The 46,165-nt window shown below is 45.7% G+C and carries 59 protein-coding genes and 1 pseudogene (1 of these 60 cut by a window edge); 9 read left to right on the top strand and 51 right to left on the bottom strand.

Features of this window, described 5'->3' with window-relative positions:
• Positions 1 to 168: 168 nt before the first annotated feature.
• The 8 genes from GZN30_RS14595 to GZN30_RS14560 form a co-directional block, all read right to left on the bottom strand.
• Positions 169 to 945 carry a phosphoadenylyl-sulfate reductase gene (locus tag GZN30_RS14595; protein WP_075651933.1) on the bottom strand — a complete coding sequence of 259 codons (777 nt, stop codon included), beginning with the start codon at positions 943 to 945 and terminating at the stop codon, positions 169 to 171.
• Positions 938 to 2,662, bottom strand: a complete 1,725-nt coding sequence (cysI, locus tag GZN30_RS14590; protein ID WP_075651931.1) for an assimilatory sulfite reductase (NADPH) hemoprotein subunit — start codon at positions 2,660 to 2,662, stop codon at positions 938 to 940. Before cysI ends, GZN30_RS14595 begins: the two co-directional genes overlap by 8 nt.
• A complete protein-coding gene (locus GZN30_RS14585; protein ID WP_171972070.1) occupies positions 2,662 to 4,551 on the bottom strand; it encodes an assimilatory sulfite reductase (NADPH) flavoprotein subunit in 1,890 nt (629 codons plus the stop codon). The genes cysI and GZN30_RS14585 overlap by 1 nt, the downstream gene beginning before the upstream one ends.
• Before the next feature lie 148 nt (positions 4,552 to 4,699).
• On the bottom strand, positions 4,700 to 4,939 hold the full coding sequence (locus GZN30_RS14580) for a hypothetical protein (RefSeq protein WP_075651927.1): 240 nt from the start codon (positions 4,937 to 4,939) through the stop codon (positions 4,700 to 4,702).
• Positions 4,940 to 5,128: 189 nt separating this feature from the next.
• The gene (locus GZN30_RS14575; protein ID WP_083627214.1) at positions 5,129 to 5,785 is read right to left on the bottom strand and encodes a TIGR04219 family outer membrane beta-barrel protein; all 657 of its coding nucleotides are present in this window, start codon (positions 5,783 to 5,785) and stop codon (positions 5,129 to 5,131) included.
• Between the two features lie 59 nt (positions 5,786 to 5,844).
• Positions 5,845 to 6,054 carry an envelope stress response protein PspG gene (gene pspG / locus GZN30_RS14570; RefSeq protein ID WP_075651925.1) on the bottom strand — a complete coding sequence of 70 codons (210 nt, stop codon included), beginning with the start codon at positions 6,052 to 6,054 and terminating at the stop codon, positions 5,845 to 5,847.
• 160 nt (positions 6,055 to 6,214) lie between these two features.
• Positions 6,215 to 7,255 carry a tRNA dihydrouridine(20/20a) synthase DusA gene (dusA, locus tag GZN30_RS14565; protein WP_075651923.1) on the bottom strand — a complete coding sequence of 347 codons (1,041 nt, stop codon included), beginning with the start codon at positions 7,253 to 7,255 and terminating at the stop codon, positions 6,215 to 6,217.
• Between the two features lie 370 nt (positions 7,256 to 7,625).
• Positions 7,626 to 7,883: a hypothetical protein gene (locus GZN30_RS14560; protein ID WP_075651921.1), complete on the bottom strand. Its 258-nt coding sequence runs from the start codon at positions 7,881 to 7,883 to the stop codon at positions 7,626 to 7,628.
• A gap of 486 nt (positions 7,884 to 8,369) precedes the next feature.
• Between GZN30_RS14560 and zur the strand changes: the two genes are divergently transcribed.
• Together zur and GZN30_RS14550 are read left to right on the top strand one after the other, a co-directional pair.
• Positions 8,370 to 8,816: a zinc uptake transcriptional repressor Zur gene (gene zur / locus GZN30_RS14555; RefSeq protein WP_075651919.1), complete on the top strand. Its 447-nt coding sequence runs from the start codon at positions 8,370 to 8,372 to the stop codon at positions 8,814 to 8,816.
• A gap of 17 nt (positions 8,817 to 8,833) precedes the next feature.
• Entirely contained in the window at positions 8,834 to 9,295 is a 462-nt protein-coding gene (locus GZN30_RS14550; protein ID WP_075651917.1) for a chemotaxis protein CheX, read from the top strand.
• Between the two features lie 484 nt (positions 9,296 to 9,779).
• Here the strand turns inward: GZN30_RS14550 and cysC are convergent, their stop codons facing one another.
• From cysC to GZN30_RS14520, 6 genes and pseudogenes are all read right to left on the bottom strand, one after another.
• Positions 9,780 to 10,397, bottom strand: coding sequence for an adenylyl-sulfate kinase (gene cysC / locus GZN30_RS14545; protein ID WP_075651915.1), 618 nt, complete (start codon positions 10,395 to 10,397; stop codon positions 9,780 to 9,782).
• Positions 10,398 to 10,408: 11 nt separating this feature from the next.
• Positions 10,409 to 12,133, bottom strand: a complete 1,725-nt coding sequence (locus GZN30_RS14540; RefSeq protein ID WP_075651912.1) for an SLC13 family permease — start codon at positions 12,131 to 12,133, stop codon at positions 10,409 to 10,411.
• A 66-nt stretch (positions 12,134 to 12,199) separates the two neighbouring features.
• On the bottom strand, positions 12,200 to 13,627 hold the full coding sequence (gene cysN / locus GZN30_RS14535; protein ID WP_075651910.1) for a sulfate adenylyltransferase subunit CysN: 1,428 nt from the start codon (positions 13,625 to 13,627) through the stop codon (positions 12,200 to 12,202).
• Between the two features lie 20 nt (positions 13,628 to 13,647).
• Positions 13,648 to 14,568: pseudogene (cysD, locus tag GZN30_RS14530) on the bottom strand (sulfate adenylyltransferase subunit CysD); the annotation flags it as partial.
• A 39-nt stretch (positions 14,569 to 14,607) separates the two neighbouring features.
• The gene (gene cobA / locus GZN30_RS14525; protein ID WP_075651906.1) at positions 14,608 to 15,489 is read right to left on the bottom strand and encodes a uroporphyrinogen-III C-methyltransferase; all 882 of its coding nucleotides are present in this window, start codon (positions 15,487 to 15,489) and stop codon (positions 14,608 to 14,610) included.
• A complete protein-coding gene (locus tag GZN30_RS14520) occupies positions 15,473 to 15,634 on the bottom strand; it encodes a hypothetical protein (protein ID WP_161987057.1) in 162 nt (53 codons plus the stop codon). Before GZN30_RS14520 ends, cobA begins: the two co-directional genes overlap by 17 nt.
• 147 nt (positions 15,635 to 15,781) lie before the next feature.
• On the opposite strand from GZN30_RS14520, the gene cpdB reads away from it, so the two are divergent.
• From cpdB to GZN30_RS14500, 4 genes are all read left to right on the top strand, one after another.
• The gene (gene cpdB, locus GZN30_RS14515) at positions 15,782 to 17,743 is read left to right on the top strand and encodes a 2',3'-cyclic-nucleotide 2'-phosphodiesterase (RefSeq protein ID WP_075651904.1); all 1,962 of its coding nucleotides are present in this window, start codon (positions 15,782 to 15,784) and stop codon (positions 17,741 to 17,743) included.
• A gap of 119 nt (positions 17,744 to 17,862) precedes the next feature.
• Positions 17,863 to 18,417: a Crp/Fnr family transcriptional regulator gene (locus tag GZN30_RS14510; protein WP_075651902.1), complete on the top strand. Its 555-nt coding sequence runs from the start codon at positions 17,863 to 17,865 to the stop codon at positions 18,415 to 18,417.
• 112 nt (positions 18,418 to 18,529) lie between these two features.
• Entirely contained in the window at positions 18,530 to 18,979 is a 450-nt protein-coding gene (locus GZN30_RS14505; protein WP_075651935.1) for a GNAT family N-acetyltransferase, read from the top strand.
• Between the two features lie 2 nt (positions 18,980 to 18,981).
• Positions 18,982 to 19,851: a DMT family transporter gene (locus GZN30_RS14500; protein ID WP_075651900.1), complete on the top strand. Its 870-nt coding sequence runs from the start codon at positions 18,982 to 18,984 to the stop codon at positions 19,849 to 19,851.
• Between the two features lie 28 nt (positions 19,852 to 19,879).
• On the opposite strand, the gene GZN30_RS14495 is transcribed toward GZN30_RS14500, so the two are convergent.
• Entirely contained in the window at positions 19,880 to 20,440 is a 561-nt protein-coding gene (locus GZN30_RS14495) for a LysM-like peptidoglycan-binding domain-containing protein (protein WP_075651898.1), read from the bottom strand.
• A gap of 314 nt (positions 20,441 to 20,754) precedes the next feature.
• On the opposite strand from GZN30_RS14495, the gene GZN30_RS14490 reads away from it, so the two are divergent.
• Positions 20,755 to 21,375 carry an FKBP-type peptidyl-prolyl cis-trans isomerase gene (locus GZN30_RS14490; protein WP_075651896.1) on the top strand — a complete coding sequence of 207 codons (621 nt, stop codon included), beginning with the start codon at positions 20,755 to 20,757 and terminating at the stop codon, positions 21,373 to 21,375.
• Between the two features lie 93 nt (positions 21,376 to 21,468).
• Positions 21,469 to 21,954, top strand: coding sequence for a DUF2780 domain-containing protein (locus GZN30_RS14485; RefSeq protein ID WP_075651894.1), 486 nt, complete (start codon positions 21,469 to 21,471; stop codon positions 21,952 to 21,954).
• A gap of 281 nt (positions 21,955 to 22,235) precedes the next feature.
• Here GZN30_RS14485 and rplQ read toward each other — a convergent pair whose 3' ends face one another.
• The 30 genes from rplQ to rnr all read right to left on the bottom strand — a co-directional run bounded on the left by rplQ (position 22,236) and on the right by rnr (position 39,712).
• Complete coding sequence (gene rplQ / locus GZN30_RS14480; RefSeq protein WP_039430775.1) at positions 22,236 to 22,619, bottom strand: 50S ribosomal protein L17; 384 nt, start codon at positions 22,617 to 22,619, stop codon at positions 22,236 to 22,238.
• 26 nt (positions 22,620 to 22,645) lie between these two features.
• Positions 22,646 to 23,638 carry a DNA-directed RNA polymerase subunit alpha gene (locus GZN30_RS14475; protein ID WP_075651020.1) on the bottom strand — a complete coding sequence of 331 codons (993 nt, stop codon included), beginning with the start codon at positions 23,636 to 23,638 and terminating at the stop codon, positions 22,646 to 22,648.
• Positions 23,639 to 23,662: 24 nt separating this feature from the next.
• Positions 23,663 to 24,283 (bottom strand): 30S ribosomal protein S4, encoded by a 621-nt coding sequence (rpsD, locus tag GZN30_RS14470; protein WP_021708922.1) that lies wholly within the window; start codon positions 24,281 to 24,283, stop codon positions 23,663 to 23,665.
• Between the two features lie 27 nt (positions 24,284 to 24,310).
• Positions 24,311 to 24,700, bottom strand: coding sequence for a 30S ribosomal protein S11 (rpsK, locus tag GZN30_RS14465; protein ID WP_001118870.1), 390 nt, complete (start codon positions 24,698 to 24,700; stop codon positions 24,311 to 24,313).
• A gap of 18 nt (positions 24,701 to 24,718) precedes the next feature.
• Complete coding sequence (rpsM, locus tag GZN30_RS14460) at positions 24,719 to 25,075, bottom strand: 30S ribosomal protein S13 (protein WP_075651022.1); 357 nt, start codon at positions 25,073 to 25,075, stop codon at positions 24,719 to 24,721.
• 148 nt (positions 25,076 to 25,223) lie between these two features.
• The gene (gene rpmJ, locus GZN30_RS14455) at positions 25,224 to 25,337 is read right to left on the bottom strand and encodes a 50S ribosomal protein L36 (RefSeq protein ID WP_000868186.1); all 114 of its coding nucleotides are present in this window, start codon (positions 25,335 to 25,337) and stop codon (positions 25,224 to 25,226) included.
• Positions 25,338 to 25,376: 39 nt separating this feature from the next.
• Positions 25,377 to 26,711 carry a preprotein translocase subunit SecY gene (gene secY / locus GZN30_RS14450; RefSeq protein WP_075651024.1) on the bottom strand — a complete coding sequence of 445 codons (1,335 nt, stop codon included), beginning with the start codon at positions 26,709 to 26,711 and terminating at the stop codon, positions 25,377 to 25,379.
• 20 nt (positions 26,712 to 26,731) lie between these two features.
• Entirely contained in the window at positions 26,732 to 27,166 is a 435-nt protein-coding gene (gene rplO / locus GZN30_RS14445; protein ID WP_075651026.1) for a 50S ribosomal protein L15, read from the bottom strand.
• A gap of 5 nt (positions 27,167 to 27,171) precedes the next feature.
• On the bottom strand, positions 27,172 to 27,348 hold the full coding sequence (rpmD, locus tag GZN30_RS14440; RefSeq protein ID WP_000201159.1) for a 50S ribosomal protein L30: 177 nt from the start codon (positions 27,346 to 27,348) through the stop codon (positions 27,172 to 27,174).
• A 7-nt stretch (positions 27,349 to 27,355) separates the two neighbouring features.
• Positions 27,356 to 27,859: a 30S ribosomal protein S5 gene (rpsE, locus tag GZN30_RS14435; RefSeq protein ID WP_075651028.1), complete on the bottom strand. Its 504-nt coding sequence runs from the start codon at positions 27,857 to 27,859 to the stop codon at positions 27,356 to 27,358.
• Between the two features lie 14 nt (positions 27,860 to 27,873).
• A complete protein-coding gene (gene rplR / locus GZN30_RS14430) occupies positions 27,874 to 28,227 on the bottom strand; it encodes a 50S ribosomal protein L18 (RefSeq protein ID WP_075651030.1) in 354 nt (117 codons plus the stop codon).
• Positions 28,228 to 28,236: 9 nt separating this feature from the next.
• Positions 28,237 to 28,770, bottom strand: a complete 534-nt coding sequence (gene rplF, locus GZN30_RS14425; protein WP_075651032.1) for a 50S ribosomal protein L6 — start codon at positions 28,768 to 28,770, stop codon at positions 28,237 to 28,239.
• 10 nt (positions 28,771 to 28,780) lie between these two features.
• Complete coding sequence (gene rpsH / locus GZN30_RS14420) at positions 28,781 to 29,173, bottom strand: 30S ribosomal protein S8 (RefSeq protein ID WP_075651034.1); 393 nt, start codon at positions 29,171 to 29,173, stop codon at positions 28,781 to 28,783.
• A 29-nt stretch (positions 29,174 to 29,202) separates the two neighbouring features.
• Positions 29,203 to 29,508 carry a 30S ribosomal protein S14 gene (gene rpsN / locus GZN30_RS14415; RefSeq protein ID WP_075651036.1) on the bottom strand — a complete coding sequence of 102 codons (306 nt, stop codon included), beginning with the start codon at positions 29,506 to 29,508 and terminating at the stop codon, positions 29,203 to 29,205.
• A gap of 17 nt (positions 29,509 to 29,525) precedes the next feature.
• Positions 29,526 to 30,065, bottom strand: a complete 540-nt coding sequence (gene rplE, locus GZN30_RS14410) for a 50S ribosomal protein L5 (RefSeq protein WP_075651038.1) — start codon at positions 30,063 to 30,065, stop codon at positions 29,526 to 29,528.
• Positions 30,066 to 30,089: 24 nt separating this feature from the next.
• Positions 30,090 to 30,407, bottom strand: a complete 318-nt coding sequence (rplX, locus tag GZN30_RS14405; protein WP_075651040.1) for a 50S ribosomal protein L24 — start codon at positions 30,405 to 30,407, stop codon at positions 30,090 to 30,092.
• Positions 30,408 to 30,420: 13 nt separating this feature from the next.
• Positions 30,421 to 30,792, bottom strand: coding sequence for a 50S ribosomal protein L14 (rplN, locus tag GZN30_RS14400; RefSeq protein WP_004745883.1), 372 nt, complete (start codon positions 30,790 to 30,792; stop codon positions 30,421 to 30,423).
• 164 nt (positions 30,793 to 30,956) lie between these two features.
• Entirely contained in the window at positions 30,957 to 31,211 is a 255-nt protein-coding gene (gene rpsQ / locus GZN30_RS14395) for a 30S ribosomal protein S17 (RefSeq protein WP_075651042.1), read from the bottom strand.
• Positions 31,211 to 31,402 carry a 50S ribosomal protein L29 gene (rpmC, locus tag GZN30_RS14390; RefSeq protein ID WP_004410456.1) on the bottom strand — a complete coding sequence of 64 codons (192 nt, stop codon included), beginning with the start codon at positions 31,400 to 31,402 and terminating at the stop codon, positions 31,211 to 31,213. The genes rpsQ and rpmC overlap by 1 nt, the downstream gene beginning before the upstream one ends.
• Positions 31,402 to 31,812, bottom strand: coding sequence for a 50S ribosomal protein L16 (gene rplP, locus GZN30_RS14385; RefSeq protein ID WP_005379577.1), 411 nt, complete (start codon positions 31,810 to 31,812; stop codon positions 31,402 to 31,404). Before rplP ends, rpmC begins: the two co-directional genes overlap by 1 nt.
• Before the next feature lie 11 nt (positions 31,813 to 31,823).
• On the bottom strand, positions 31,824 to 32,522 hold the full coding sequence (rpsC, locus tag GZN30_RS14380; RefSeq protein WP_075651044.1) for a 30S ribosomal protein S3: 699 nt from the start codon (positions 32,520 to 32,522) through the stop codon (positions 31,824 to 31,826).
• Positions 32,523 to 32,541: 19 nt separating this feature from the next.
• Positions 32,542 to 32,874 (bottom strand): 50S ribosomal protein L22, encoded by a 333-nt coding sequence (rplV, locus tag GZN30_RS14375; RefSeq protein ID WP_075651046.1) that lies wholly within the window; start codon positions 32,872 to 32,874, stop codon positions 32,542 to 32,544.
• A gap of 10 nt (positions 32,875 to 32,884) precedes the next feature.
• Positions 32,885 to 33,163 (bottom strand): 30S ribosomal protein S19, encoded by a 279-nt coding sequence (rpsS, locus tag GZN30_RS14370; RefSeq protein ID WP_011078827.1) that lies wholly within the window; start codon positions 33,161 to 33,163, stop codon positions 32,885 to 32,887.
• Between the two features lie 21 nt (positions 33,164 to 33,184).
• Positions 33,185 to 34,009, bottom strand: a complete 825-nt coding sequence (gene rplB / locus GZN30_RS14365) for a 50S ribosomal protein L2 (protein WP_075651048.1) — start codon at positions 34,007 to 34,009, stop codon at positions 33,185 to 33,187.
• A 16-nt stretch (positions 34,010 to 34,025) separates the two neighbouring features.
• Positions 34,026 to 34,328, bottom strand: coding sequence for a 50S ribosomal protein L23 (rplW, locus tag GZN30_RS14360; protein WP_005597130.1), 303 nt, complete (start codon positions 34,326 to 34,328; stop codon positions 34,026 to 34,028).
• Positions 34,325 to 34,927, bottom strand: a complete 603-nt coding sequence (gene rplD / locus GZN30_RS14355; protein WP_075651050.1) for a 50S ribosomal protein L4 — start codon at positions 34,925 to 34,927, stop codon at positions 34,325 to 34,327. Before rplD ends, rplW begins: the two co-directional genes overlap by 4 nt.
• Before the next feature lie 17 nt (positions 34,928 to 34,944).
• Complete coding sequence (rplC, locus tag GZN30_RS14350; protein WP_075651052.1) at positions 34,945 to 35,574, bottom strand: 50S ribosomal protein L3; 630 nt, start codon at positions 35,572 to 35,574, stop codon at positions 34,945 to 34,947.
• A gap of 14 nt (positions 35,575 to 35,588) precedes the next feature.
• Positions 35,589 to 35,900 (bottom strand): 30S ribosomal protein S10, encoded by a 312-nt coding sequence (rpsJ, locus tag GZN30_RS14345; RefSeq protein WP_001181007.1) that lies wholly within the window; start codon positions 35,898 to 35,900, stop codon positions 35,589 to 35,591.
• A 578-nt stretch (positions 35,901 to 36,478) separates the two neighbouring features.
• Positions 36,479 to 37,216, bottom strand: a complete 738-nt coding sequence (gene rlmB, locus GZN30_RS14340) for a 23S rRNA (guanosine(2251)-2'-O)-methyltransferase RlmB (protein ID WP_075651054.1) — start codon at positions 37,214 to 37,216, stop codon at positions 36,479 to 36,481.
• A 12-nt stretch (positions 37,217 to 37,228) separates the two neighbouring features.
• A complete protein-coding gene (rnr, locus tag GZN30_RS14335; protein ID WP_075651056.1) occupies positions 37,229 to 39,712 on the bottom strand; it encodes a ribonuclease R in 2,484 nt (827 codons plus the stop codon).
• Between the two features lie 252 nt (positions 39,713 to 39,964).
• Between rnr and GZN30_RS14330 the strand changes: the two genes are divergently transcribed.
• Positions 39,965 to 41,374: an amidohydrolase gene (locus GZN30_RS14330; protein ID WP_075651080.1), complete on the top strand. Its 1,410-nt coding sequence runs from the start codon at positions 39,965 to 39,967 to the stop codon at positions 41,372 to 41,374.
• A gap of 82 nt (positions 41,375 to 41,456) precedes the next feature.
• Here the strand turns inward: GZN30_RS14330 and motX are convergent, their stop codons facing one another.
• The 6 genes from motX to kefB form a co-directional block, all read right to left on the bottom strand.
• Entirely contained in the window at positions 41,457 to 42,092 is a 636-nt protein-coding gene (gene motX / locus GZN30_RS14325; protein WP_123780056.1) for a flagellar protein MotX, read from the bottom strand.
• Between the two features lie 293 nt (positions 42,093 to 42,385).
• Positions 42,386 to 43,705: an adenylosuccinate synthase gene (locus GZN30_RS14320; protein ID WP_075651058.1), complete on the bottom strand. Its 1,320-nt coding sequence runs from the start codon at positions 43,703 to 43,705 to the stop codon at positions 42,386 to 42,388.
• 163 nt (positions 43,706 to 43,868) lie between these two features.
• Positions 43,869 to 44,831 (bottom strand): isoaspartyl peptidase/L-asparaginase family protein, encoded by a 963-nt coding sequence (locus GZN30_RS14315; RefSeq protein ID WP_075651060.1) that lies wholly within the window; start codon positions 44,829 to 44,831, stop codon positions 43,869 to 43,871.
• 85 nt (positions 44,832 to 44,916) lie between these two features.
• A complete protein-coding gene (gene slyD / locus GZN30_RS14310; RefSeq protein ID WP_075651062.1) occupies positions 44,917 to 45,492 on the bottom strand; it encodes a peptidylprolyl isomerase in 576 nt (191 codons plus the stop codon).
• Positions 45,493 to 45,579: 87 nt separating this feature from the next.
• Positions 45,580 to 45,774, bottom strand: coding sequence for a YheV family putative zinc ribbon protein (locus GZN30_RS14305; protein WP_075651064.1), 195 nt, complete (start codon positions 45,772 to 45,774; stop codon positions 45,580 to 45,582).
• Between the two features lie 43 nt (positions 45,775 to 45,817).
• Positions 45,818 to 46,165, bottom strand: the final stretch of a protein-coding gene (kefB, locus tag GZN30_RS14300) for a glutathione-regulated potassium-efflux system protein KefB (RefSeq protein WP_075651066.1). 1,449 nt of this gene lie beyond the right edge of the window; 348 of the gene's 1,797 nt are visible here — the last part of the coding sequence; its start codon lies beyond the right edge, outside the window — the gene reads right to left on this strand; it ends in the stop codon at positions 45,818 to 45,820.

Below are 46,165 nucleotides of genomic sequence, written 5' to 3'. Positions count from 1 at the left end.
TGCAAAAATTACAAAAATAACGCTTACATGCAGCTTTTTCGCTCAAAGCTTTATTTATTTAAATTTACCCCAAACAAGCCAACAACTCATCCACAAGGTTATCCACAATTCGTGATTTTTTAAGCATAAAAAAGGCTGCGTTAAGCAGCCTTTTCTTTATACGTCGAACTAAATTCCCGAACCGTGCTCTTCTCCATCCTCTTCATGGAGTCCACATTCACGTTTCAAACCGAAGAAGCGAGTTTCTTCTTCTTTCATCCCAGGTTCCCACTTTCTCGTTGTATGTGTGTCGCCAACAGAAAGATAGCCTTCTTCTCTTAAAGGGTGATAAGGCAAATCGTGCTCTTCTAAATAGTAGTGCACATCTTTATTACTCCAGTCGATGACAGGTAAAAACTTAAACACACCATTTTGAATCGAAAGAATCGGCAAGTTCGCTCGTGATTGTGACTGCTCTCGGCGTAGACCTGAGAACCAAGTTCCAACTTCTAGCTCATCTAAAGCACGGCGCATTGGCTCTACTTTATTTAGCTTGTTGTATTTCTCGATGCCTTCAACACCTTGTTCCCACAATTTGCCATGCACCGCTTCTTGCCACACAGGACTTTGCTGCGCGCGATACACTTTAAGGTTCAGACCAAGCTGTTGAGTCAATTGCTCAATAAACTGATAAGTCTCTGGGAACAGGTAACCGGTATCCGTCAGTATTACCGGAATATCAGGCTTAACTTGAGTCACGAGATGCAGCATCACTGCCGCCTGAACACCAAAGCTCGAAGAAACCGCAAACTCACCCGTGAGATTGTCCACCGCCCAACTCACTCGTTGCAGCGCTGTCATTTGTTCTAGCTCGGCATTGATCAGACCCAGTTGCAGAATCTGCTCTGTTTTAGTCAACGTGAGTAATTGTTTTAACTCAAGTGAACTCACGGTTGAATTAAGCATGCAAATCCCTCTTTGATACAAAGACCTCTTCAATGATTCCGGCGCGAATTGCGAAATCACCAAAGCACTCTCCTTTATTACGCTCTTTTGCCCAGCGTCCCACCAGCAGATCAATTTCTTCTAGGATCTGTTTATCGGTAATGTTCTCTTTATACATCTTCGGAATACGCGTACCACCTTTGTTACCACCTAGATGCAGGTTATAACGACCAGGCGCTTTACCTACTAAGCCAATCTCAGCCAACATCGCTCGCCCACAGCCATTTGGACAGCCGGTAACACGTAAGATAATGCTGTCTTCTTTCGGTAAACCGTGTTTCTCAAGAATACCTTCCACATCGGTAACAAATTGCGGTAGAAAACGCTCGGCTTCAGCCATCGCTAACGGACAAGTCGGGAATGCCACACAAGCCATAGAATTTTTGCGCTGCTCACTGACTTGGTCATCCATCAAGCCGTGCGCTCGTGCAATTTTCTCAATCTTCGCTTTGTTGGACTTAGCAACGCCCGCGACGATTAAGTTTTGGTTGGCTGTCATGCGGAAGTCACCTTTGTGAATCTTCGCGATTTCAGCCATCCCCGTTTTAAGAGGCTTACCAGGGAAATCAAGTAAGCGACCATTTTCAATAAACAGTGCCAGATGGTGCTTGCCGTCAATACCTTCTACCCAACCGATGCGATCCCCTCGTTCAGTGAACTCATAAGGACGACTGGCGGCAAACTTCACTTCTGCACGCTTTTCTACTTCAGCTTTGAACACATCAATACCGACACGATCAAGCGTATATTTGGTCTTGGCATTTTTACGATTCGAACGGTTACCCCAATCACGTTGTGTCGTGACCACAGCAGCTGCAACATCTAAGGTTTTATCCAGTGGTACAAAACCAAAGTCATCCGCGCGACGCGCATAAGTCGAGGTATCACCGTGGGTCATCGCCAAACCACCGCCCACCAGCACGTTAAAGCCAACCAATTTGCCGTTTTCAGCAATGGCAACAAAGTTCAGGTCATTGGCATGCACATCGACATCATTCTGTGGCGGGATCACAACCGTCGTTTTGAACTTGCGCGGTAAATAGTGTTTACCGAGAATCGGCTCATCATCTTCTGTGGTTTCTACTTTCTCGCCATCTAACCAAATCTCGGCATACGCTTTGGTTTTTGGCAGCAGATGTTCACTGATCTTTTTCGCCCATTCATACGCTTCTTGATGAAGTTCAGACTCTACCGGATTGGTGGTACAAAGGACGTTTCGGTTCACATCACCTGCGGTAGCGATAGAGTCGATACCAATACTATTTAGTGTTTGGTGCATCAGCTTAATATTTGGCTTTAGAACACCGTGGAACTGAAAGGTCTGACGCGTGGTTAAACGAATACTGCCATACAGCGAATGTTCACTGGCAAACTTATCGATGGCCAACCACTGCTTTGGCGTAATAATGCCGCCCGGCATACGTGCACGCAGCATGACATTGTGTAGAGGTTCGAGTTTCTGCTTCGCACGTTCATTGCGAATATCGCGGTCATCTTGCTGATACATACCGTGGAAACGGATCAGTTGAAAGTTATCCGCGGTAAAGCCACCCGTAATACGGTCTTGTAAATCTTGCTCTATAGTACCGCGAAGAAAATTACTTTCGCGCTTTAAGCGTTCATTGTCAGCATAAGGACCTAATACTTCACCAAGTACTTGTTGTTGTTCTTTGCTCATTAGTACACATCCCTTTGGTAACGTTTTTCCTTACGCAGATTATTAATAAACTCTTCTGCTTGCTCTTTACTTAGTTTGCCGTGCTCTTGTGCAACAGAAACCAATGCTTCGTGGACATCTTTCGCCATACGAGTCGCATCACCACACACATATAGATAAGCGCCCTCTTCAATCCACTGCCATACTTGAGCACCGTTTTCTAGAATGCGATGCTGAACATACACTTTCTCTTGTTGGTCACGACTAAAGGCAACATCCAGTTGAGTGAGTAATCCTGATTTCAGATATTTCTGCCACTCCACCTGATAAAGGAAGTCTTGAGTAAAGGTACGATCGCCAAAGAATAACCAGTTCTTACCTTCTGCCTCACGGTTGTCGCGCTCCTGAATAAAGCTGCGGAAAGGTGCAATACCAGTCCCAGGTCCAATCATGATCACTGGCGTATTATCATCTTGAGGAAGTTTGAAGTTATTGTTGTTTTCAATAAACACCTTCACTTCCCCCCCCTCTTCTAAACGGTGTGAGAGGTAACTCGATGCGCCACCGAAGCGAAGCTCTTCACCTTGTTGATATTCGACCACACCAACGGTTAAATGCACTTCGTCTTCCACTTCAGATTGCGCCGAAGCAATCGAGTATAGACGTGGCGTCAAACGGCGCAGTAAACCAACCAGCTCTTGCGCGCTCAATTTGGTTTTCTTCTCAGCCAATACATCGATAACTTGAGTATTGCCCGCGTACTCGCGCAGCTTATCTTTATCTTCCACCAGCTTTTGCAGCTTTTTGCTACCTGATAGTTCAGCGAACTTAGTCACCAGTTGTGGATTAGCAGAGGTAATTTCATATTTCGCCACCAATGCGCTGTGAATAGAAAGACTGTCTCCGTCGACATCAACACTTTCAACACCAGACAGCCCTACTTTGGCTAAAATAGCATTGGCAAGTTCAGAGCTGTTTTGATACCACACACCCAATGCATCGCCAGGCTGATAAGTAATGCCTGAACCATCAAGATCAATCTCAATATGGCGAACATCCTTACCTGAATCTCGCCCGGTAATTTTCTGACTCGTCAGTAACGTTGCGGTGTAAGGATTCTGTTTGTTGTATTGCGCATGACCAGTGGCAGCCTGCCCTACTGGCAGTTGCACAACTTCCGCCTCAGCGCCTGATGAGAGATCATCTTTCACAGTATCGAGCGCTTTAGCACGCCATTCTTTAGCTGGAGCTTCGTAATCCACATCACAATCAATACGATCAATAAAAGGAGTCGCGCCAAGTTTTGCCAGGTAAGCATCAAAATCTTTACCGGTTTGGCAAAAGAACTCATAACTAGAATCCCCCAGACCAATCACACCGTACTTTAGGTTGTTGAGCTTCGGTGCTTTCTTTGATTGCAAAAATTCATGCAGTTCGATGGCATTATCCGGCGCTTCCCCTTCACCATTGGTGGAAGCCACGACAATCACGTGGGTTTCTTTGGCAAGGTTCTTACCTTTGTAGTCACTAGCGTCAAATAGCTCAACAGCGATACCTTGTGCTTTCGCTTCATGCTCTAACTCTTCTGCAACACCTTTGGCGTTACCTGTTTGTGAGGCAAAGATAATGGTTAACTTGCCTGCGGGTTTTGCAGCCACCACGGCTGCCGCTTGGCTAATTGGCGCTGCTGCCGCAGCAGGTTGATTTTGGGCTAATCCCCAGAAATAACCACTCACCCACGCCAGTTGCTGAGAAGACAAACTTGATACGGTTTGCTGTAACTGACCTAATTGCTGATCATTAAGAGGGCTAGCGATTGATGGTAATTCTGGTGTATTTGCTTGCGAGAGCTCTCCATTGGCTGAAGACTCTTTCTTATTTAAAGACATGGTCTCGACATCCCTGTTCATTGCGTGATGATAGATTAACCACTCTTTTTAATAACAAGAAAGAATAGAAGTGAATGTTTTATAACTTTTGGAATTAAAGCAAGTGAACACTAGCCATAAGAAGAAGGCGCTAACGTAGCACCAATGTATATAGCAACAAGCTGCGAGGCTAAAGAGGACGTTGGTCTTCGATACGAACTTGATTAAAGCCGACTGCCATCGCCGATTTAGAGGCGATATCTAAATTACCATAGTGGCACTCTTCACCATGCACATCAGTCAGCAATAAAAATCCCCCTTCCGCGTGACGAAACTCTACCACCCAAAGCCCTTCTTCAGCGGATGGTTCAATGATGGCTTCAACCAACTGATTGTCTCTATACAACGCGCGCAGTTCATTAATCGTCATATTTGCTTCTCTGCGTAACTGTCCCTGTATCTATAAGCATGGTGCATAACGATAAAACTGCTAATAAAAAGCCCGACATTATGACGAAAATGTATAAAAAAACGCCACCATCACTGGTAGCGTTTTAAAAAAGTAATCACTCACTTCGACTTTGCTAGTGATTAATTAATGGCATCACTTGGTCGTCACTTAGAAACGAAACTCAGCGCCAACAAAAAAACCATCGACAAAGATGAGAGACTCAGAGATTTCTGGGGTTTCATTGGCTAAATCATCAAATTCTAAATCGACAACTCGATAGCCAGCTCTAATCGCGACTGAATCACTGGCTTGATATTTAACTCCTGCCAATACGTCAGCTCGCTTGATATCTTTACTGTTACCAAAATCAAACTGACCTATGATGTCAAAATCCGTATTTGGGATGGAAAGCTCTGCGTAAGCATACCAATTAAAGGTAAGTTCATTAAAACTGTACGAGGGCTGTGGAGAAATGCTAGTACGATAGTGGCTATCGCTATACTTGGTTAAGCTCACCCCTGCATCGAACAACATGTGCTCGCGCTCAAGTAAGCGATAGTAAAGTGAGAAGTCATATTTATCAAAACCAGCATAATCGGCATCAATGCTGGTGTAGCGCAAGCTCGCGTATGGCAAATAAGGTTGGTCATGTTCGATAGCAACAAATAGATTGGGACCTGTAGCATGATCCCGACGTTGTTCATCTATCTTAGTGTCACCAAACCATGCATCTGCTCCCACCGTAGTGCGAATAGAATTCGCAAGTGCTGAGCTAGAGAATAACAGCACTGACACTGCTGTTAGCCAAGACATCCTTGTGGTCATAGATAGGCTCTCAGTTTTTTATTTGACTCCTTTGAGCCTACCACATTTTGCCAAGTTCGCTATCGTGAACTACTCACATGGTTTTTGAAAAACCAGATACCTATCGCGATCACTATCAACCAAGGGAGAATTTTAAGTACCACTCCCACCATGCCCATTAATACCATCACGGCAATAGCAAAACCTGTTGCTGCAAATACCGTCAGCATAGTGACGCCTGTAACCAGTAAGGTCGCGATAAAAACTAAAACAAAGATTAACTCAAACATAGTGTTTCTCCTTTCTTTATCCTCTCTATCGCAGAAAGTGTGCCAAGTTTTCACTTTGACATAAACCATTGATTTTATTAAAGGTAATAAAAAAGCGCTCTAGATTGAGAGCGCTTTCTATCTAATTATTGGTATTTTTCACCAACTAGGTTGGCAAATATTACACATTCAACTCTTTTGGAATTTTCGCGAGTGCCGCTTCAACCACTTCAATACCTGAACCTGGCTTATGCGCATTCTCACTAATGTGACGACGCCATTGGCGCGCACCTGGCATGTTTTGGAATAGACCTAGCATATGGCGAGTAATGTGACCTAAATAAACACCCTTAGATAGCTGCGCTTCAATGTATGGGTACATCTCTTGTACGACTTGGGTACGCTTTTTCACTGGCTTATCCAGACCAAAGATCTGCTGGTCCACTTCTGCCAAGATGTATGGGTTTTGGTAAGCTTCACGCCCCACCATGACACCATCAAGATGCTGAAGGTGCTCTTTGGTCTCTTGCAGTGTTTTTACCCCACCATTTACGGCAATTTCCAAATGAGAGAAATCTTTCTTCAATTGGTAAGCGCGTGGGTAATCCAATGGTGGAATTTCACGGTTCTCTTTCGGGCTTAAACCAGACAACCACGCTTTACGCGCATGGATCGTGAACTGCTCACAGCCCCCCTTCTCAGAAACGATAGAAACGAAGTCAGTCAAAAACTCATAAGAGTCTTGATCATCGATGCCAATGCGGGTTTTAACCGTCACAGGAATATCCACCACTTCTTTCATCGCTGCCACGCACTCAGCCACCAGCATAGGCTCAGCCATCAGGCAAGCGCCAAAGCGACCGTTCTGTACACGATCAGAAGGGCAACCTACGTTGAGGTTAATTTCATCATAACCACGCTCAGCTGCTAACTTGGCACAAGTAGCAAGATCGGCAGAGTTTGAACCACCAAGTTGTAGCACTAACGGATGCTCTTCTTCGTTATATGCTAGGAAGTCGCCCTTACCATGGATGATCGCACCTGTGGTCACCATTTCGGTGTACAGTTGCGTCTCACTAGAAAGTAAACGATGAAAGTATCGACAGTGGCGATCAGTCCAATCCAACATAGGGGCAATGGAGAAACGAGAGCTTGGATAAACTAACTGACTCACTTGATTTTCCTCGCTTTGATCAACAATGTGGTTGGCATGATTTTGCATGATGTATTCCCATTTGTGTCCAACTTACAGCATTTTTACGTAGTATGGGCACGCATTGGACCCAAAAATGACAGAGTTTAGACCGACAACTTAACACGCCAAAAAAGCCGCCTTATTTCAAACAAGCCTTTCCGAACCGTGGTTTCATAAAAAAGAGCGCAGATTCTACATCAAGTTCATTCCGCACCCAAGTCTGGAGGTAAACAATGGCATGATACGCATTGGGGAAAGCCAATATATGCACTGATTGGCTCTGTGAACCCAATCCGTTTAAAAATGTGGGTATTCGACAAGTCACTATACCAAGAGACACAAATAACAATGAGGGCGTTGACATGAAAGCTGCGGATGGCTTCAGACTGACAAAGGATTAATGCTTAGCATACTTAAACCAAAACAGTACTCTAAACATCAATTTAGACGCTGCTAACGCTCCTAATCCATTGGATGCATTCTCTTTCATTTCTGACGTAAACAATTTGTCATTCACAAATAAGGCAGAAAAGCCTATCACCAACCAACACAAGTAAAATAGCGAGTAAATTAATAGATCAAATGAAGACAAAATTACAGCAGGAGCCATAATGGCAACAAAAAACATCCCTATAAAACCAAGTATAAATTCCATTAAAACCTTCCTTTGAGCTTGGGCTAGGTCGCAATCCTTGCTGACCTGAGATCTCACTATCTCACAAAATTAGCGCATCATATACGCTAAAAATGTAAATATTAAATATCTCGGCTAGAAAACATGAGCAATGTGCACCGATTAAATAAGCAATATAGCTCAATGCAAACAACTGTTAACCATAGCATGCCAACACCACTCTCTAAACAGATTAGATTTTCATCACGTTGTTTTCTTGGGTGTTTAAGCACGATTAAAACGCGTTGAACCAGTGATAAGACTCTGAAACCTTAACCTTCAAGTCACTTGGCTATATCGTTTCTTTAGATATTTTGGTAAGTTAGATCATTCAATAGTCCGGCTAACTGATTCACCTCGAAGTGCTATAAAAGTCTCGATGGTCTTATCATAATGACGCGAATGATGAACACTGCTCAAAATTGAGTGATATATTGTAAATAAGTCCAATCGTTATGGTGAAAAAATTTGGACCAAGAGTTACTGAAACAAATCGAAGATATTTGTGCTGCTAGAGGCGTAAGGTTTACGTCGCAACGTAAACAGGTTTTCAAATTGATTTGTGCTAGCCCCAAGGCGTCTAGCGCTTATGAATTACTCGAGCAATTAAAGCTTCACGAACCTCAGGCAAAGCCACCAACGGTCTATCGTGCGCTCGATTTTCTGCTGGAACAAGGTTTTATACATCGAGTCGAGTCAACAAATAGCTTTATCCAATGTTGCTCGTGTAACGCACATAAACATTACTCGCATCTACTAATATGCGACAAATGTAGTAATGTTATTGAACTGCAAGATGATAGTTTGGTAGCCTTACTGGCTAATAATGCTGAAAAACATGGCTTTAAGATTACTAATCATGTCATAGAGTCACATGGTATTTGCCAGTCATGCTTGTCTGATATTAAAGAATAACGATATAGAAGAAATATATGCGTGCTGAATTTGTAAACCCGTTTTTAGCTTCATTGATGAACGTTCTAAAAACGATGGCTTCACTGGAGTTGAAGCCGCAAAAGCCTCGTGTAAAAAAAGACGAGATCGCTAGGGGTGATGTATCGGGTCTAATCGGGATGGTTGGTCCGCAAACTCGTGGCTCGATGTCGATTACTTTTGATGAAAGTCTTGCGCTAGAGATCATGCAGAACATGCTGGGCGAACGCCCAAATGGTTTAAATGACGAAGTCACTGACATGGTTGGTGAAATCACCAACATGGTCACCGGTGGTGCAAAACGTATCTTGGCTGAAAGTGGCTTCGATTTCGATATGGCAACCCCTGTCGTCGTCTCTGGTAAAGGTCACACCATTCGTCATAAGTGCGAAGGGGCAATTATCATCATGCCATTTACCTCTCAATGGGGTAACGCTTTTATCGAAATCTGCTTCGAATAATGGTGTAACAAAAAGAATTCAAAAAGCTTCCCGTGATAAGGAAGCTTTTTGCGTTTTTACGCAGAGAAAGCATTGGCAACATGGTAAACCCAAAGCAGCCGCGCGAGCTTGCCGAGCTTTGGGATCATAGTAACCCATTCCCTTTCCTACCCAGCTCAACTCGCTTTGAGATCATGGTAACCCTAATACTCAAAAAGGTGAGGCAAACAAGTTTCACCAATCGGGTTCAGCAAAATAGCGATGCAAAACTGACTCCCCAGACTCTCACTTAGTTAGAGCAAACTGCTTTTTTTGAGAGCTGAACAAGTAAATAGATCATGGGTAACCTAAAGCTCTTTACGTCGCCGTAATACATCTTCGTCAGTTACTCAAAGCTTATGCTATATAGCTTAACTGGCTTTAGGATCATCACAACCCAAAAGCTAGTTAAACTGTACAGCGAACTGAGAGCTTACTATTCGCTTTGATATTGAAGTACGATGATTTACTTAATAATCTCGCGCTGCTTGAGCGCCTGAATACATTGCTCAACCAACGCTTCAATCGGTAACTCGCCGGCGGGCAAATCGATTTCTGGTTGCAAGGGTGCTTCATACTCTGAGTCGATACCGGTAAAGTTAGGGATCTCACCTGCACGGGCTTTTTTGTATAACCCCTTCGGATCACGTTGCTCACACACATCAAGAGAAGTGTTGACGAAGACTTCGAGAAACTCGCCTTGCGGCAATAAATCACGCACTAACTGGCGCTCTGCGCGGTGAGGAGAAATAAATGCAGAGAGCACAATCAGTCCTGCATCTGCCATCAGTTTCGCCAACTCACCAATACGACGAATGTTTTCACGGCGGTCTTGTTCGGAAAAACCTAAATCACTGCACAAGCCATGGCGCACATTGTCGCCATCCAACAAGTAAGTATGGTAACCAAGTTCTGCCAACTGATTCTCCAGCGCGCCAGCGATGGTCGATTTACCTGCTCCTGATAATCCCGTAAACCAAAGCACTACCGGCTTTTGCTGCTTTAAATTGGCACGAAAGCTTTTATCAACGGTGTGCTGATGCCACACTATGTTCTCATCTTTGACATTGGTTTCTGTCGTCATGGTTTAGTCCTTTAATACGGGAAAAAGAGTGGGATCAATGCCAGTACCAGCACTGAGTAAACAATAGAAATCGGGATCCCAACTCGTACATAATCGGATAATTTGTAATTGCCTACGCTATAAACCAGTAAGTTGGTTTGATAACCGTAAGGGGAAATAAAGCTCGCACTGGCACCAAACAGTACTGCCATCACAAAAGGCATTGGGTCGACGCCATAGCCAATCGCCATACTGTAGCCAATGGGAAAAGCGAGCGCGGCAGCGGCATTGTTGGTCACCAGTTCGGTTAAGATCAGCGTCAGCAAATATGTTGCCACCAGCGCGCCAAACACTCCCCAACCGTTAAAGGTTTCGATAAACATCTGCCCCAACTTGACCGATAAACCAGATGAGAGCATCAATTGAGCAATCGACAGTGCTGAACCAACGATAACGACAATATCAATCGGGAAACGGCGGCGTAGTTCACTCAACTGAACAATACCGAGAAACAGGGTCGCAAGAAGAAAAACCGCCAAGCCTTTGATTAACGGCACCCACTCAAGCAATGCGAGCGCGATGACGGCGCTAAAACCGAGCAATACCGTGGTAGATTTTTGGAAGTCGAGACGTGCGCTCGAGTCGAGATCATTGACCAAGACAAATTCTTTGCGGTGAGCACGGCGCTCTGCCTCAAAACGTTTTCCAGGCACCAGTACTAAGGTATCGCCGGCATTGAGCGTGATATTACCCAGTCCGCCCTCTAAACGCTCATGACCGCGGCGGATCGCCACCACCACCGCATCAAATCGATCACGAAAACGACTCGTCTTTAAGGTTTTATTGCAAAAGCTCGCCGATGAGCTCACCACCACCTCAACAAAACTCTGTCCATTCAGGTGATGCTGACCAAACAAGGTTAAGCCTTGGATCTCTTGCAGCGTGGCAACACTTTCTATGTCTCCACAAAACAGCAGTCTGTCATTGGCATGCAGAATAAATTCCGGATCAACCGAGGGCATGGTTTTGCCATCACGGATCACTTCAGCTAAAAAAAGCTTACGCAACGCCCTAAGTTTATTCTCGGTGATACTGCGCCCGACGAGAGGCGATCCTGGCTCGACTTTCGCTTCAAGAAAATAAGGCAAATCATCTTGCGATTGATCGTCGTAATTCGGCAATAAATAACTGAGCGGAATTAGGATCAACAAGCCACCAAACAACACTGACAAACCGATCATTGTTGGGGTAAAAAAGCCTAAACTTGGCAATCCGGCATCTTCAACAAAGCTGTTAATGATCAAGTTAGTCGATGTACCGATCAAGGTTAAGGTGCCACCTAAGATCGCTGCATAAGAAAGTGGGATCAATAACTTCGATGGCGCGTGTTGCTGATTGCGCTTAATCGCACCAATTAGCGACACCACGACTGCGGTATTGTTGGTAAAAGAGGACAACAACGCGGTCGATACCCCCATTTTTGCCACCACAGAGCCTAAACGCCCAGTTGATAGACTGCGGCTCACCCAACTGATGAGCAGGGTTTTCTCTAGTGCCGCTGATGCGAGGATCAACAACACTAAAGTTAACAGTGAGGAGTTAGTGAAGTTGGTTGCCACTTCATTGAGTTCGATCATCCCGGCAAGAAAAGCAATAAATGCAGCACCTGCGAAAATAAAACTCGGCTTTATACGGGTGGCTACAAGGCATGTGACAATGCCGAGTAAGATAGCCAACACAAATCCTTGTTGCCACATACCGCGTCCTTACTTGATCCAATATCAGTGCCGCACCTACCGCGGCACCAGATTGTAGTCACTTCACTACTTCAATAACTGTGAAAGATCCTTCGCACCCCAGTGAGGGAAATGCTTACGAACTAACGCGTTAAGCTCCACTTCAAAGGCAGAAAAATCGCCAGCTTTTTGCTCAATCTGACTCAAGCTCTCACGTACTAAGCCCGCACCAACCGTAACGTTAGTCAGACGATCAATCACCACAAAGCCACCGGTATCTTGGCACTCGGTATAGCTATCTAAAGCCACAGATTCGGTTAGACTCCACTCACACAAACCAATCCCGTTCAATGGCAACTCCGCTGCACTGTGAGTCGAAAGATTGTTAATGTCGTATTGATGGCGAATCGCTTCAACGCGCCCTACCGTCTTTTTGCCGGCTATCTTGATGTCGTATTCACGACCAGGTTGCAGCGGTTGTTCCGTCATCCACACCACATCAGCAAGTAAGTGGTTACTTGACGTCACCTCAGCTTGGTTAAGCACCAAGAGATCACCGCGACTGATGTCAATCTCATCTGCCAAGGTTAGCGTCACCGCTTGACCTGAATGGGCAGTTTCTAGGTCGCCATCAAACGTTACAATACGCGCAACTTTCGAACTCTTGCCCGATGGCAGAGCCGTCACTTGATCGCCCACACTCACGCTACCGGAAGCAATCGTGCCGGCAAAACCGCGGAAATCGAGGTTCGGACGATTAACGTATTGAATTGGGAAACGGAATTCACCGACTTCTTTTTCTTGATCCACATCGACGCTTTCAAGAATATCCAGCAGTGGTTTACCTTCAAACCAGCTCATTTTCGGGCTGGCTTCCACCACGTTATCGCCTTCTAATGCTGATAACGGGATGATCTGAATATCAATTTCACCGTGAAGGTTTTTCGAAAACTCCAAATATTCATCGCGAATCTGCTCAAAACGATCTTGTGAGTAATCCACTAGATCCATTTTGTTGACTGCCACTACAAAATGCTTCAGTCCCAACAGATTAGAAATAAATGAATGGCGACGCGTTTGATCCAACACGCCTTTACGTGCATCAATCAAGATCACTGCGAGATCACAAGTCGATGCTCCGGTTGCCATATTACGCGTGTATTGCTCATGCCCTGGCGTATCCGCAATGATGAATTTACGCTTCTGCGTCGAGAAGTAACGGTACGCGACATCAATAGTGATGCCCTGTTCACGTTCAGCCTGTAAACCATCAACTAACAGCGCTAAATCCGGGCGCTCACCCGTGGTACCCACTCGTTGGCTGTCTGAGTGCACCGCTGCCAATTGATCTTCATAAATTTGTTTTGAGTCATGGAGCAAGCGACCGATCAAAGTACTCTTGCCATCGTCCACTGAGCCACACGTTAGGAATCTAAGTAGTGACTTGTACTGGTGTTGTTTTAGGTATCCCTCGATCCCTAACTCAGCTAATTGAGCTTCTACTGCACTGTTCATGTTGTTTCCTTAGATCCTTTTTAGAAGTAACCCTGACGCTTTTTCAATTCCATCGATCCAGACTGATCATGGTCGATCGCGCGACCTTGACGCTCACTGGACGTTGCAACCAGCATCTCTTCGATAATGCCGGTTAGCGTATTGGCTTCTGACTCAATCGCGCCTGTCAGTGGGTAGCAACCTAGTGTGCGGAAGCGAACACTTTTCTCTTCAATCACTTCGCCTGGTTGTAATTCCATGCGGTCATCATCAACCATGATCAGCATGCCATCACGCTCAACAACTGGGCGTTTATCAGCTAGGTAAAGCGGAACAATTTCGATGTTTTCTAGGTAGATGTACTGCCAGATATCCAACTCAGTCCAATTCGACAGTGGGAAAACGCGAATGCTTTCGCCTTTGTTGATCTGACCGTTGTAGGTTTTCCACAACTCAGGGCGCTGATTCTTCGGATCCCAAGTGTGGTTCTTATCGCGGAATGAATAGACACGCTCTTTCGCGCGTGATTTTTCTTCGTCACGACGCGCACCACCAAAGGCAGCATCAAAGCCATATTTGTTCAGCGCTTGCTTCAAACCCTGAGTTTTCATGATGTCAGTATGTTTCGATGAGCCGTGCACAAACGGGCTACAGCCCATTGCGAGACCTTCTGGGTTCTTATGTACCAAAAGCTCAAAGCCATACTTTTCCGCTGTTTTATCGCGGAACTCGATCATCTGTTTAAATTTCCAATCGGTATCAACATGCAGTAGCGGGAAAGGAATTTTGCCAGGGTAAAATGCTTTCCTTGCTAAGTGCAACATTACCGATGAGTCTTTCCCGATGGAATACATCATTACCGGGTTATCAAACTCTGCCGCGACTTCACGAATAATGTGAATACTCTCGGCTTCTAACTGTTTAAGGTGAGTTAAACGTTCTTGGTCCATGTCGGTGCTTCCTTTGCGGCTCTTACGAGCGTTTCGGCTAGTCTTTAATCTTTATGCGTAATGACGTTGCGTTACTTTATTGTTTAAAGTGGCGTTCTCTTCTTGATTGAACCACTGTAATTTCTCAGCCAGCGCGACCACTTCACCTACCACGATAAGCGATGGTGACTCAGCGTCTTGCGCTAACGTTGCCAGCTCAGAGAGCTCGCCTTTGAATACTTTTTGACAGCTTTGTGTACCGCGCTCGATGATGGCGATAGGTGTTGAAGCTTTTCGCCCATGGCTAACCAATTGCTGCTGGATATAGTCTGACTTCATCAGACCCATATAAATCACTAGGGTTTGATTACCGCGAGCGAGCGTCGACCAATCCATATCGTCGCTTTCCGCTTTCAAATGACCGGTAATAAACATCGCGGTTTGCGCATAATCTCGGTGAGTCAGGGGAATACCAGCATAAGCGGTTGCGCCTGCGGCAGCGGTTATGCCTGGAATCACCTGAAAACGCACGCCAGCCTCAGCTAACACTTCAAGCTCTTCGCCACCGCGACCAAACACAAATGGATCGCCGCCTTTAATGCGCACAACCTTGTGACCTTGCTTGGCAAAATCAACTAATAGTTGATTGGTTTTCTCTTGAGGAACACTGTGGTGCCCGGCACGTTTACCCACGCAGACTAAAATAGTGCTGTCTGGTATAAGCGCTAAAATGTCATCCGAAACCAAGTAGTCGTACAGCACAACATCGGCTTGTTGAATAAAGCTCAACGCTTTAATCGTCAGCAACTCAGCGTCGCCAGGACCGGCGCCAACTAAAGCAACTTCACCAGCACGTAACTGACTCGTGGTTTTAAAGCTTGGGCGATGACTATTATTTTGTGTGGTGCGTAAGTGGTTCAGTGGAAACTGAGACACTTTATCCTTGCTCGCCATAATGCATTCCTTCCATGTGAATGATTGCATTATGACCTTCTAGATATATTACCTGAAATTCTAAAATTTCATTTTTTATACCAATAACTGATAAGGCAGGAAAAACAACGCCTTTTAAACTGCAATCAACAGCGTGCTGTTGCACAGATACTCACCAATTCTGCGAATACGGTGACAGAACAGCATTTAGTAAACGCGCAACTTCACAATTTGACATGCATCGAAATTATTGTTGCAGAGTAATTTGTTACATTACGCAACGTTAAAACTAACGCTATCGGAGCTAAACAACATGAAAGTGGCAGTGAAACCCCTAACCCTCGCTGTACTAGGCGGCATGCTAACTATGGCAAGCCCTGCAATGGCTGATACGATCAAACTGCGTATCATCGAAACCACAGACATCCACACTAACGTGATGGATTACGACTACTACAAAGACAGTCCGTCACAAAAGATTGGTTTAACTCGCACCGCTACTCTTGTTAAACAAGCTCGCGCTGAAGTTGAAAACAGCGTGTTAGTTGATAATGGTGACTTGATCCAAGGTAGCCCAATGGGTGACTACATGGCGGATAAAGGCATTGAAGTTGGTGAAGTACACCCAGTGTACAAAGCAATGAACCAGCTAGATTACGATGTGGGTAACATTGGTAACCACGAGTTTAACTACGGTCTAGAGTTCCTAGCTGAAACTCTCAACGATGCTGACTTCCCATACATCAGTGCGAACGTGTTCGACCAGAAAACCGGTGAACACTACTTCAAGCCATACATTATCAAAACACACACTTTCAAAGACGCTGATGGCGCTGAACAACAAATCAAAGTGGGTTACATTGGTTTTGTTCCACCACAAATCATGGTTTGGGATAAGAAGAACCTAGAAGGTAAAGTCTTCGCTAAAGACATCAAAGAAACCGCTGAACAGCTGGTGCCTAAGATGAAAGCGGAAGGCGCTGACGTTATCGTTGCGATCCCACACTCTGGTGTATCAATGGATCCACACAAAGTGGGCGCAGAAAACTCAACTTACTACCTATCAGAAGTTGAAGGTATCGATGCCATCGCATTTGGTCACTCACATGCGGTATTCCCAGGTAAAGGCTTTGATAACCTACCAGGCGTAGACAACAAGAACGGTACTATCAATGGCGTTGCCGCGGTTATGCCGGGTCGTTGGGGCGACCATGTTGGTGTAATCGACCTAGTACTAGAGCAAAAAGATGGTAAGTGGGAAGTCACTTCAGGTAAAACTGAAGCTCGTCCAATCTTCGACAAAGTAAATAAGAAAGCGCTAGTTGAAGCAGATCAAGGCATCGTAAAAGCACTAGAAGCTGACCATAAAGGTACGCGTGAGTTTGTTAACCAACCAATCGGTCAATCAAACGATGTGATGTACAGCTTCCTAGCACTTGTGCAAGATGATCCAACCGTACAGATCGTTAACCTAGCACAGAAAGACTACGTTGAGCGCTTCATTCAAGGCGACCCAGATCTTGCCGATATCCCTGTACTATCAGCAGCAGCGCCGTTTAAAGCGGGCGGTCGTAAAGATGACCCATCAGGCTTTACTGAAGTGGAATCTGGTCAGCTAACTTTCCGTAACGCGGCAGACCTTTACCTCTACCCGAACACGCTTGTTGCTCTAAAAATGACAGGCAACGAAGTGAAAGAGTGGCTTGAGTGTGCAGCTGGTCAGTTTAACCAAATCGACGTGAACAGCACGGCGCCACAAACCCTGATCAACTGGGATGGTTTCCGTACTTACAACTTTGACGTTATCGATGGCGTAAACTACCAAGTTGATGTGACTCAACCTGCGAAATACGACGGTGACTGTAAGCTAGTGAACCCAGACTCAACGCGTATCCAAAATCTGACTTACCAAGGTAAGCCGATCGATATGAAGCAAGAGTTCATCGTAGCAACCAACAACTACCGTGCATACAGCGACAAGTTCCCTGGCACTGGTAGCGACCACGTTGCATTCGATTCTCCAGATGAAAACCGCTCAGTGGTGGCATCTTACATCTCTCGCGTAAGCAAAGAGAAAGGTGAAGTAACACCAAGTGCAGACAACAACTGGACATTTGCACCAATTAAAGCAGACAAAGCACTGGATATTCGTTTTGAAACGTCACCAAGTGACAAAGCAGCGAAATTCATTAAAGAGAAAGGTCAGTACCCAATGAAACAAGTGGCGACTGATGATATCGGCTTTGCGATTTACCAAATCGATCTGCAAAAATAATATCTTGCCCTGATCCTATACCTGAGTGATGCGAGGTGAGTGTTTGCTAACTTCTAATCACCAAGGTATAGGTGTTAATATCAAGCCGCTGTAGCGGCTTTTTTATTTTGGGAGTATATATGCTGGCTAAGTTTCGTCACCACCTCATCGAGCAAGGCTTTTCCGATCCTGAAGTGAACCAACTCAGCTCGCTTGCCAAACCGCTAGAGCTGCCAACGCGCCATATTCTTATTGAGCAAGGTGCGCTGGCTGACAGTTTCTATTTTGTTCTCGATGGACTGTGCCACGCGAGTTACTTAACTGAACAAGGTAAAGAATTCAGTAAAGAATTCTACTGGGAGCTCGATTGGATCATTGGCTTTGAAAGCCTGATTAAACAGCAGCCGTCCGCATTTCTACTTGAAACTTTAACCCCGTGTGAGTTGATGTGTTTACCGATTGAGACTCTTAACCAATGGCGCAACGACAATCACCCTATCTACCTAAAGCTGGTCGAAACCCAATTGATGCATAAGGAAAATAAAGAACGTTTTATGCTGCTTTATAGTGCCGAGCAACGCTACCAACTGTTCTGTGAAAACTTTGCCGATTTGGAACAAAGGTTGAGTGACTATCAAATTGCCGCCTACTTAGGCATTACGCCCGTCAGCTTGAGCCGAATTAAAAACCGCTAATTTCAAAATCGGTTGATTTAAAAATCATCGTGGTGAATAACAATTGTTAATGCCGCAGAAAGAGAAACTTGCTAATTTACTCTACAGTCAATTTCTTCATTCTTGCATCACTATGATTACTTGGAAGTTAATCCCCTTTTCTCAACTTAGTAATATTGAGCTGTACCAGTTAATTAAGCTGCGTGTCGATGTATTTGTCGTCGAACAAAACTGCCCTTATCCAGAACTGGATGGCAAAGATATCTTGGATGGTGTCTACCATTTACTCGGCTACCAAAATGATCAATTGGTCGCTTGCTCGCGTTTACTGCCAAAAGGCACTACTTACCCATCCGTCAGTATTGGTCGCGTGGCAACCTTAGCCAATGCGCGCGGAAATGGTTTGGGGCATCAACTGCTCAAACAAGCCATCATCGAATGTGAACAACTTTGGCCACAAGAATCGATAGAAATTGGCGCTCAACAACACCTTACCGCTTTCTACCAACAACACGGCTTTCAACAAACGTCTGACATGTACTTAGAAGATGGCATCCCACACGTTGATATGCTGCGTGAGTGATATTGGTGCAGTGGTCAGCCGCTAGCTTGGCAATTTTACTCCTCGTCGTCGGGAACCTCGCCGCATCACTTTCCGACGTGGCGGTAAAACTGCTCAATGGTGAGATCAGCTCGTTTCAATACGTGTTTATGCGTCAGCTACTGTCAGTACTGATTATCTTACCGTTGTGGTGGAAGCAACCTGCCAGTCAGCGAGCACTAACGGCACCTGGGGTGATTGGCATACGTGCGGTTTTAATCATGCTCGGCAGCGGATGCATGATGATAGCAATCACTCACTTACCGCTAGCAACTGCCAACGCGGTTTTCTATGCTGCGCCCCTTATCATGCTGCCACTTTCAGTATGGATACTCAAAGAAATACCACCACTGGCAAAAGTGCTGGCGACCAGTATTGGGTTTGTTGGGGTCTTAATGGTACTCAGACCCTCTCAATTTCATTGGGCTGCCTGGTTTGCCTTAGGTACCGCGACCACGCTGGCGGTATTTAATATTTTGGCGCGTAAACTTCCGCCGGAACAACCGGTAATCACAACGCTATTTTGGACTTCAGTGATGACCGTACCGCTATCAGGCATTATGGCAGCGCTATATTGGCAGCCAATCACCCTCGAACAAGTCGGTCTGGTGGCACTCAGTGCTGGGCTAATTTTGACATACAACGGCTTAGCGGTAATGGCGTATAGAAAAGCGCCGGCAGGGCAAATTGCTTTGGCTGAATATTCTGGCTTAGTTTTTGTGGTCATCATCGGCATCTGGGGATTTAATGAGATACCAGATAGCCTGACCACGCTGGGGATAGCCATGATTATTTTGCCACTACTGCCTTATAGAGAGATTCTGCAGCGGCGCTCGATACGCCGCGCAAAGTAAGCACACTAAAGTAAGCATGACAGATACGTTATTTTTGCTGGGCAAAGCCGCCATCAGAAACGCGGAAGAACATCACTGACTTAGTTGCCTTTTCAAGTTGTAGCATATCAAGTGAACCGTCAGCGTTAATCTTAAAGCGCACCAATTGACCCGCCTTAATATGGCTTAGCGGCTTATCACTACTTTCGATTTTCACCAGTGCATTCAGATCAGACATTGGTAGGTTATTAGCACGAAACACTTGTGCAAGCGTATCGCCCGATTTTACGGTGTATTCTTTCCATTGGTCAGATTGGAGAGGCTGTGGTTTCGGCTCACCTTGCTCACTCAAACTCTGCGTATTAACCTCTACCGCCACGCGCTTTGCTTCTACGCTCTCTTGCTGCGGTTGGCTTTGAGGAAACGGAATAACGATTAACAGCAGAACCACTGGTACCAATACCATCAAAGCACGCTGGTGCAGTTTCGGCAATTGCTGCCAACGATCCAGCAACTGTTGTTTCATGTTAGTCCAATCGATGGCTTGTAGCTTATCCTTGGCTAATTGAATGTAATCGACTTGTTGTGGCTTTTTCTTACGGCGATTCATTGCAACCCGTCTCCAAAATTCTCTGGCTTTAAGTATAAAAACCTAGCGTCTCCGAGTATAGGAAATTCCAACGTTGAAAGTAATGCTCCTGTCAAATCTCACACTTTAAGCCCAAAACTCAGACTTAACTCTCATTCTAATTTAGCTATCGCCGAACCTAGCTTGGCTGTCGGTCAGTTCAAGCGGCAATAAACAACAGTGATTAGTCTCTTAATCCTGCATATTGAAACAAGTTCGCTAGAGTTGCGACGTTTCATCCATCACTCTTTACTGGTATCCTTAAACACTTTATACACCCATGAAAGAGAGACACCATGTCTGAAGTTAAATTTGAAACTGTAGAGCAAAAAGCTAGCTACGGTATTGGTCTACAAATGGGTCAGCAACTAGCAGGTGCTGGTCTTGAAGGTCTAAATGTTGATGCTATCGCTGCAGGTATCGCAACTGCACTAACTGGTGACATGCCAGCTATCGAAATCGACGAAATCAACAACGCTCTTCAAGAGATGCAAATGCGTGCAGAAGCAGCTCGTCAAGAAGCAGCTAAAGCTGCTGCAGCTGACGGTGAAGCTTTCCTAAAAGACAACGCTCTACGTCCAGAAGTAAACGTTCTTGAGTCTGGTCTTCAGTACGAAATCATCACTGAAGGTACTGGTGAAATCCCAACTTCTGACAAGCAAGTTCGCGTTCACTACCACGGTGAGCTAACTGACGGTACTGTATTTGACAGCTCTGTATCTCGCGGTCAACCAGCTGAGTTCCCAGTAACTGGCGTAATCAAAGGTTGGGTTGAAGCACTACAACTAATGCCTGTAGGTTCTAAGTGGAAACTATACATCCCACAAGACCTTGCATACGGTGAGCGTGGTGCAGGTGCAGCGATTCCTCCGTTCGCAGCACTAGTATTCGAAGTAGAACTACTAGATATCCTATAAGTTAAGAAAACTTAGTTATTGAAAAAGCGACGCTCAGCGTCGCTTTTTTTTGACTAAAATAAAGCTTATAGCAAAACCAAAAGGAATAGCTCAATGAAAAAAGCCTCAACTGCAACTCTGATCTTATTACTGTTTACCACCGGTGCTTATGCGGGTTCGTGGCTTGACTCGATCAGTGATAAAGACACACAAGAGAGCATCTCTAAATTGGTAACAGAACATAGTGAAATCGCTGACCACAGCATTCCGCTAAGTGGCATTCTAGCTGACAAACTTCCTGTCACCACCGAGCAAGCACTAGGAGGCAGTGGTGCGCTACTAGGACTAGCACAGCAACAGCTATCGTCAGCGGATCTATCAGAACTCGAATCACTGATCCCTTGGTCTTCGAATTTACCTGACATGCAAGGCATTGTCGGCAACATCGAAAATATGCAGGCGGTAAACAAAGCGTTTGAAAGCGTAGGACTGGACCCATCAATGGTAAACCAATTTGTTCCAGTGATTCTTGACTACTTAAAAGAGAGTGGCGCAAGTGAAGGGCTACTTGGCTCATTAAGCAGTTTATGGAAAGCTTAACCGGCAAACTTATACCAATCAGGATAAGTAAATGGTCAGGAAATTGCTCAAGGAAAATCGCTTAGAACTAGGCGCAGATTGCCGCTAACTAGTTATTCTAATTACAAAATCTGCAACAACGTTATCAGCGATTTTAATCAGCATGAATGATCAAAGACTTATGCTGATTGGTATTAAATACAACAAAGCGATAGATTAGTATCTATCGCTTTTTTATTGTTTGTTTTCTAGATACAAAAAAGCCGAGCTTATGCTCGGCTTTTTCGTTCTTTCGAACCTGATTACTCAGCAGCAGTTTCTTCAGCAGCTGGGCGATCTACAAGCTCAATGTAAGCCATTGGAGCTTTGTCACCAGCACGGAAGCCAGCTTTTAGGATACGAGTGTAACCGCCCTGACGAGCAGCAAAACGTGGACCTAGTTCGTTAAACAGTTTTGCAACTACTTCGTTATCACGAGTGCGTGCAAATGCAAGACGACGGTTAGCAACACTGTCAGTCTTAGCTAGTGTAATCAAAGGCTCAACTACGCGACGTAGCTCTTTTGCTTTAGGCAATGTAGTCTTGATAACTTCATGACGTACTAAAGAGCTAGCCATATTGCTGAACATCGCTTTACGATGTGAGCTGTTGCGGTTGAGTTGACGACCACTCTTACGATGGCGCATGACCTAATCCTTCTAACTAGTATCGATTAATCTTCAGCGATAGACGCTGGTGGCCAGTTTTCTAGGCGCATGCCCAGAGAAAGACCACGTGATGCAAGTACGTCTTTAATCTCAGTAAGAGATTTTTTACCAAGGTTTGGCGTTTTAAGTAGCTCAACCTCAGTACGCTGTACAAGATCACCGATGTAGTGAATCGCTTCTGCTTTCAGACAGTTAGCAGAGCGAACTGTTAGTTCAAGATCGTCTACAGGACGCAGTAGGATCGGATCGAATTCAGGCTTCTCTTCCTTCTCCTCAGGTACACGTACATCACGTAGATCTACGAACGCATCTAGTTGCTCAGCTAGGATAGTAGCTGCGCGACGGATTGCTTCCTCAGGATCAAGAGTACCGTTCGTTTCCATATCGATTACAAGCTTGTCTAGGTCTGTACGTTGCTCTACACGAGCCGCGTCAACAGAGTAAGCAATCTTGTCTACTGGACTGTATGTTGCATCAACCAGTAGGCGACCAATAGGGCGCTCATCTTCTTCAGTATGGATACGAGCAGAAGCAGGAACATAACCGCGACCACGTTCAACTTTGATGCGCATAGCGATCTCAGCGTTGTCATCCGTTAGGTGACAAATTACGTGTTCTGGGTTAACGATCTCTACATCACCATCATGGGTGATGTCACCTGCAACCACAGGGCCCGAGCCTGATTTGTTAAGCGTAATAAACACTTCATCTTTGCCTTCAGCAACGCGTACAGCAAGACCTTTAAGGTTAAGTAGGATTTCAAGAATATCTTCTTGAACGCCTTCTTTCGTGCTGTATTCGTGTAGAACGCCTTCAATCTCTACTTCTGTTACAGCACAACCTGGCATAGAAGATAGTAGAATACGGCGAAGTGCATTACCCAGAGTATGGCCAAAACCACGCTCTAACGGCTCAAGAGTTACTTTTGCGTGTGTCGTGCTGATTTGTTCGATGTCAACAAGACGTGGCTTAAGAAATTCTGTTACAGAACCCTGCATTGTGTCCTCTCTTTAGTTTAAACCTTACTTAGAGTAAAGCTCGACGATCAATTGTTCGTTGATGTCAGCTGATAGATCAGAACGCTCAGGCATACGCTTGAATGTACCTTCCATCTTACCGCCATCTACTTCAATCCAAGTTGGTTTTTCGCGTTGTTCTGCAACTTCTAGAGCTGCTTTAATGCGAGACTGCTGTTTAGCTTTCTCACGAATAGACACAACGTCGTTAGCCGCTACTTTGAAAGAAGGAACGTTTACAACTTTACCGTTAACTAGGATAGCTTTGTGGCTAACTAGCTGACGAGATTCAGCGCGAGTTGCACCAAAGCCCATACGGTAAACTACGTTATCAAGACGACCTTCAAGAAGTTGAAGCAGGTTTTCACCTGTGTTGCCTTTAAGGCGTGCAGCTTCTTTGTAGTAGTTACGGAATTGTTTTTCTAGAACGCCGTACATACGACGAACTTTTTGCTTCTCACGAAGCTGAACGCCATACTCAGATAGACGACCGCGACGAGCGCCGTGTACACCTGGTGCGTTATCAATTTTACACTTGGTATCGATCGCGCGAACACCAGACTTAAGGAATAAGTCAGTGCCTTCACGACGGCTAAGCTTCAGCTTAGGACCCAAATATCTTGCCATGATTCTTCTCCAATAGTCCTAGAAACGTTATACGCGACGTTTCTTAGGTGGACGACAACCGTTATGAGGGATTGGTGTAGCATCAACGATGTTTGTGATGCGGAAACCAGCTGCGTTCAGTGCGCGAACAGTAGATTCACGACCTGGACCAGGACCCTTAACCATAACTTCCAAGTTCTTAAGACCGTACTCTTTAGCCATTTCAGCACAACGCTCAGCAGCAACCTGTGCAGCGAACGGAGTAGACTTACGAGAACCACGGAAACCTGAACCACCTGCAGTAGCCCAAGCTAGTGCATTACCTTGACGGTCAGTAATGGTAACGATTGTGTTGTTGAAAGAAGCATGGATGTGCGCAACACCGTCTGCAACTTGTTTGCGAACGCGTTTACGCGCGCGAGTTGGTTGTTTAGCCATTGTACTCTACCTTCCCGATTATTTCTTGATCGGCTTACGCGGACCCTTGCGGGTGCGAGCGTTGGTTTTAGTACGCTGTCCACGTAGTGGTAGACTGCGACGATGACGAAGACCACGGTAACAGCCAAGGTCCATAAGACGCTTGATGTTCATTGATACTTCACGACGTAGATCACCTTCTACAGTGTACTTAGCTACACCATCACGCAGTTGATCGATCTGTTCATCAGATAGTTCACTGATCTTAACATCTTCAGCAATACCCACTTCAGCTAGGATAGCTTTAGAGCGAGTCTTACCGATGCCGTAGATCGCAGTTAGTGCGATTACAGCGTGTTTTTGATCAGGAATGTTAATGCCTGCTATACGGGCCATTATTCACTCCATAGTGTTTCTTAAAAGAATTAGCCGCAGCAAAGCCCGTCTCGGATACGCTGCGGAGTACTACTTCTTTTGCACGCAAAAGGTAGGCCGAGAAATATACTCGACACTACCTTACATTTCAAGTAAAAATTTCTGCTGATTAGCCTTGGCGCTGTTTATGCTTTGGCTCACTGCAAATCACGCGAACGACACCGTTACGCTTGATAACTTTACAGTTACGGCAGATTTTTTTAACGGAAGCACGAACTTTCATTGCTAAACTCCGTAAATGAAATCTGACACTACCGCCGAATTAACGGCCATAGCCTTTCAGATTCGCTTTCTTCAACACAGAATCATACTGTTGAGACATCAGATGAGTCTGTACCTGTGCCATAAAGTCCATGATAACCACAACTACGATTAGTAGTGATGTGCCGCCAAAGTAGAAACGTACGTTCCACGCGACCATCATGAACTCTGGGATCAGACAGATAAAGGTAATGTACATCGCGCCCGCTAGGGTTAAGCGTGTCATCACTTTATCAATGTACTTGGCTGTCTGCTCGCCTGGGCGGATGCCGGGTACGAATGCACCAGACTTCTTCAAGTTATCTGCCGTTTCACGCGGGTTGAAAACCAACGCCGTGTAGAAGAAGCAGAAGAAGATAATCGCTGCTGCATATAGCATTACATACAGAGGTTGACCTGGGCTAAGAGCCAAAGACACGTCAGTTAACCAACCGAACGCGCTGCTCTCACCATTCTGACCAAACCACTGAGCCAGTGTTCCTGGGAACAGGATAATGCTTGATGCAAAGATTGCTGGAATAACACCTGCCATATTAATTTTAAGTGGCAAGTGAGTGCTTTGCGCAGCAAATACTTTACGACCTTGTTGACGCTTCGCGTAGTTTACAACGATACGACGTTGACCACGCTCCATGAAAACAACAAAGTAGATTACTGCAAAAGCAAGTACACCAATCAACAGCAGAAGAAGTACATGCAGTTCACCTTGACGCGCCTGCTCGATTGTTTGACCGATTGCCGAAGGCAATCCAGCAACAATACCTGCAAAGATTAGTAATGAAATACCATTACCAATTCCACGCTCTGTAATTTGTTCACCTAACCACATTAGGAACATGGTACCGGTTACTAAACTTACGGTAGCAATTAGCGTAAACATGGTTTGGTTGATAACAACCAGATTATCGACCATGTTTGGTAAGCCAGTTGCAATACCAATAGCTTGGAATGTTGCAAGTACGAGCGTGCCATAGCGTGTATATTGGCTAATCTTACGACGGCCAGCTTCACCCTCTTTCTTGAGTTCAGCTAACGCTGGATGAACTACAGTTAGCAGTTGGACAACAATCGAAGCCGAAATATACGGCATGATGCCCAACGCTAATATAGATGCACGCTCAAGAGCACCACCGGAGAACATGTTAAACATTTCAACGATGGTACCTTTTTGCTGTTCGAACAAATCGGCAAGTACAGCTGCGTCAATACCAGGGATTGGTACGAAAGAACCTGCACGGAATACTAAAAGTGCACCTAATACAAACAATAGGCGCGATTTTAACTCCGCCAATCCATTCTTCGCACTACTAAAATCTTGTCCTGGTTTTTTAGCCATCTGTACCTTTCCTTCGAAGATTATTCTTCTACTTTACCGCCTGCAGCTTCGATAGCAGCTTTAGCGCCTTTAGTCACACGTAGACCTTTAACAGTCACTGACTTGCTGATTTCACCAGAAAGAACAACTTTTACGAATTCGATGTTCTTAGTGATTACGTTAGCAGCTTTCAGGCTGTTTAGATCTACTACGTCACCTTCAACTTTCGCTAGCTCAGCTAGACGAACTTCAGCAGACACTAGGCTCTTACGAGAAGTGAAACCGAATTTTGGTAGACGTTGTTTCAGAGGCATTTGACCGCCTTCAAAACCTGGACGAACTTTACCGCCAGAGCGTGACTTTTGACCTTTATGGCCACGGCCACCAGTTTTACCTAGGCCAGAACCAATACCGCGACCAAGACGCTTAGGAGCGTGCTTTGAGCCAGCAGCTGGTGCAAGAGTATTCAAACGCATTCTGATTACTCCTCAACTTTAACCATGTAGTAAACCTTGTTGATCATACCGCGAACGCACGGAGTATCTTCAAGTTCTACTGTGTGGTTGATTTTACGAAGACCTAGACCACGCAAAGTAGCTTTGTGCTTTGGTAGGCGGCCAATTGAGCTTTTAGTTTGAGTTACTTTAATAGTTGCCATGGTGTTCTTACTCCGAAATAGATTCAACAGTTAGACCACGTTTAGCAGCAACCATTTCTGGTGACTTAACGCTAGCTAGAGCATCGATCGTTGCACGAACGATGTTGATAGGGTTCGTAGAACCGTATGCTTTAGATAGTACGTTATGTACGCCAGCAACTTCTAGTACTGCACGCATCGCACCACCTGCGATAACACCAGTACCTTCTGCAGCAGGCTGCATGTAAACTTTAGAGCCCGAGTGGCGACCTTTCACTGGGTGGTGAAGAGTGCCTTCGTTTAGCGCAACAGTAATCATGTTACGACGCGCTTTTTCCATTGCTTTTTGGATCGCTGCAGGTACTTCACGAGCTTTGCCGTAACCGAAACCTACACGACCGTTACCGTCACCAACTACAGTTAGTGCAGTAAAGCTCATGATTCGACCACCTTTAACCGTTTTAGAAACGCGGTTAACTGCGATTAGCTTTTCTTGCAAATCATTCGCTTGAACTTGTTGTTCTTTAGCCATCTTCCAACCCTACCTTAGAATTTCAGACCAGCTTCGCGAGCAGATTCTGCTAGCGCCGCTACTCGACCGTGGTATTGGAAACCAGAACGATCGAATGCAACTGCAGATACGCCTTTTTCAAGAGCGCGCTCAGCAACAGCTTTACCTACTGCTTTAGCTGCATCGATGTTACCAGTGTATTTCACTTGCTCACGGATCGCTTTTTCTACAGTAGATGCTGCAGCGATAACTTCAGAGCCGTTAGCCGCAATCACCTGTGCGTACACGTGACGAGGAGTACGGTGTACTACTAGGCGAGTTGCACCCAGTTCTGCAATCTTACGACGTGCACGTGTAGCACGACGGATGCGAGATGCTTTCTTATCCATAGTGTTACCTTACTTCTTCTTAGCTTCTTTAGTACGCACATTTTCATCTGCGTAACGAACACCTTTACCTTTGTAAGGCTCAGGTTGACGGTAAGAACGAATGTCAGCCGCAACTTGACCAACTACTTGCTTATCGCAACCAGTTAGAATGATTTCAGTTTGGCTTGGACACTCAGCTGTTACGCCCGCTGGCAACTCGTGCTCAACAGGGTGTGAGAAGCCTAGTGTTAGACCTACAGCGTTGCCTTTGATAGCAGCACGGTAACCAACACCTTTAAGAACTAGCTTCTTCGTAAAGCCTTCAGTCACACCGATAACCATGTTGTTAACTAGAGCGCGAGCAGTACCTGCTTGAGCCCATGCGTTTACAACACCTTCTTTAGGACCGAATGTAAGGTTGTTTTCTTCCTGAGCGATCACTACAGCGTCGTTAAGTACGCGAGATAGCTCGCCCTTAGCGCCTTTGATAGTGATTTCTTGGCCGTTTAGTTTCACCTCTACGCCAGCTGGAATAGCGACAGGTGCTTTAGCAACACGAGACATAGTCTACTCCTTACGCAACGTAACAGATGATTTCACCACCAAGACCTGCTTTACGAGCAGCGCGGTCTGACATAAGACCCTTGGAAGTAGAAACGATAGCAACACCTAGGCCACCCATTACAGAAGGAAGTTGATCTTTCTTCTTGTAAACACGTAGACCTGGACGAGAAACACGCTTAAGTTGCTCGATTACTGGTTTAGCTTGGAAGTACTTAAGAGTAACTTCTAGCTCAGGTTTTGCTTCGCCTTCAACAGCGAAGTCAACGATGTAACCTTCAGCTTTCAGTAGTGCAGCAATTGCAACTTTAAGCTTTGAAGAAGGCATTTTAACAGCAACTTTATTTGCTGCCTGACCGTTACGAACGCGGGTCAGCATATCCGAAATCGGATCTTGCATGCTCATATGATTTACTCCAAATGATTAAGTGGCAATTACCAGCTAGCCTTACGAAGTCCAGGAATCTCGCCTTTCATGCAAGCTTCGCGAACTTTGATACGGCTTAGACCGAACTTACGTAGGTAACCGTGTGGGCGACCAGTTTGGTTGCAACGGTTGCGCTGACGTGATGCACTTGAATCGCGTGGAAGAGCTTGCAGTTTAAGAACTGCGTTCCAACGATCTTCTTCAGATGCGTTTACATCGCTAATGATAGCTTTAAGCGCTGCACGCTTTTCAGCGAACTTAGCTACTAGCTTCGCACGTTTTGCTTCACGTGCTTTCATCGAATTTTTAGCCATAACAGTAACCCTTCACCTTACTTACGGAATGGGAAGTTAAAGGCAGCCAGCAGAGCACGGCCTTCCTCATCGGAACCAGCAGACGTCGTGATAGTGATATCAAGACCGCGGACACGATCAACTTTATCAAAGTCGATTTCCGGGAAGATGATTTGCTCGCGAACGCCCATGCTGTAGTTACCGCGTCCGTCAAAAGACTTAGCGCTAACACCACGGAAGTCACGTACACGTGGAAGAGCGATGTTAATTAAACGCTCAAGAAAATCCCACATACGTTCGCCACGCAAGGTTACTTTACAACCGATTGGGTAGCCTTCACGGATTTTGAAACCAGCAACAGATTTGCGAGCTTTAGTGATAAGTGGCTTTTGACCAGAGATCGTTGCCATATCAGCAGCTGCGTTTTCTAGCAGTTTCTTATCGTTGATTGCTTCACCCACACCCATGTTAAGGGTGATCTTTTCGATTCTAGGGACTTGCATGACGCTTGAGTAGCTGAACTCTTTGGTCAGTTCAGCAACTACAGACGACTTGTAGTAATCATGCAGTTTCGCCATAGTAGAACTCCAAATTACTTTCTATTAGTTAGAAACAGTTTCGCCGTTAGACTTGAAGAAACGAACTTTCTTACCGTCTTCGATGCGGAAACCGATGCGGTCTGCTTTACCAGTAGCTGCGTTGAAGATCGCAACGTTAGAAACATCAATCGCTGCTTCTTGCTCTACGATACCGCCTTGGATACCTAGTGCAGGAACAGGTTTTTGGTGTTTCTTAACTAGATTGATACCTTCTACGATAACTTTACCAGTTGTCAGAACCTTAGTTACTTTACCTTTCTTGCCTTGGTCTTTACCAGCAAGAACGATTACTTCGTCATTACGACGGATTTTAGCTGCCATCTCTTAGCGCTCCTTACAGAACTTCTGGAGCCAGTGAAACGATCTTCATGAACTTATCGCCACGAAGCTCACGTGTCACAGGGCCAAAGATACGTGTACCGATTGGTTGCTCAGTATTGTCATTCAACAATACGCAAGCATTACGGTCGAAGCGAATGACAGAACCGTCTGGACGACGAACGCCTTTGCGAGTGCGCACAACAACCGCCTTCAGAACGTCACCTTTTTTAACTTTACCGCGAGGAATTGCTTCCTTCACAGTAACTTTGATAACGTCACCGATATGTGCATAACGGCGGTGTGAGCCACCCAGGACCTTAATACACATTACCTTGCGCGCGCCTGAGTTATCAGCTGCGTCAAGTGTACTTTGCATTTGGATCATTGTTAGTGCTCCGCTAAATATTAATAACTAGACCCATCACGGGTCGGGCTGCCTCTTTAAAAGGGACGCGAATTGTACCACCCTTTTTTGTGATTGGGTAGTCAAAAAATAAACGGCCCCAAAATAATTTTGGAGCCGTTTAATTTCATAGAAATAGCTTAAGATTAACCTTTAGCTTTTTCTAGAACTTTTACCAATGTCCAAGACTTAGTCTTAGATAGTGGACGGCACTCTGCGATTTCAACAGTGTCGCCTAGGCCACACTCGTTGTTTTCGTCATGTGCGTGTACTTTAGTCGTACGTTTAACGAACTTACCGTAAATCGGGTGTTTTACGAAACGTTCGATAGCAACTACGATAGACTTGTCCATCTTGTCGCTAACTACACGACCTTGTTGAGTACGTTTTACTTCGCTCATTATGCGCCTGCCTTCTCAGTCAAAACAGTTTTCACACGTGCGATATCACGGCGTACAGCTTTCAGAGTATGAGTTTGCTGTAGTTGACCAGTTGCAGCTTGCATGCGCAAGTTGAACTGTTCACGTAGCAAATTCAATAGCTCAGCGTTAAGCTCTTCAACGCTCTTTTCGCGTAGATCTTGTGCTTTCATCACATCACCTGCTTAGTTACAAATGTAGTCTTGAATGGCAGTTTACGAGCCGCTAGGCGGAACGCTTCACGTGCCAATTCTTCAGGTACACCACCCATTTCGTACATAACCTTACCAGGTTGGATTTGGGCTACCCAGTACTCAACGTTACCTTTACCCTTACCTTGACGAACTTCAAGTGGTTTTTCTGTGATAGGTTTGTCTGGGAACACACGGATCCAGATTTTACCTTGACGCTTAACGTGACGTGTCATTGCACGACGTGCCGCTTCGATTTGACGAGCAGTTAGACGACCACGGCCAACAGCTTTAAGACCGAATTCGCCGAAGCTTACATCAGTACCTTTAGCTAGACCACGGTTACGACCTGTCTGAACCTTACGGAACTTAGTACGTTTAGGTTGTAGCATCTGTCGACTCCTTACTTACGGCCTTTGCGCTGCTTCTTAGGCTTGTCAGCCTTAGGCTCTACAGCGTTAGCTGCTGGCATACCGCCTAGGATCTCACCTTTGAAGATCCAAGTCTTAATGCCGATCACACCGTATTGAGTGTGAGCCGAAGAAGTTGCGTAATCAATGTCAGCACGTAGAGTGTGTAGAGGCACACGACCTTCACGGTACCACTCAGAACGTGCGATTTCAGCGCCGCCTAGACGACCGCTTACTTCCACTTTGATGCCTTTAGCGCCTAGACGCATAGCGTTTTGTACCGCGCGCTTCATAGCACGACGGAACATAACACGACGCTCTAGTTGAGACGCGATGCTGTCACCAACAAGTTGAGCGTCAAGCTCAGGTTTACGTACTTCAGCGATGTTAATTTGCGCTGGTACACCTGCGATTTTCGCTACAGCTGCACGTAGTTTCTCTACGTCTTCACCTTTCTTACCGATTACTACGCCTGGACGAGCAGTGTGAATAGTCACACGGATGCTCTTAGCAGGACGCTCGATAACGATACGTGATAGTGATGCTTTTGCTAGTTCCTTAGTTAGGAACTGACGTACCTTGAAGTCGCCGTCTAGGTTGTCAGCGAAATCTTTGGTATTAGCAAACCATGTAGCATTCCAAGGCTTAACGATGCCAAGACGAATACCATTTGGATGTACTTTTTGACCCATTGCTTACTCTCCTAGTCTCTTAGCGATCTGCTACAACAACAGTGATGTGGCTTGAACGCTTCAAGATACGATCCGCACGACCTTTAGCACGAGGCATAATACGCTTCATGATCGGGCCTTCATCTACGAAGATTTTAGCGACATTTAGATCGTCGATATCTGCACCTTCGTTGTGCTCCGCATTCGCGATAGCTGATTCAAGAACTTTCTTGATTAGTTCAGCAGCTTTTTTGTTGCTGAAAGTCAAGATTTCTAGTGCTTGGTCAACGTTTTTACCACGAATTTGATCTGCAACTAAGCGAGCTTTCTGAGGCGAAATGCGAGCAAAGTTATGTTTAGCAATAGCTTCCATTATTTACTCCTTAACGCTTCTTAGCTTTCTTATCCGCAGCGTGACCGCGGTAAGTACGAGTTGGTGCGAATTCACCCAGTTTGTGACCGATCATTTCTTCAGTTACAAATACTGGTACGTGCTGACGACCATTATGGACAGCGATGGTCAAACCGATCATCGTAGGGATGATCATTGAGCGACGGGACCAAGTCTTAAGTGGCTTTTTGTCTCCGCTTTCCACCGCTTTCTCTACCTTCTTCAGCAAGTGTAGGTCAATAAATGGACCTTTCTTGAGAGAACGTGGCATGGCGATTCCTCTTTATATAGATTACTTGTTACGACGACGTACGATGTACTTGTCAGTGCGTTTGTTCTTACGAGTCTTGAAGCCTTTAGTTGGCATACCCCATGGTGATACTGGGTGACGACCGCCTGATGTACGACCTTCACCACCACCGTGTGGGTGGTCAACCGGGTTCATTACCACACCGCGAACGGTTGGACGAACACCACGCCAGCGCTTAGCACCAGCTTTGCCTAATTCACGTAGCATGTGCTCAGAGTTGCCTACTTCACCGATTGTTGCACGGCCTTCAGACAATACTTTGCGCATTTCGCCAGAACGTAGACGGATAGTTACATATGAACCGTCGCGAGCAACGATTTGAGCATATGCACCAGCCGAACGAGCTAGCTGACCACCTTTACCAGGTTTAAGTTCAACGTTGTGTACAGTTGAACCTACTGGGATGTTACGCATTGGAAGCGTGTTACCAGCTTTGATTGGTGCATCAACACCAGACTGGATAGCATCACCAGCTTTTAGACCTTTAGGTGCTAGGATGTAACGACGCTCACCGTCTTTGTAAAGAACTAGAGCGATGTTTGCGCTACGGTTTGGATCGTATTCTAGACGCTCAACTTTCGCTGGGATACCGTCTTTAGTACGTTTAAAGTCAATTACACGGTAGTGCTGCTTGTGACCACCACCGATGTGACGTACTGTAATACGACCGTTGTTGTTACGACCGCCGTTCTTAGAGTTTTTCTCTAGAAGTGGTGCGTAAGGCTTACCCTTGTGTAGGTCAGCGTTAACAACTTTAACAACGTGACGACGACCAGGGGAAGTCGGCTTACATTTAACAATAGCCATTTCTCAACTACTCCTGTTATTCCGCGCCGCCAACAAAGTCAAGATCTTGACCTTCGTTCAAAGTAACGTACGCTTTCTTAACGTCGCTGCGGCGACCTTGGCGTAGACCTTGACGTTTGGTCTTACCCTTAGTGATAAGAGTATTTACAGACTTAACTTCAACTTCAAATAGCTTTTCTACAGCTGCTTTGATCTCTTTCTTAGTTGCATCTTTAGCTACTTTGAAAACGATTGTGTTCGCCTTCTCTGCAGCCATAGTTGCTTTTTCAGAGATGTGCGGAGCACGTAGAACTTTTAGGATACGTTCTTCAGTGATCATGCTAGCATCTCCTCAACTTGCTTAACTGCATCAGCAGTCATTAGAACCTTGTCAAATGCAATTAGAGAAACTGGGTCAATACCAGCTGCATCACGTGCATCAACTTTGTATAGGTTACGAGCTGCTAAGAATAGATTTTCATCTACTTCGCCAGTTACGATTAGTACATCGTTAAGCTCAAGTTCTTTAAGCTTAGCAACTAGCTCTTTAGTTTTTGGCGCTTCTACAGAGAAGTTATCAACAACGATTAGACGCTCTTGACGAACTAGCTCAGAAAGAATGCTCTTCATAGCACCGCGGTACATTTTTTTGTTTACTTTTTGGCTGTGATCTTGAGGTTTCGCAGCAAAAGTAACACCACCTGTACGCCAGATTGGGCTACGGATTGTACCAGCACGTGCACGGCCAGTACCTTTTTGACGCCATGGCTTAGCGCCACCGCCAGAAACTTCTGAACGTGTTTTTTGAGCGCGTGTACCTTGACGAGCACCTGCTGCAAACGCAACAACTACTTGGTGTACAAGAGCTTCGTTAAACTCACGTCCGAAAGTAGTTTCAGAAACAGTCAGTGCATCAGCACCTTTAACCATAAGTTCCATTACTTACTCCTGAGACGTTATGCTTTAATAGCTGGTTTAACGATCACGTTACCGCCAGTTGCGCCTGGGACTGCACCTTTAATAAGAAGCAGATTGCGCTCAGCGTCAACACGTACGATCTCTAGGTTTTGAGTCGTTACACGCTCAGCACCCATGTGACCTGCCATTTTCTTGCCTTTGAACACGCGACCTGGAGTTTGACATTGGCCAATAGAACCAGGAGCACGGTGAGACAATGAGTTACCGTGAGTCATATCTTGAGTACGGAAGTTCCAACGCTTAACAGCGCCTTGGAAACCTTTACCCTTAGATGTACCAGTAACGTCTACTTTCTTAGTTTCGTTGAATAGTTCAACTGTTAGCTCAGCGCCAACTTCGAACGATTCACCGTTTTCCAAACGGAATTCCCAAAGACCGCGACCAGCTTCAACACCAGCTTTCGCAAAGTGACCAGCTTCTGGTTTAGTAACGCGGTTAGCTTTCTTAGTACCAGCAGTAACTTGGATTGCTGCGTAGCCGTCAGTCTCAAGAGATTTAACTTGAGTTACACGGTTCGCTTCAACCTCAACAACAGTTACAGGGATAGAAACGCCTTCTTCAGTAAATACGCGGGTCATGCCCACTTTACGACCGATTAGACCAATCATTCTTCTAATCTCCCTTAACCTAGGCTAATTTGTACGTCAACGCCCGCAGCAAGGTCTAGACGCATCAGAGCATCAACAGTTTTGTCTGTTGGCTCAACGATGTCGATTAGACGTTTGTGAGTACGGATTTCGTACTGATCACGAGCATCTTTGTTAACGTGTGGAGAGATAAGAACTGTGAAACGCTCTTTACGAGTAGGTAGTGGGATTGGACCACGAACCTGTGCGCCAGTGCGCTTAGCCGTTTCAACGATTTCCGCTGTAGAAGCGTCGATTAGTTTGTAATCGAAAGCTTTTAGGCGGATACGGATACGTTGGTTCTGCATGAGACAGAGCTCCAATTATTAAAAATTACACAAACAATATCGCCACTCAAACTCGTCAAGACGAGAGAATGCCGATTGATTTATGTGAAACCGTAGCATCCAAGATTAGGACGCATTGTCAGTTAATTTTCGATTAACTACCCCTACATACCAGAGTCACCTCTGGGGATAGTTTTTCCGAAGAAAAGATAGCTAATTGTATTAACCGCGAACATAAGCTGAGTCTACATTACCTGACGTTACCTTTCGATAAGTCAGCTCCTCGCTGCTCATTGGTTCACAACTGGCTTAACCAGTGCGCTGCATTATACAGATCACAATTTTATGTGCAAGAGTTGGTTGGAAAATAATCTTGAAAAAGCGGACGCCCTGCTTTGCATGGCTTTGAGATGCGGGAACGCGAAGCTTATGCTCCGCTACGGAACGCTGTGCTCGCAAACACACGACCCAAAATACAACATCGAATAAAAAAGGATGTGAAGCTATACAGCGTTCACATCCCTTCTCGGTAGCTAATCTCCATCGAGATTAGCGTTCCGTGATCCGTAAGCAACGCTCTTTAAGCGTTGCGCTCACTTTTACAAGCTACGCTGACGCACAGCTTCAAACAAACAGATACCTGAAGCTACTGATACGTTAAGACTTGAAACCGTACCTGCCATTGGGATCTTGATTAGGTCATCACAGGTTTCGCGCGTTAGGCGACGCATGCCGTCACCTTCTGCACCCATTACGATTGCCAGTTTACCGGTCAGTTTTGCTTGGTAAATGTCGTGCGTCGCTTCACCTGCCGTACCAACAAACCAAACACCCTGCTCTTGCAGTGCACGCATCGTACGTGCAAGGTTAGTCACGCGGATTAGCGGTACAATCTCAGCAGCACCACAAGCAACTTTACTCACTGTTGCCGTCATTGGTGCTGAGCGATCTTTCGGTACGATAACTGCCGCAACACCCGCTGCATCTGCGTTACGCAGGCAAGCACCTAGGTTATGCGGATCAGTCACGCCATCCAATACCAACAGCAGTGGCTGTTCATGCTGAGCCAGAATGTCATCAAGGTCGTTCTCGTTAAGCTGTTTAGCCGGCTTAACTCGAGCGATGATACCTTGGTGGTTTGCGCCTTGCGCTTTGTCATCTAGCGTTTTACGCACCATCTGTTGAATCGACACACCACAACGTTGCAGTTCATTCAAAATTGGCAATAGACGGTCGTCTTGACGACCTTTTAATACGAACGCTTCAATAAAACGCTCAGGTTCACGCTCTAGTACTGCTTTGACTGCGTGAATACCGTAAAGAAATTCGTTACTCATTATCTAAACCTGTTATTCGCTCTTTGCGCGCTTAGTTTTCTTCGGCTTGCTATGCGGCTTTTTCTTACGTGCCTTTTTCACTTTCGGCTTGTTGGCATCACCACTCACCTCGTTAGGTCCTTTACGCTCTTTGCGCTCGGCAGGCTCTGGACGTTTCGTCGGTTCAATGTCTGGTGTTGCTTTGCGCTCCGAACGGCTTCCCGTCGCGGCACGTTTTTTCGCTTTCGCTTTCTGCTGTGCTTCTGCCGCACGCTTCTTCGCCGTCTTTCCTTTGCCGCGTAGCTTACGACTTGTTTCGACTAATTCAAAGTCAATTTGCTTATCGTTCAAGTTGACCGACAGCACTTTCACTTTTACTGCATCACCAAGACGGTAAATAGCACCGAAACTTTCGCCGATAAGTCTTTGACCAATTGGGTCAAATTGGTAGTAGTCGTTCGCCAAGGATGAAATATGAACCAAGCCATCGATGTGCAGTTCAGTCAAACGGACAAAGAAACCAAAGCTAGTTACATTGGCAATCACGCCGTCTAGCTCTTCACCTACGTGATCCTGCATGTACTCACACTTGAGCCAATCAGCAACTTCACGAGTCGCATCGTCCGCGCGACGCTCAGTCATCGAACATTGCTCACCGTAGAAATCCATATCGTCAAATGAGTAATGGAAACCACCGGTTGGTGTCCAACGGTCTTGGTTACGACCTTCTTCTTTGGCTATCAAATATTTGATTGCGCGGTGTAACAATAAGTCAGGGTAGCGACGAATTGGTGACGTAAAGTGCGCGTAGCGTTTAAGTGCTAAACCAAAGTGACCGCAGTTATCCGCGCTGTACACTGCTTGCTTCATTGAGCGCAGCAGCATAGTTTGGATCAACTCTTTATCTTGGCGCTCAGCAATCTGTTTTACTAGCTCAGCATAATCGGTTGGCGATGGCTCCAGACCGCCACCTAGGTTTAGACCTAGCTCGCCAAGGAAATCACGGAAACCTTGCAGGCGTAGTTCACCCGGAGTTTCGTGAATACGGAACAATGCCGGCTCTTTGGCTTTCTCTACCAACGATGCTGAAGCGATGTTCGCCAAAATCATACACTCTTCGATGATCTTGTGCGCATCGTTACGAATCACAGGTTCAATGCGGTCAATCTTACGGTCAGCATTAAAGATGAACTTCGCTTCCACCGTTTCAAACTCGATCGCACCACGATTATCGCGCGCATCTTTCAGCACCTTGTACATCTTATGCAGTTCTTCTAGATGTGGCACCAATGGCTGATAGCGTTCACGTAGCTCTTCATTGCCATCGAGAATTTCACCCACTTTGGTGTAAGTCAGACGTGCATGAGAGTTCATCACCGCTTCATAGTGCTTGTAGCTTGATAGCTTACCGCTCGCCGAGATAGTCATCTCACACACCATACATAGACGGTCAACTTGCGGGTTAAGCGAACATAAGCCGTTCGACAGCACTTCTGGCAGCATAGGGACAACTTGCGATGGGAAGTAAACCGAGTTACCACGGTTAATCGCTTCTTTATCGAGCGCCGTTTCTGGGCGTACGTAGTAACTTACGTCAGCAATCGCCACCCATAGACGCCAACCGCCGCCTTTTTTCGCTTCACAGTAAACCGCATCATCAAAGTCACGTGCGTCTTCACCATCAATCGTGACCAAAGGCAACTGGCGTAAATCAACACGACCGACTTTGGCTTCTTCTGGCACTTCTTCGCCCAGATTCGCAACTTGCTTGTCGACAGCTTCTGGCCACTCGTGAGGAATTTGGTGGGTACGAATGGCAATTTGCGTTTCCATACCTGGTGCCATGTTCTCACCAAGTACTTCCACTACTTTACCCATCATGCCACGAGAGCGTGAACCACGGTCGGTGATCTCGATAACCACCACGTTACCCATACGGGCACCGGCTTTTTGGTCATTTGGGATCAAGATGTCATGGCTGATGCGTGAATCGTCTGGCACCACGTATGAATAGCCATATTCTAAGAAGAAACGACCCACAATTTGTGTATTGCGCTCTTCCAATACGCGAACTAAGCGTCCTTCCTTGCGACCGCGTTTTGAGTTTTGCGTTGGTTGCACCAACACGAAGTCACCATGAATGATGTTTTTCATTTGATGGTGAGGCAGCACGATATCGTCTTCTTTCTTCATGCTACCTTCAGGTCTTACCCAGCCGTGACCGTCTTTATGACCAATCACGTGGCCTTTCACCATTTCGAGTTTTTCAGGTAGCGCATAGCATTGACGACGAGTGAAGACCAGTTGTCCATCACGCTCCATAGCACGCAGTCGACGGCGCAAGCCTTCATACTGCTCTTCGCCTTCAAGTTGCAGTGCTTCGAATAAATCATTGCGGTTTAGTGGGACGCCAGCCTGCGCTAGAAATTCAAGAATGAATTCACGGCTTGGAATCGGATTTTCATAATTTTCTGATTCACGATCAGCGAATGGATCGTTTTGGATTTGGTCTGACATAAGCAAGCCCAATTAGCAAGGAAGGTATGTGGCTATTATATCTGAGTAACGATATAAGCTACAGCTTAGCTGTTACAAAAAGGAAAAATAGCCATGAAATTTTGATAACTTAGCTCACCAATGTACACGCGACAACCACTACCGATCAAGATCACACTTCATTGCAATTTATAAAGCAAACGTTTGCAAATAAAACGGCTTATTGCCATATTCAGCGCCAATTTCCTATCCCCTCCCTTTATAGGTTTAGTGATAACTATGAAACGCACTTTATTAGCAACAGCGATTGCCAGCTTAGGTCTATTCTCAGCCGTCTCAATTGCCGCAGAGAAAGTTGATCTGATGATCACCGACGCTATGGTTCTAACTATGAACCAAGACAAAACTGTTTATGAAAACGGTACTGTTGTAGTGAAAGACAACAAAATCATCGCCGTTGGTGATGAGTCTTTAGAGAAGCAATACAAAGCAGATAAAGTGTTAGACGTGGATGGCGATATCGTTATGCCGGGTCTTATCAACACTCACACTCACGTTTCAATGACCGTATTCCGCTCACTAGCGGACGACGTGCCAGATCGCCTACACCGTTACATCTTCCCATTAGAAGCGAAGCTTGTATCACGTGATATGGTGCGCATCGGTGCAAACCTAGGTAACGTTGAAATGCTAAAAGGTGGTGTGACGACTTACGCTGACATGTACTACTTTGAAGACGAAGTAGCGAAAACCGTTGATAAGATTGGCATGCGTGCAATCCTGGGTGAAACCATCATCAAGTTCCCAGTAGCATCAGCGAAGAACGCAGAAGCAGGTATCGATTACACGCTTAAATTCATTGAAGAATACAAAGACCACCCACGTATCACACCAGCATTTGCACCTCATGGTCCATACACGAACACCACAGAGATCCTGCAAAAAGTGGCGAAACTTTCGCTAGAGAAAGATGTACCAGTAATGATGCACCTAGCAGAATCTGACCGTGAGCAACAAGTGATCGCTGAACGTTCAAATGGTTTATCACCAGTGCAATACATGGAAAGTATTGGCGCACTAAACAAAAACCTAGTAGGCGCGCACATGATCCTTGTCGATGACAAAGACATCGAGCTAGTGAAGAAATCTGATATGGGTGTAGCACACAATATGAGTGCCAACATCAAATCAGCAAAAGGTGTATCACCAGCACTGCAAATGTACGATGAAAATGTACGCATCGGTCTAGGTACTGATGGTCCTATGTCTGGCAACACACTGAGCACGATTGACGAATTCAACCAAGTGGCAAAAGTGCACAAGCTAGTAAACAAAGACCGCGCAGCAATGCCACCAATCAAGGTTATCGATATGGCAACCATGGGTGCAGCAAAAGCACTACACATGGAAGACAAGATCGGCTCGCTTGAAGCAGGCAAACTGGCTGACATCATTGTTATCGATACCAAAGCGCCAAACATGGTACCGGTTTACAACCCATACTCGGCACTGGTGTACTCAGCTAACTCTGCTAACGTTCGCCACTCTATCGTTGACGGTCAGCTAATCATGCAAGATCGCGAAATCCTAACCGTAGACGAAGATCAAATCCGTAAGGAAGCACTAGAGTTTACCGAAGTGGTACGCGAAACCGTTATCGCATCAGGTGAAGTGGTTCAATAACCTCTCCCTGCTTGAAGACAAAAATGCCCAGCGATTGCTGGGCATTTTTATAAGTGCAGTTTTTGGAATTTTTAACGCAGACTTACCAGAAGGTATCGCGACGTTTCGCGCGCGCAATAATGTTGTCTGGCATACGCTGCTCAAGACCTTGTCTTAAGCGTGAAATTCGTTTGTGTTGACGCTGATCAGCCGTTACTGAGTTGTACAGCCAGCGGTAAGCATCTTCATAATCGAGTGGGCTGCCGTAATCACGCAAAAGCAATTCCGCTAAGTGAATACGCGCATTCAAGTTACCCATTGCCGCTGCCTCACGCAAGTATGGGATCGCTCGCTCTTTATCTTGCTGTACCAACGTACCACGCGAGTAATAACGACCAAGTTGCTCGAGTGCAGTCGGCAAACCTTGATGAGCCGCGTTTTCCATGTAATAAAGACCCAGTTCAACATCTTGCTCAACACACACGCCCCAAGCCAACATATCACCATACAAAAATTCGTAGGATGGCAGGCTAATACGGGTCGCGCGCGCGACAATATCTTCCACCAGCTGGCAGTTGTCGGCTTTAACTCGTTCTAAATGTTTATTCTGTTCGATCAGTTTAATTAGTTCAGCTTCGGAATATATCGGCACTGGCGCCCCCACATCCGCTACGTTAGCGTAACTAAAGGTCGCACACAGTGACATCATCAACGAAGCTGCTACTGTTCGTAGCTTCATACCTGCACTATACCTGCACTATTGTTGAATTCGATGCCTACCCTACCTAAATAATAGGCAGAATTAGTCTCGATAACTTTATCGGCAACGTTCAAAAACTCTTTAGACAAAAATTGCCCTCAGTTGGCAATAGTTTGCCACAAGCTGATGAAAAATCCAGCAAGCCTTGCCGTCTCTCACACCAGTAAACCTGCAGACAAAAAATACAGGCACAAAAAAGCCGACTCTGAAGTCGGCTTTTATCAAACTGTGTAACTCACTCGCTGCATTGAGCGACAAAGTTCTGTTTCGAATTAGTTAGCTTCGAATGGGTGAACTTTGATGATAGTTTCGTTACGGTCTGGACCAGTTGAGATGATGTCTACTGGCACACCAGTTAGTTCTTCGATACGTTTGATGTAATCAAGAGCTGCTTGTGGAAGCGCGTCTAGTGATTTTGCACCAACAGTGTTCTCAGACCAACCAGGCATAGTTTCGTAGATTGGCGTTACTTTTTCGTACTCGTCAGCAGCCATTGGCGAAACTTCTAGTACAGAGCCATCGTCCATCTTGTAACCAGTACAGATTTTTAGCTCTTCAAGACCATCTAGTACGTCTAGTTTAGTTAGACAGAAACCAGTTACTGAGTTGATTTGGATTGCACGACGCATAGCAACAGCATCGAACCAACCAGTACGGCGTAGACGACCAGTTGTTGCGCCAAACTCGTGACCAACAGTACCTAGGTGCTTACCTACTGGATCTTGCTTGTCTAGACCATCGTACAGTTCAGTTGGGAATGGACCTGCACCAACGCGAGTACAGTAAGCTTTCGCGATACCAAGGATGTAACCTAGGTGACGTGGACCAAAACCAGAACCTGCAGCAACACCACCAGCAGTTGTGTTAGAAGAAGTTACGTACGGGTAAGTACCGTGGTCGATATCTAGAAGTGTACCTTGAGCACCTTCGAACATGATCTTGTCGCCGCGCTTACGTGCTGCGTCTAGTTCGTCAGTTACGTCCATAACCATAGAAGTTAGTAGTTCAGCGTAGCCTTTAGCTTGCTCAAGTACTTCTTCGTAGCTTACTGCGTCTGCTTTGTAGTAGTTCACTAGAGCGAAGTTATGGTATTCCATTACTTCTTTTAGTTTCTCAGCGAATGCTTCCATATCGAATAGGTCGCCAACGCGTAGACCTCGACGAGCAACTTTGTCTTCGTATGCAGGACCGATACCACGACCAGTTGTACCAATCGCTTTTTTACCACGTGCAAGTTCACGCGCTTGGTCTAGCGCTACGTGGTAAGGAAGAATTAGAGGACATGCTTCAGAAATGAAAAGACGCTCACGTACTGGGATACCGCGCTCTTCTAGAGGCTTCATTTCTTTAATTAGAGCTTCAGGTGATAGAACAACACCGTTACCGATAACACATTTTACGTTATCGCGAAGGATACCTGATGGAATTAGGTGAAGAACTGTTTTCTCACCATCAATTACAAGTGTGTGACCTGCGTTGTGACCGCCTTGGTAGCGCACCACGTATTTTGCATCTTCAGTTAAAAGGTCTACGATTTTACCTTTACCTTCGTCACCCCATTGGGTGCCTAGAACGACTACGTTATTTCCCATCTTTCCAAGTCTGATTGCTAGTTAAAAAAGGATTCTAGCACTGAATCACACTTCTTGCAGTCATTTTTTAATCATACCGACTTAATCGGGTTATCGTCGAATATCGCATGATAAAAGGCTGAGCAGTGTCAGCCACTTAGCTTAATAGTGGTTAAACTGGCTATTATTCAGCATAAATTTTCACCTGCAACAAGCCGTTAGTATCAATACTCGCACGATACATACCGGTTGAATTCATGGCAAAGTGTACTTTTCCTTGGGCATCGAGACCAATCACACCACCTTCACCACCAATTTGCTTAAGTTCGCCCTGAATCACATTTTCACATGCTACTGAGACATCTTCTTGCAAATAGCGCATGCGAGCCGCGATATCCGCAGTCACTGCTTTACGCAAGAAACACTCGCCAACACCAGTTGCAGATAGTGCCACATTGCCGTTCTCGGCAAATGTGCCTGCACCGATAATCGGTGAGTCGCCGACGCGTCCATAACGTTTATTGGTAATCCCGCCAGTACTGGTCGCAGCCGCAAGGTTACCCAATTGGTCTAATGCTACCGCACCAACCGTGCCGTGTTTCCCATCATCTGGATAACTGCCTTGTGAGTAATTCGCTTCCGAAAGCGCCACTCCGCCTTGCTCTTTGATCGCCATCAGTTGGTCATAACGACGGTCAGTAAAGAAGTAATCTTGCTCAGTAAAATCATAACCGCGGCTAAAAGCGAACTCTTCTGCCCCCTCACCAAACAAAAGCACGTGCTGGCTATGTAGCATCACGTCATAAGCGAGAGTAATCGGGTTTTTAATATGGCGCACACAAGCAACCGCACCCGCTTCACTGTTGCGCCCATCCATAATGCTGGCATCCATTTCAACCATCTCTTTGTGGGTCAATACCGAACCTTTACCTGCATTAAAATGAGGGGAGTCTTCTAGCACTTTAACCGCGGCGACAACCGCATCAACCGCCAAACCACCTTGAGTTAAAATAGCGTGCCCTGCTTTGACCGCATTAGCCAAATCTTGCTCGATTGCCGCTTGTAATTCAGCACTCATATGCTCAGGTAAAATCGTGCCCGCACCACCGTGAATGGCAATCGCAAATGGGATTTGTGTTGGTTGCATAACTTGATTCTCGCGCTTGTTCAAATGCAAAAAGCGCAGCCAATCGGCTGCGCTTTTATCTATTCTGCTCTAAGCAAAACTGCGATTAGTGAGAACCACAACCGCCGCCACCGCAGCACTCGTGATCGTCGCCTTTATCTTCGCCACCACAGCAGCCGCCTTCGTGGTCATGGTCGTGACCACCACAGCAACCACCACCTTGGTGGATGTGACCGTGTTCGATCTCTTCTGCTGTTGCTTCACGTACTGCGACAACTTCAACTTCAAACGTTAGAGTTTGACCAGCTAGCATGTGGTTACCGTCAACAACAACTTCGTCGCCATCAACTTCAGTCACTTCTACCGGGATTGGACCTTGGTCAGTATCCGCTAGGAAACGCATACCCACTTCGATTTGGTCAACACCGTGGAATACATTTGCAGGAACGCGTTGAACTAGGTCATCGCTGTGCTCGCCGTATGCTTCTTCTGGAGCTACAGTTACTTCGAATTTGTCGCCAGCTTGCTTACCTTCTAGAGCTTTCTCTAGACCAGTAATTAGGTTGTTATTACCGTGTAGGTAGTCTAGTGGAGCATCAACTGTTGATTGGTCAACAACTGCGCCATCTTCTAGTTTAACTTGGTACACTAGGCTTACGACTACGTTCTTTTCAATTTTCATAATTGCTCCAAGGCATTATCGAGACCCAGATAACTGGGATGTAAAACATTACCCTGCGTATTATGGGGATGAATTTGAGAAACACAATTATTCCGGTCTAAAAATCCCGATCATATTTTCATCAGCGCGAGTGGTTTGCTCGACGGATTGCGGTTTACGTTGATCTTGGTAATTGCAGTCAACACACTCTACTAACTCAATATTGTTCTCAATCCACCAGCGCAGGCTGTCCTGTTGTTGGCATTTCGGGCAACTCGCTCCGGCGATAAATCTTTTCTTCATCTGACACTCTTTTCCTTGGCATTACTGTTGTTATCGAGATCTCTCAGTCCCAAAAATTCTTAGTCTGCTGATCGTTTTCCATTTCACGACCAAAAATCTCTTCAAGTTCTTTACGTGCTTCCTTCGCTCTTTGGGCTAATTGTTTATCTTCGCTATGCTGTGGAAGTAACTCTTTCAGCATCGCATTATCTAATTTTCTAAAGTGTGATTCTGCGCGCTGTGCCTGATATGGGTGCATACCTAACTCAATCAGCGCCAACTTACCAAGATCGAGTGCGCCAAGAAAGGTCTCACGGGAGTACTTATCGACGCCATGACTGAGTAATTGATAAGCTTCAACACGGCTACGTGCACGGGCGAGAATTTTAAGATGAGGAAAATGCTGCTTACA

Origin of the sequence: Vibrio ponticus, assembly GCF_009938225.1 — a bacterium.
In the GTDB taxonomy this organism is placed as follows: domain Bacteria; phylum Pseudomonadota; class Gammaproteobacteria; order Enterobacterales; family Vibrionaceae; genus Vibrio; species Vibrio ponticus.
Note: the sequence above shows the minus strand (reverse complement) of the source record. Positions and strands in the feature narration are given on the sequence as shown.

Coding starts and splice junctions, on each gene's coding strand:
- rplQ (WP_039430775.1), bottom strand. CDS start 22,619: ATGCGCCATCGTAAGAGTGGTCGTCAACTCAACCGCAACAGCTCACAT.
- rplC (WP_075651052.1), bottom strand. CDS start 35,574: ATGATTGGTCTAATCGGTCGTAAAGTGGGCATGACCCGCGTATTTACT.
- rplV (WP_075651046.1), bottom strand. CDS start 32,874: ATGGAAGCTATTGCTAAACATAACTTTGCTCGCATTTCGCCTCAGAAA.
- GZN30_RS14320 (WP_075651058.1), bottom strand. CDS start 43,705: ATGGGAAATAACGTAGTCGTTCTAGGCACCCAATGGGGTGACGAAGGT.
- rplF (WP_075651032.1), bottom strand. CDS start 28,770: ATGTCTCGTGTTGCTAAAGCACCTGTCGCTATTCCAGCTGGCGTAGAG.
- rplN (WP_004745883.1), bottom strand. CDS start 30,792: ATGATCCAAATGCAAAGTACACTTGACGCAGCTGATAACTCAGGCGCG.
- rpsK (WP_001118870.1), bottom strand. CDS start 24,700: ATGGCTAAACAACCAACTCGCGCGCGTAAACGCGTTCGCAAACAAGTT.
- GZN30_RS14315 (WP_075651060.1), bottom strand. CDS start 44,831: ATGCAACCAACACAAATCCCATTTGCGATTGCCATTCACGGTGGTGCG.
- rplX (WP_075651040.1), bottom strand. CDS start 30,407: ATGGCAGCTAAAATCCGTCGTAATGACGAAGTAATCGTTCTTGCTGGT.
- rpsQ (WP_075651042.1), bottom strand. CDS start 31,211: ATGAGCGAAGTAAAACGTACTCAACAAGGTCGTGTAGTTAGCGACAAG.
- GZN30_RS14585 (WP_171972070.1), bottom strand. CDS start 4,551: ATGAACAGGGATGTCGAGACCATGTCTTTAAATAAGAAAGAGTCTTCA.
- rpsN (WP_075651036.1), bottom strand. CDS start 29,508: ATGGCTAAAAATTCGATGAAAGCACGTGAAGCAAAACGTGCGAAGCTA.
- rplO (WP_075651026.1), bottom strand. CDS start 27,166: ATGCGTTTGAATACTCTTGCACCAGCTGCTGGCTCAAAGCACGCTCCT.
- GZN30_RS14540 (WP_075651912.1), bottom strand. CDS start 12,133: ATGTGGCAACAAGGATTTGTGTTGGCTATCTTACTCGGCATTGTCACA.
- GZN30_RS14560 (WP_075651921.1), bottom strand. CDS start 7,883: ATGGAATTTATACTTGGTTTTATAGGGATGTTTTTTGTTGCCATTATG.
- GZN30_RS14595 (WP_075651933.1), bottom strand. CDS start 945: ATGCTTAATTCAACCGTGAGTTCACTTGAGTTAAAACAATTACTCACG.
- rpsH (WP_075651034.1), bottom strand. CDS start 29,173: ATGAGCATGCAAGATCCGATTTCGGATATGCTGACCCGCGTTCGTAAC.
- GZN30_RS14580 (WP_075651927.1), bottom strand. CDS start 4,939: ATGACGATTAATGAACTGCGCGCGTTGTATAGAGACAATCAGTTGGTT.
- slyD (WP_075651062.1), bottom strand. CDS start 45,492: ATGAAAATTGAAAAGAACGTAGTCGTAAGCCTAGTGTACCAAGTTAAA.
- rpmJ (WP_000868186.1), bottom strand. CDS start 25,337: ATGAAAGTTCGTGCTTCCGTTAAAAAAATCTGCCGTAACTGTAAAGTT.
- motX (WP_123780056.1), bottom strand. CDS start 42,092: ATGAAGCTACGAACAGTAGCAGCTTCGTTGATGATGTCACTGTGTGCG.
- rplR (WP_075651030.1), bottom strand. CDS start 28,227: ATGGATAAGAAAGCATCTCGCATCCGTCGTGCTACACGTGCACGTCGT.
- GZN30_RS14485 (WP_075651894.1), top strand. CDS start 21,469: ATGAAAAAAGCCTCAACTGCAACTCTGATCTTATTACTGTTTACCACC.
- rplP (WP_005379577.1), bottom strand. CDS start 31,812: ATGCTACAACCTAAACGTACTAAGTTCCGTAAGGTTCAGACAGGTCGT.
- GZN30_RS14575 (WP_083627214.1), bottom strand. CDS start 5,785: ATGACCACAAGGATGTCTTGGCTAACAGCAGTGTCAGTGCTGTTATTC.
- GZN30_RS14505 (WP_075651935.1), top strand. CDS start 18,530: ATGATTACTTGGAAGTTAATCCCCTTTTCTCAACTTAGTAATATTGAG.
- cobA (WP_075651906.1), bottom strand. CDS start 15,489: ATGGCGAGCAAGGATAAAGTGTCTCAGTTTCCACTGAACCACTTACGC.
- rpsE (WP_075651028.1), bottom strand. CDS start 27,859: ATGGCTAAAGAACAACAAGTTCAAGCGAATGATTTGCAAGAAAAGCTA.
- GZN30_RS14550 (WP_075651917.1), top strand. CDS start 8,834: ATGCGTGCTGAATTTGTAAACCCGTTTTTAGCTTCATTGATGAACGTT.
- cysN (WP_075651910.1), bottom strand. CDS start 13,627: ATGAACAGTGCAGTAGAAGCTCAATTAGCTGAGTTAGGGATCGAGGGA.
- cpdB (WP_075651904.1), top strand. CDS start 15,782: ATGAAAGTGGCAGTGAAACCCCTAACCCTCGCTGTACTAGGCGGCATG.
- rplE (WP_075651038.1), bottom strand. CDS start 30,065: ATGGCGAAACTGCATGATTACTACAAGTCGTCTGTAGTTGCTGAACTG.
- GZN30_RS14495 (WP_075651898.1), bottom strand. CDS start 20,440: ATGAATCGCCGTAAGAAAAAGCCACAACAAGTCGATTACATTCAATTA.
- rpsD (WP_021708922.1), bottom strand. CDS start 24,283: ATGGCAAGATATTTGGGTCCTAAGCTGAAGCTTAGCCGTCGTGAAGGC.
- cysC (WP_075651915.1), bottom strand. CDS start 10,397: ATGACGACAGAAACCAATGTCAAAGATGAGAACATAGTGTGGCATCAG.
- rpsC (WP_075651044.1), bottom strand. CDS start 32,522: ATGGGTCAAAAAGTACATCCAAATGGTATTCGTCTTGGCATCGTTAAG.
- rnr (WP_075651056.1), bottom strand. CDS start 39,712: ATGTCAGACCAAATCCAAAACGATCCATTCGCTGATCGTGAATCAGAA.
- rpsS (WP_011078827.1), bottom strand. CDS start 33,163: ATGCCACGTTCTCTCAAGAAAGGTCCATTTATTGACCTACACTTGCTG.
- GZN30_RS14510 (WP_075651902.1), top strand. CDS start 17,863: ATGCTGGCTAAGTTTCGTCACCACCTCATCGAGCAAGGCTTTTCCGAT.
- GZN30_RS14305 (WP_075651064.1), bottom strand. CDS start 45,774: ATGAAGAAAAGATTTATCGCCGGAGCGAGTTGCCCGAAATGCCAACAA.
- rlmB (WP_075651054.1), bottom strand. CDS start 37,216: ATGAGTAACGAATTTCTTTACGGTATTCACGCAGTCAAAGCAGTACTA.
- GZN30_RS14475 (WP_075651020.1), bottom strand. CDS start 23,638: ATGCAGGGTTCTGTAACAGAATTTCTTAAGCCACGTCTTGTTGACATC.
- rpsJ (WP_001181007.1), bottom strand. CDS start 35,900: ATGCAGAACCAACGTATCCGTATCCGCCTAAAAGCTTTCGATTACAAA.
- pspG (WP_075651925.1), bottom strand. CDS start 6,054: ATGTTTGAGTTAATCTTTGTTTTAGTTTTTATCGCGACCTTACTGGTT.
- rplW (WP_005597130.1), bottom strand. CDS start 34,328: ATGATCACTGAAGAACGTATCCTAAAAGTTCTACGTGCTCCGCACATC.
- secY (WP_075651024.1), bottom strand. CDS start 26,711: ATGGCTAAAAAACCAGGACAAGATTTTAGTAGTGCGAAGAATGGATTG.
- GZN30_RS14490 (WP_075651896.1), top strand. CDS start 20,755: ATGTCTGAAGTTAAATTTGAAACTGTAGAGCAAAAAGCTAGCTACGGT.
- dusA (WP_075651923.1), bottom strand. CDS start 7,255: ATGCAAAATCATGCCAACCACATTGTTGATCAAAGCGAGGAAAATCAA.
- rpmD (WP_000201159.1), bottom strand. CDS start 27,348: ATGGCAACTATTAAAGTAACTCAAACTAAAAGCTCAATTGGCCGCCTA.
- rpsM (WP_075651022.1), bottom strand. CDS start 25,075: ATGGCCCGTATAGCAGGCATTAACATTCCTGATCAAAAACACGCTGTA.
- cysI (WP_075651931.1), bottom strand. CDS start 2,662: ATGAGCAAAGAACAACAACAAGTACTTGGTGAAGTATTAGGTCCTTAT.
- rpmC (WP_004410456.1), bottom strand. CDS start 31,402: ATGAAAGCACAAGATCTACGCGAAAAGAGCGTTGAAGAGCTTAACGCT.
- rplD (WP_075651050.1), bottom strand. CDS start 34,927: ATGGAACTTATGGTTAAAGGTGCTGATGCACTGACTGTTTCTGAAACT.
- rplB (WP_075651048.1), bottom strand. CDS start 34,009: ATGGCTATTGTTAAATGTAAGCCGACTTCCCCTGGTCGTCGTCACGTT.